58 protein-coding genes, 2 tRNA genes and 1 pseudogene (1 of these 61 running past the window's edge) are annotated in these 41,523 nt (G+C 63.0%); 25 read left to right on the plus strand and 36 right to left on the minus strand.

The window, feature by feature from the left end; translation table 11 throughout:
* Positions 1-144 carry the 3' portion of a hypothetical protein gene (locus Q0687_RS14195; protein WP_298877642.1) on the plus strand. The gene continues 93 nt to the left of window position 1, outside the view, so the window shows 144 of its 237 coding nt (coding positions 94-237); its start codon lies beyond the left edge, outside the window; its stop codon occupies positions 142-144.
* A gap of 101 nt (positions 145-245) precedes the next feature.
* Here Q0687_RS14195 and Q0687_RS14200 read toward each other — a convergent pair whose 3' ends face one another.
* Complete coding sequence (locus Q0687_RS14200; protein WP_298877644.1) at positions 246-377, minus strand: hypothetical protein; 132 nt, start codon at positions 375-377, stop codon at positions 246-248.
* Positions 378-716: 339 nt separating this feature from the next.
* Between Q0687_RS14200 and Q0687_RS14205 the strand changes: the two genes are divergently transcribed.
* Entirely contained in the window at positions 717-881 is a 165-nt protein-coding gene (locus tag Q0687_RS14205; protein ID WP_298877646.1) for a hypothetical protein, read from the plus strand.
* A gap of 305 nt (positions 882-1,186) precedes the next feature.
* Here the strand turns inward: Q0687_RS14205 and Q0687_RS14210 are convergent, their stop codons facing one another.
* The 3 genes from Q0687_RS14210 to Q0687_RS14220 form a co-directional block, all read right to left on the minus strand.
* Positions 1,187-1,969 carry a hypothetical protein gene (locus Q0687_RS14210; protein WP_298877647.1) on the minus strand — a complete coding sequence of 261 codons (783 nt, stop codon included), beginning with the start codon at positions 1,967-1,969 and terminating at the stop codon, positions 1,187-1,189.
* A 168-nt stretch (positions 1,970-2,137) separates the two neighbouring features.
* Positions 2,138-2,362, minus strand: coding sequence for a hypothetical protein (locus tag Q0687_RS14215; RefSeq protein ID WP_298877649.1), 225 nt, complete (start codon positions 2,360-2,362; stop codon positions 2,138-2,140).
* 75 nt (positions 2,363-2,437) lie between these two features.
* Entirely contained in the window at positions 2,438-2,674 is a 237-nt protein-coding gene (locus Q0687_RS14220; protein ID WP_298877651.1) for a hypothetical protein, read from the minus strand.
* A gap of 258 nt (positions 2,675-2,932) precedes the next feature.
* Here Q0687_RS14220 and Q0687_RS14225 point away from each other — a divergent pair, with 258 nt between their 5' ends.
* Positions 2,933-3,280 (plus strand): DUF6481 family protein, encoded by a 348-nt coding sequence (locus tag Q0687_RS14225; protein ID WP_298877653.1) that lies wholly within the window; start codon positions 2,933-2,935, stop codon positions 3,278-3,280.
* A gap of 169 nt (positions 3,281-3,449) precedes the next feature.
* On the opposite strand, the gene Q0687_RS14230 is transcribed toward Q0687_RS14225, so the two are convergent.
* Positions 3,450-3,692: a pentapeptide MXKDX repeat protein gene (locus Q0687_RS14230; RefSeq protein ID WP_128962548.1), complete on the minus strand. Its 243-nt coding sequence runs from the start codon at positions 3,690-3,692 to the stop codon at positions 3,450-3,452.
* 346 nt (positions 3,693-4,038) lie between these two features.
* On the opposite strand from Q0687_RS14230, the gene dctP reads away from it, so the two are divergent.
* From dctP to Q0687_RS14245, 3 genes are read left to right on the plus strand one after another with little or no spacing between them, the layout of a single operon-like run.
* Positions 4,039-5,061: a TRAP transporter substrate-binding protein DctP gene (gene dctP / locus Q0687_RS14235; protein ID WP_298877657.1), complete on the plus strand. Its 1,023-nt coding sequence runs from the start codon at positions 4,039-4,041 to the stop codon at positions 5,059-5,061.
* The gene (locus Q0687_RS14240) at positions 5,058-5,612 is read left to right on the plus strand and encodes a TRAP transporter small permease (protein WP_298877659.1); all 555 of its coding nucleotides are present in this window, start codon (positions 5,058-5,060) and stop codon (positions 5,610-5,612) included. The genes dctP and Q0687_RS14240 overlap by 4 nt, the downstream gene beginning before the upstream one ends.
* Positions 5,609-6,967 carry a TRAP transporter large permease gene (locus tag Q0687_RS14245; RefSeq protein WP_298877661.1) on the plus strand — a complete coding sequence of 453 codons (1,359 nt, stop codon included), beginning with the start codon at positions 5,609-5,611 and terminating at the stop codon, positions 6,965-6,967. Before Q0687_RS14240 ends, Q0687_RS14245 begins: the two co-directional genes overlap by 4 nt.
* 136 nt (positions 6,968-7,103) lie before the next feature.
* Here Q0687_RS14245 and Q0687_RS14250 read toward each other — a convergent pair whose 3' ends face one another.
* Genes Q0687_RS14250 through Q0687_RS14265 form a run of 4 tightly spaced genes read right to left on the minus strand, consistent with a single transcriptional unit; the run spans position 7,104 to position 12,853 of the window.
* A complete protein-coding gene (locus Q0687_RS14250) occupies positions 7,104-8,015 on the minus strand; it encodes a hydroxymethylglutaryl-CoA lyase (protein WP_298877663.1) in 912 nt (303 codons plus the stop codon).
* Between the two features lies 1 nt (position 8,016).
* A complete protein-coding gene (locus tag Q0687_RS14255; protein WP_298877664.1) occupies positions 8,017-10,032 on the minus strand; it encodes an acetyl/propionyl/methylcrotonyl-CoA carboxylase subunit alpha in 2,016 nt (671 codons plus the stop codon).
* 4 nt (positions 10,033-10,036) lie between these two features.
* A complete protein-coding gene (locus Q0687_RS14260; RefSeq protein WP_298877666.1) occupies positions 10,037-11,641 on the minus strand; it encodes a carboxyl transferase domain-containing protein in 1,605 nt (534 codons plus the stop codon).
* 39 nt (positions 11,642-11,680) lie between these two features.
* Positions 11,681-12,853, minus strand: coding sequence for an isovaleryl-CoA dehydrogenase (locus tag Q0687_RS14265; RefSeq protein WP_363323951.1), 1,173 nt, complete (start codon positions 12,851-12,853; stop codon positions 11,681-11,683).
* 124 nt (positions 12,854-12,977) lie between these two features.
* On the opposite strand from Q0687_RS14265, the gene Q0687_RS14270 reads away from it, so the two are divergent.
* The gene (locus Q0687_RS14270) at positions 12,978-14,006 is read left to right on the plus strand and encodes an AraC family transcriptional regulator (RefSeq protein ID WP_298877667.1); all 1,029 of its coding nucleotides are present in this window, start codon (positions 12,978-12,980) and stop codon (positions 14,004-14,006) included.
* A gap of 13 nt (positions 14,007-14,019) precedes the next feature.
* On the opposite strand, the gene Q0687_RS14275 is transcribed toward Q0687_RS14270, so the two are convergent.
* On the minus strand, positions 14,020-14,511 hold the full coding sequence (locus Q0687_RS14275) for an Lrp/AsnC family transcriptional regulator (RefSeq protein WP_298877669.1): 492 nt from the start codon (positions 14,509-14,511) through the stop codon (positions 14,020-14,022).
* 87 nt (positions 14,512-14,598) lie between these two features.
* Positions 14,599-14,904 carry an ETC complex I subunit gene (locus Q0687_RS14280; RefSeq protein ID WP_298877670.1) on the minus strand — a complete coding sequence of 102 codons (306 nt, stop codon included), beginning with the start codon at positions 14,902-14,904 and terminating at the stop codon, positions 14,599-14,601.
* A 301-nt stretch (positions 14,905-15,205) separates the two neighbouring features.
* On the opposite strand from Q0687_RS14280, the gene Q0687_RS14285 reads away from it, so the two are divergent.
* Positions 15,206-16,384, plus strand: coding sequence for an OpgC domain-containing protein (locus Q0687_RS14285; protein WP_298877672.1), 1,179 nt, complete (start codon positions 15,206-15,208; stop codon positions 16,382-16,384).
* Positions 16,385-16,544: 160 nt separating this feature from the next.
* On the plus strand, positions 16,545-16,970 hold the full coding sequence (locus Q0687_RS14290) for a translational machinery protein (protein ID WP_298877674.1): 426 nt from the start codon (positions 16,545-16,547) through the stop codon (positions 16,968-16,970).
* Positions 16,971-16,986: 16 nt separating this feature from the next.
* On the opposite strand, the gene Q0687_RS14295 is transcribed toward Q0687_RS14290, so the two are convergent.
* Positions 16,987-17,181 (minus strand): hypothetical protein, encoded by a 195-nt coding sequence (locus Q0687_RS14295; RefSeq protein ID WP_298877676.1) that lies wholly within the window; start codon positions 17,179-17,181, stop codon positions 16,987-16,989.
* Between the two features lie 177 nt (positions 17,182-17,358).
* On the opposite strand from Q0687_RS14295, the gene Q0687_RS14300 reads away from it, so the two are divergent.
* Entirely contained in the window at positions 17,359-17,706 is a 348-nt protein-coding gene (locus Q0687_RS14300; protein ID WP_298877678.1) for a hypothetical protein, read from the plus strand.
* 184 nt (positions 17,707-17,890) lie between these two features.
* Here the strand turns inward: Q0687_RS14300 and Q0687_RS14305 are convergent.
* The 4 genes from Q0687_RS14305 to Q0687_RS14320 all read right to left on the minus strand — a co-directional run bounded on the left by Q0687_RS14305 (position 17,891) and on the right by Q0687_RS14320 (position 20,353).
* Positions 17,891-17,967, minus strand: a tRNA-Pro gene (locus Q0687_RS14305).
* A gap of 134 nt (positions 17,968-18,101) precedes the next feature.
* Complete coding sequence (locus Q0687_RS14310; protein WP_298877680.1) at positions 18,102-18,587, minus strand: DUF192 domain-containing protein; 486 nt, start codon at positions 18,585-18,587, stop codon at positions 18,102-18,104.
* 162 nt (positions 18,588-18,749) lie between these two features.
* On the minus strand, positions 18,750-19,382 hold the full coding sequence (locus Q0687_RS14315) for a cold-shock protein (protein ID WP_237862583.1): 633 nt from the start codon (positions 19,380-19,382) through the stop codon (positions 18,750-18,752).
* A 209-nt stretch (positions 19,383-19,591) separates the two neighbouring features.
* Positions 19,592-20,353 (minus strand): NAD-dependent protein deacetylase, encoded by a 762-nt coding sequence (locus Q0687_RS14320; RefSeq protein WP_298877682.1) that lies wholly within the window; start codon positions 20,351-20,353, stop codon positions 19,592-19,594.
* A 279-nt stretch (positions 20,354-20,632) separates the two neighbouring features.
* Here Q0687_RS14320 and Q0687_RS14325 point away from each other — a divergent pair, with 279 nt between their 5' ends.
* The gene (locus tag Q0687_RS14325) at positions 20,633-20,797 is read left to right on the plus strand and encodes a hypothetical protein (RefSeq protein ID WP_298877684.1); all 165 of its coding nucleotides are present in this window, start codon (positions 20,633-20,635) and stop codon (positions 20,795-20,797) included.
* Positions 20,798-20,869: 72 nt separating this feature from the next.
* Here Q0687_RS14325 and Q0687_RS14330 read toward each other — a convergent pair whose 3' ends face one another.
* Positions 20,870-21,154 carry a hypothetical protein gene (locus Q0687_RS14330; protein WP_298877687.1) on the minus strand — a complete coding sequence of 95 codons (285 nt, stop codon included), beginning with the start codon at positions 21,152-21,154 and terminating at the stop codon, positions 20,870-20,872.
* Positions 21,155-21,435: 281 nt separating this feature from the next.
* Between Q0687_RS14330 and Q0687_RS14335 the strand changes: the two genes are divergently transcribed.
* On the plus strand, positions 21,436-21,666 hold the full coding sequence (locus Q0687_RS14335; protein ID WP_298877689.1) for a hypothetical protein: 231 nt from the start codon (positions 21,436-21,438) through the stop codon (positions 21,664-21,666).
* A 77-nt stretch (positions 21,667-21,743) separates the two neighbouring features.
* The gene (locus tag Q0687_RS14340) at positions 21,744-21,869 is read left to right on the plus strand and encodes a hypothetical protein (protein ID WP_298877691.1); all 126 of its coding nucleotides are present in this window, start codon (positions 21,744-21,746) and stop codon (positions 21,867-21,869) included.
* Positions 21,870-21,883: 14 nt separating this feature from the next.
* On the opposite strand, the gene Q0687_RS14345 is transcribed toward Q0687_RS14340, so the two are convergent.
* The 3 genes from Q0687_RS14345 to Q0687_RS14355 all read right to left on the minus strand — a co-directional run bounded on the left by Q0687_RS14345 (position 21,884) and on the right by Q0687_RS14355 (position 23,179).
* Positions 21,884-22,081, minus strand: a complete 198-nt coding sequence (locus tag Q0687_RS14345) for a hypothetical protein (protein WP_298877693.1) — start codon at positions 22,079-22,081, stop codon at positions 21,884-21,886.
* A gap of 150 nt (positions 22,082-22,231) precedes the next feature.
* Positions 22,232-22,582, minus strand: coding sequence for a GrlR family regulatory protein (locus Q0687_RS14350; protein ID WP_298877695.1), 351 nt, complete (start codon positions 22,580-22,582; stop codon positions 22,232-22,234).
* 456 nt (positions 22,583-23,038) lie between these two features.
* Entirely contained in the window at positions 23,039-23,179 is a 141-nt protein-coding gene (locus Q0687_RS14355; RefSeq protein ID WP_298877697.1) for a hypothetical protein, read from the minus strand.
* Positions 23,180-23,669: 490 nt separating this feature from the next.
* Here Q0687_RS14355 and Q0687_RS14360 point away from each other — a divergent pair, with 490 nt between their 5' ends.
* Positions 23,670-23,846, plus strand: a complete 177-nt coding sequence (locus tag Q0687_RS14360; RefSeq protein WP_298877699.1) for a hypothetical protein — start codon at positions 23,670-23,672, stop codon at positions 23,844-23,846.
* Positions 23,847-24,007: 161 nt separating this feature from the next.
* Here Q0687_RS14360 and Q0687_RS14365 read toward each other — a convergent pair whose 3' ends face one another.
* Together Q0687_RS14365 and Q0687_RS14370 are read right to left on the minus strand one after the other, a co-directional pair.
* Positions 24,008-24,304 (minus strand): HU family DNA-binding protein, encoded by a 297-nt coding sequence (locus tag Q0687_RS14365; RefSeq protein WP_128962535.1) that lies wholly within the window; start codon positions 24,302-24,304, stop codon positions 24,008-24,010.
* A 166-nt stretch (positions 24,305-24,470) separates the two neighbouring features.
* Positions 24,471-25,262 (minus strand): helix-turn-helix transcriptional regulator, encoded by a 792-nt coding sequence (locus Q0687_RS14370; protein WP_298877760.1) that lies wholly within the window; start codon positions 25,260-25,262, stop codon positions 24,471-24,473.
* Between the two features lie 128 nt (positions 25,263-25,390).
* Between Q0687_RS14370 and Q0687_RS14375 the strand changes: the two genes are divergently transcribed.
* Both Q0687_RS14375 and Q0687_RS14380 read left to right on the plus strand, forming a co-directional pair.
* Positions 25,391-26,902 (plus strand): carboxylesterase family protein, encoded by a 1,512-nt coding sequence (locus Q0687_RS14375; RefSeq protein ID WP_298877703.1) that lies wholly within the window; start codon positions 25,391-25,393, stop codon positions 26,900-26,902.
* Between the two features lie 159 nt (positions 26,903-27,061).
* Positions 27,062-27,364: a hypothetical protein gene (locus Q0687_RS14380; protein WP_298877705.1), complete on the plus strand. Its 303-nt coding sequence runs from the start codon at positions 27,062-27,064 to the stop codon at positions 27,362-27,364.
* 48 nt (positions 27,365-27,412) lie between these two features.
* Here Q0687_RS14380 and Q0687_RS14385 read toward each other — a convergent pair whose 3' ends face one another.
* The 4 genes from Q0687_RS14385 to Q0687_RS14400 form a co-directional block, all read right to left on the minus strand.
* Positions 27,413-27,577, minus strand: a complete 165-nt coding sequence (locus Q0687_RS14385; RefSeq protein ID WP_298877707.1) for a hypothetical protein — start codon at positions 27,575-27,577, stop codon at positions 27,413-27,415.
* Between the two features lie 6 nt (positions 27,578-27,583).
* Complete coding sequence (locus Q0687_RS14390; RefSeq protein ID WP_298877709.1) at positions 27,584-27,844, minus strand: hypothetical protein; 261 nt, start codon at positions 27,842-27,844, stop codon at positions 27,584-27,586.
* An 89-nt stretch (positions 27,845-27,933) separates the two neighbouring features.
* Entirely contained in the window at positions 27,934-28,224 is a 291-nt protein-coding gene (locus Q0687_RS14395; protein WP_298877711.1) for a hypothetical protein, read from the minus strand.
* Complete coding sequence (locus tag Q0687_RS14400; protein ID WP_298877713.1) at positions 28,224-29,444, minus strand: ABC transporter substrate-binding protein; 1,221 nt, start codon at positions 29,442-29,444, stop codon at positions 28,224-28,226. Before Q0687_RS14400 ends, Q0687_RS14395 begins: the two co-directional genes overlap by 1 nt.
* A gap of 251 nt (positions 29,445-29,695) precedes the next feature.
* Here Q0687_RS14400 and Q0687_RS14405 point away from each other — a divergent pair, with 251 nt between their 5' ends.
* Positions 29,696-30,016, plus strand: coding sequence for a PilZ domain-containing protein (locus Q0687_RS14405; RefSeq protein WP_298877715.1), 321 nt, complete (start codon positions 29,696-29,698; stop codon positions 30,014-30,016).
* A 12-nt stretch (positions 30,017-30,028) separates the two neighbouring features.
* Here Q0687_RS14405 and Q0687_RS14410 read toward each other — a convergent pair whose 3' ends face one another.
* Both Q0687_RS14410 and Q0687_RS14415 read right to left on the minus strand, forming a co-directional pair.
* Positions 30,029-30,643 carry a dihydrofolate reductase family protein gene (locus tag Q0687_RS14410; RefSeq protein ID WP_298877717.1) on the minus strand — a complete coding sequence of 205 codons (615 nt, stop codon included), beginning with the start codon at positions 30,641-30,643 and terminating at the stop codon, positions 30,029-30,031.
* 3 nt (positions 30,644-30,646) lie between these two features.
* Entirely contained in the window at positions 30,647-30,988 is a 342-nt protein-coding gene (locus Q0687_RS14415) for a metalloregulator ArsR/SmtB family transcription factor (protein ID WP_298877719.1), read from the minus strand.
* Positions 30,989-31,223: 235 nt separating this feature from the next.
* On the opposite strand from Q0687_RS14415, the gene Q0687_RS14420 reads away from it, so the two are divergent.
* Positions 31,224-32,525 carry a hypothetical protein gene (locus Q0687_RS14420; protein ID WP_298877721.1) on the plus strand — a complete coding sequence of 434 codons (1,302 nt, stop codon included), beginning with the start codon at positions 31,224-31,226 and terminating at the stop codon, positions 32,523-32,525.
* A 77-nt stretch (positions 32,526-32,602) separates the two neighbouring features.
* On the opposite strand, the gene Q0687_RS14425 is transcribed toward Q0687_RS14420, so the two are convergent.
* The gene (locus Q0687_RS14425) at positions 32,603-32,923 is read right to left on the minus strand and encodes an AzlD domain-containing protein (protein WP_298877722.1); all 321 of its coding nucleotides are present in this window, start codon (positions 32,921-32,923) and stop codon (positions 32,603-32,605) included.
* Positions 32,916-33,641: an AzlC family ABC transporter permease gene (locus Q0687_RS14430; protein WP_298877723.1), complete on the minus strand. Its 726-nt coding sequence runs from the start codon at positions 33,639-33,641 to the stop codon at positions 32,916-32,918. The genes Q0687_RS14425 and Q0687_RS14430 overlap by 8 nt, the downstream gene beginning before the upstream one ends.
* A gap of 24 nt (positions 33,642-33,665) precedes the next feature.
* Between Q0687_RS14430 and Q0687_RS14435 the strand changes: the two genes are divergently transcribed.
* From Q0687_RS14435 to Q0687_RS14445, 3 genes are all read left to right on the plus strand, one after another.
* Positions 33,666-34,289, plus strand: coding sequence for an ABATE domain-containing protein (locus Q0687_RS14435; protein ID WP_298877725.1), 624 nt, complete (start codon positions 33,666-33,668; stop codon positions 34,287-34,289).
* Between the two features lie 460 nt (positions 34,290-34,749).
* A complete protein-coding gene (locus Q0687_RS14440; RefSeq protein WP_298877727.1) occupies positions 34,750-35,202 on the plus strand; it encodes a VOC family protein in 453 nt (150 codons plus the stop codon).
* Between the two features lie 319 nt (positions 35,203-35,521).
* Positions 35,522-36,160 (plus strand): glutathione S-transferase, encoded by a 639-nt coding sequence (locus Q0687_RS14445; RefSeq protein ID WP_298877728.1) that lies wholly within the window; start codon positions 35,522-35,524, stop codon positions 36,158-36,160.
* A gap of 64 nt (positions 36,161-36,224) precedes the next feature.
* Here the strand turns inward: Q0687_RS14445 and Q0687_RS14450 are convergent, their stop codons facing one another.
* Together Q0687_RS14450 and Q0687_RS14455 are read right to left on the minus strand one after the other, a co-directional pair.
* Positions 36,225-36,449 (minus strand): porin, encoded by a 225-nt coding sequence (locus Q0687_RS14450; protein ID WP_298877730.1) that lies wholly within the window; start codon positions 36,447-36,449, stop codon positions 36,225-36,227.
* A 52-nt stretch (positions 36,450-36,501) separates the two neighbouring features.
* Complete coding sequence (locus Q0687_RS14455) at positions 36,502-36,756, minus strand: PilZ domain-containing protein (protein WP_298877732.1); 255 nt, start codon at positions 36,754-36,756, stop codon at positions 36,502-36,504.
* Between the two features lie 225 nt (positions 36,757-36,981).
* Between Q0687_RS14455 and Q0687_RS14460 the strand changes: the two genes are divergently transcribed.
* Positions 36,982-37,056, plus strand: a tRNA-Glu gene (locus tag Q0687_RS14460).
* A gap of 139 nt (positions 37,057-37,195) precedes the next feature.
* Here Q0687_RS14460 and Q0687_RS14465 read toward each other — a convergent pair.
* Both Q0687_RS14465 and Q0687_RS14470 read right to left on the minus strand, forming a co-directional pair.
* On the minus strand, positions 37,196-37,420 hold the full coding sequence (locus Q0687_RS14465; RefSeq protein WP_298877734.1) for a hypothetical protein: 225 nt from the start codon (positions 37,418-37,420) through the stop codon (positions 37,196-37,198).
* A 117-nt stretch (positions 37,421-37,537) separates the two neighbouring features.
* Entirely contained in the window at positions 37,538-37,843 is a 306-nt protein-coding gene (locus Q0687_RS14470) for a hypothetical protein (RefSeq protein ID WP_298877736.1), read from the minus strand.
* A gap of 28 nt (positions 37,844-37,871) precedes the next feature.
* Here Q0687_RS14470 and Q0687_RS14475 point away from each other — a divergent pair, with 28 nt between their 5' ends.
* Positions 37,872-38,054: a hypothetical protein gene (locus tag Q0687_RS14475; protein WP_298877738.1), complete on the plus strand. Its 183-nt coding sequence runs from the start codon at positions 37,872-37,874 to the stop codon at positions 38,052-38,054.
* A 1,047-nt stretch (positions 38,055-39,101) separates the two neighbouring features.
* Here Q0687_RS14475 and Q0687_RS14480 read toward each other — a convergent pair.
* The gene (locus Q0687_RS14480) at positions 39,102-39,326 is read right to left on the minus strand and encodes a hypothetical protein (RefSeq protein ID WP_298877740.1); all 225 of its coding nucleotides are present in this window, start codon (positions 39,324-39,326) and stop codon (positions 39,102-39,104) included.
* 629 nt (positions 39,327-39,955) lie between these two features.
* The gene (locus Q0687_RS14485) at positions 39,956-40,114 is read right to left on the minus strand and encodes a hypothetical protein (protein ID WP_298877742.1); all 159 of its coding nucleotides are present in this window, start codon (positions 40,112-40,114) and stop codon (positions 39,956-39,958) included.
* A gap of 354 nt (positions 40,115-40,468) precedes the next feature.
* Here Q0687_RS14485 and Q0687_RS14490 point away from each other — a divergent pair, with 354 nt between their 5' ends.
* Positions 40,469-40,723, plus strand: a complete 255-nt coding sequence (locus Q0687_RS14490) for a hypothetical protein (protein WP_298877744.1) — start codon at positions 40,469-40,471, stop codon at positions 40,721-40,723.
* Between the two features lie 399 nt (positions 40,724-41,122).
* A pseudogene (locus Q0687_RS14495) lies at positions 41,123-41,523 on the plus strand (transposase); the annotation flags it as partial.

Below are 41,523 nucleotides of genomic sequence, written 5' to 3' on the forward strand. Positions count from 1 at the left end.
GTCAGCTCGGGCACGATCGCAAAGCGTATCGAAATAGCGCAGGCCTCCATCGCGGATGCCGCGATGAGCCAGCATCAAGTCGCCTCCGCTGTTCAGGCACGGACTCACCGCGGTCATCAGAAGCCGGCATCAACGGTCGAGTGACCTCGGCCTTGCGCGGCCATCGCTGCCTTGCTCAGCGATGCAACGCACGCGGTGGACGCCGTATTTGTCGGGATGCTCGACGGGTGGGAATCAAACGGGCCCTAGGGCCGAATGCCATCGGTCGCCGCACTCGGCTCGTCATCGCGACGATCACGCGCAAGCTGATGCCAGGCCAACGCCAGTTCGATCAGGCGTTGCCGGTCGGAGCCTTCCGACTCCGCGGCGCGCTTCATTGCGGCCTCAGCTTCATGCTGTGGATCGTAATTGGTACACATGAGTGCCGACTCTAACCGCTCGATCGGGACAAGTACGTGGCAATTTCGTCCGTATGATTGCGGAGAACGGGACGTGTTTCCGACGATTTCGGCACGCTCTAATTGTGGTCCCCATAGAATTGCACTGGCGGTTTCAAACTGCGCGCTAACGCCCCGCTTTGCGCGCTTGTGCTGATCGTACGCACCAAGCGGTGAGGCGCATTCATTTGCGCCGATCTGTGAATTGCATCACAGCCGTAGCCCGGCGCATTCGCTAAAAAGCAGCATAGCGCTCCCGCAGAACGCGACCGAGGATCGATGGCTGTTCCCCTCATGAGACATGAAGCACAAGCGCCCGCGCCAACGCGCAAGGCCGACCTGCACGGCCTCGCCTTTCTCGCAACCATCGCCATCGTCATGACCGCGTGGATCGGCGCCCTGGTCTGGGCCGCAATGGCATTCCTGACCTGGCTTGTTTCGTAGCGCGGATCGCGCGCTAAAACAGGTAGTGCACGATCTGCACGCCCTTGATGCCCCCGCAAACGATCATGGCCCACAGCGCTAGGCTGATCTGGATCGCATCCAGCATATTTCCCATCCCCGCGAATCACCTTCGATTTTTTCTTTGATCAATCGCGTGAGGGCGTAACGAGCGCTAGTGGAAATTTGAGGCATTTGTTGTGCGCCGCCACAAGGATCCGCCTGCAAAAATACGGGCTGCCGCGATTTCCGAAAACAAATGAGGCGGGCCTCGGCCCGCCTCATTCAGTTCAGAATCTCGCTCAAGCTCAGTAGCAGGCGCGCGGATCGGCCTGCACATACTGGCCGCTCGGATAGCGGTAGTAGCAAACACCCTCGGCGATATAGTAGCCGGGACGCGAAGCGGCCGTTGCTCCCGCGATGGCGCCCGTCGCACCACCAATGACGGCACCTGCGGCTGCGCCGGAGGCTCTGCCGGAAATCAGTCCGCCGAGCACACCGCCGATGATGGCGCCACCCAGCGCGCTCGCGCCGGGATCGGGGGCCGGCGGCGGGGGCGGCGGTGGTTCGAAGGCCACGGGCGGACCCGGCGGCGGCGCGTAGGCCACCGGCGCGTCGTCCACATACTCTTCGGAGATATAGGCGGGCGGGCCGTCCATCCGCTGCGGATAATAGTACCAGACGCCGCCGACGTCCCACCACCAGCCGGGGCGGCCATTGTGGACCTCATGACGCCAACGTCCGCCCTCCCAGGCCAGATTGCCACGGTAGGCATGTCCACCCCAGTCGCGTGCCGGCGCCGGACCGCGCGCCATGGTGTGGCCGGGTCGAGGGGGCGGCCCGCCGGCATTGTGCGGACCGGGTCCGGGGGTCACATGGGCCTGACCACCGGGTTGGGGGGCGGGTCGCCCCGCCTGCGGTGGAGGACCTTTGCGCATGGTCTGATTGGCGGGCGGCGGGCTACCCGCGCCCTGCCCCGGCTTGACGGAGTCCCTGGGCGGACCTGCGTCCTGCGCCTGCGCGGACAATGCCAGCAGCGACATGGCCGAAACCACGGGAATGATGATCTTCATGCGGCTGGACGCACTCATCGGTGCCTAACCCCCTACTTTCAGAATTTGCCGTGGCCCGCGCAATAGACGATCGAATCGCAATTGGCTGATGCCGGCTGACATAACTGGCCTGCCAAGGCCGGTCTGTCCCGTTACAAATGTTTAAGATCGCGGCAAATTTTCGTCCGGGCGGGACGCGAGCCTGGCTTAGCGCGCCGGCTCGATCACGTTGCAATTGCGTCGCCCCGACATCACGCATTCCTGCATCTTGCTGGCAGCGGTAAGGTCCCGGGCAAGCCACAGGCCGACCGCGAGGAGCACGGCAGCAATGATCAGCCCCGCGATCGCGCCGCGACGGCTGTCGCCGGATTGGGGTTTTGGCGGAGCTTTAGGTGTTTCTGCCGGGTCAGGCTTGGTATCGGCTTCGGACATGGAGACCTTGTCGCTCGGTGAGGCCGTTTACCACCTCTGCGACGTCGCGTCACATCCCCGCGCGGCCTTCGCCGCTCACCCCTTGGTCTGCCTCGCCGCTTCCTTGCGCAAGGTCTCGACCGCCGGGATCGCCTGTTGCGCGCGCGGCGCGCAGCTCGTCAGAATGAACGCGGTTTGGGTGCACTCCCAGGCGGCTCCCAGGACGGTGCTCTCGATGGGCTGCGGACGCGCGGCCAACAGCACCACGCCTGCGACCGCCACTGCGGCGACCACGATTGCAAGGGCCTTCAGGCTCCGCCGGAAAAAAATCATGCCCGTGCTCCGTCTCGTATGGCGACGCTAGGCGCCGCCGCTGGGTGTCCTTATGAGGGACATCACAATTCGGCAGTTTTTCCGGGCTACGATGGATCGGCTGGTTCAGCGATTTCGTTGACCTGATCGGCTGCGATTATGGGTGGCTTCGCGGCGCGTGGCGATGTACACGCTTCTGCGTCGCGTTGCGCCTGCTTGTGCCCAGCCGACGTACCAACAGTCTCCGATGTAGGATTGAAAGCGAGGAAGGCAAGGCCCGTGAGTGGATTTAGGGAACCAGGCTTCACAGACCGGCAGAAGGCGGCGCAGGAAGCGCGCAAGAATCTTCTGAACAAATTCAAGCAGCAGCCCGGGCCTGATGATCCCGCTGTCGCGGCGAAGCGTGCCGAGCGCGAGGCTCTTGCGGCAAAGCGTGCTGAGGGGAAGGCTGCGCGCGAGGCCGAAAAAGCCGAGAAGAAGCGCCTCGACGAAGAAACCAAGGCCGCCGAGGCCGCCCGGATCGCCCGCGAAGCGGAAGAAGCCGTTGCCAGGCAGGCCGAGCTCGAAGCCGAGCAAAAGGCCAAGCGCGACGCCCGCTACGCCGCCCGCAAGGCCAAGCGGAAGTAAGCTTCAACAAAATTTGACCTGGAGCCCGGGCGCTTGGAGCGCATGCGCTTCAGGTCAAATCATGCCGGACCAGCCGCGAACGCCGCGACGACGGGCCGTGGATCGGCAAGACGGATGCAGCGCATGCCGGGCTCGCCTCGTTCGAGGCGGCCGGCATGACGGCGGGAGATCAGTTCTTCTTCATCATCCCATCGTCTTTCTTCATGCCATCCTTCGACATCGTGTCCTTCTTCATGCCGTCGTCCTTGGACATGTGATCCTTCTTCATGCCGTCCTTGGACATCGTGTCCTTTTTCATCATGCCGTCGTCCTTGCCCATCTTGTCCTGGGCAAAGGCGGCCGGCGACAGCGCCAGGCCAAGTGAGAGAGCGGCAGCCGAGACGCCGAGCACGATGCGGGTGCGAATGGTCATGAGAAATATTCCCTTCGAGATGGTGTTGTGTATGCGACAGGTGCCGCTACTCAATCTCGACGGATCGACACGCCTGCTTGTTACGCGACGTTGCGAACTTTTTTGCGTAAGCCGCAGGGCGCTGGCGCGATCGCTCCTTGGCCAAAAGCGTTAACGACCGAAACGCGAGGGTTCGGCGAGTGCAGCGCAGCAAGACGAATGCTTGCCGCCGCCTTCGATCTCGAACTATCAGATGAGAGAAGCGCGGGTGAAAGACCGGCTAGGATGGGCCTCCGCGCCGGTCTCAAGACCCGCCCAGATCACGTTACAGAAGAACCGTTCAAAGAAACTGTCCAAGGGGATACACATGTTCACGCGTCGTCACCTGCTCGCGACTGCCGTCGCAGCCCCCGCCATCTTGCGCTTCGGTATCGGCACCGCGCACGCCGCGACCACGCTGAAGATCTCGCACCAATTCCCCGGCGGCACCATCGACAAGGGCGATTTCCGCGACCGGCTCTGCCGCATGTTCGCAGCCGAGGTCGCCAAGCGCAGCAATGGCGACATCGCCGCCGAGATCTATCCGAACTCCTCGCTGATCAAGACCAACGCGCAGTTCTCCGCGATGCGCAAGGGCGCGCTCGATATCTCGCTCTATCCGATGCCCTATGCCGGCGGCGAGCTGCCCGAGACCAATATCGGCCTGATGCCCGGCCTAGTCACCACCTACGACCAGGGTATGCGCTGGAAGAAGGAACCGGTCGGAAAGGCGCTCACCGACTTCCTCGCCGACAAGGGCATTATCCTGCTGACCTGGGTCTGGCAGGCCGGCGGCGTCGCCAGCCGCTCCAAAGCCATCGTCGCCCCCGAAGACGCCAAGGGGCTGAAGGTGCGCGGCGGCTCGCGCGAAATGGATATGGTGCTGCAGACCGCCGGCGCCTCGGTTCTGTCGGTACCCTCGAACGAAATCTACGCGGCGATGCAGACCGGCGCCTGCGATGCCGGCATCACCTCCTCCACCAGTCTGATCTCGTTCCGTCTCGAAGAGGTCGCGAAGTCGCTGACCTCGGGCGCGGGTGCCTCCTACTGGTTCATGCTGGAGCCGTTGATGATGTCGAAGGCGATCTTCGACAAGCTGCCGAAGAACCAGCAGGACATCCTGGTCGCCGTGGGCGAAGAGCTCGAAGCCTTCGGCCGCAAGGGCGCGCAGGACGATGACGTCGAGGTCGCCAAGGTCTACGAGAAGGCCGGCGCAAAGGTCTCGGCGCTCGATGCCGCCACCGTCGGCAAGTGGCGCGACATCGCCCGTGACACCGCGTGGAAGGATTATGGTGCCAAAACGGCGACCGCCGCCAACCTGCTCAAGCTCGCCTCCGACGTCGCTGCATGAGTCACGGCCCTCTGCCGGATCGTGACGATCGGGCATATGCTGTCGCAAGGACCGGCCTTGCGGCAGCGCTTGATCGCGGCCTCGTCATCCTGAACCGCATCATCGTGGTGTTCGCAGCGCTGGCGCTGGTCGCGGCCTGCGCCATCCTGAGCTACAGCGTGCTCAGCCGTGCCTTGTTCAAGGCCGCAAACTACTGGCAGGACGAGGCGGCCGTATTCCTGCTGGTCGGCGCGACCTTCATGACATCAGCCTACGTGCAGCAGAACCGCGGCCATATCGGCATCGAGGCCTTCGTCGGCCTGCTCTCGCCGCTGGCAAACAGGATCCGGCTGTGGATCGTCGATGCAGCCACGTTCCTGTTCTGCGCATTTTTCACCTGGAAGTCGTGGACGCTGGCCAATGAGGCCTATGTCGACGGTCAGGTCTCGAACTCGATGTGGTCGCCGCCCCTCGCCATTCCCTATTCCCTGATGGCGCTCGGCATGAGCCTGCTCTGCATCCAGGTCCTCGTGCAGCTGGCGCTGCCTTTCGCGGGAGCCAGGCGACCATGAGCGTTTTCGGGATCGGTCTCGCTTATGGCGTTGCAACGCTGCTCGTGATGTTTTCGGGCATGCCGATCGCGTTCGCGCTCGGCGCGGTCGCGGTCGTGTTCATGGGCATCTACATGCCCTCGGCCTCGCTCGATACGGTGACGCAGAACGTCTACGAGGAAATGGCCTCAATCACGCTGCTGTCGATCCCGCTGTTTATCCTGAAAGGCGCGGCGATCGGCAAATCGCGCGCCGGCCAGGATCTCTATTCGGCCCTGCATGCCTGGCTGCACCGCGTGCCCGGCGGGCTCGGCGTTGCCAACGTGTTTGCCTGCGCGCTGTTTGCCGCGATGGCGGGCTCCTCGCCCGCAACCTGCTCGGCCATCGGCTCGGCCGGTATCCCCGAGATGCGCAAGCGCGGCTATTCCGGCGGCTCTGCCGCCGGAATCATCGCCGCCGGTGGCACGCTCGGCATCCTGCTGCCGCCCTCGATCACCATGATCCTGTTTGCGGTCGCCGCCGAAAAATCGCTGGGGCGACTGTTCCTCGCCGGCATCGGTCCTGGATTGCTGCTGGTCTCGCTGTTCGGATTCTACGCCGTGTTCCGCTTCCGCCGGGAATATGCCGCGGCCGAAGCGGCCTACAAGAACGGCGGCCCGGAGTCTGCGATCCTCGCCCGCGACGAGTACACGCTCGCCGAACGCTTCAGCGTGCTGCCGCGCGTGATTCCGTTCGTGCTGCTGCTCACCGGCGTCATGGCGGCGCTCTATGGCGGTTACGCCACGCCGTCGGAGACCGCAGGCCTCGGCGGACTTCTGGCGCTCGGCCTGATCGCAGCGATCTACGGCGTGTGGCGGCCAGAGGATCTCGGCCCCATCATGAAATCGACCGTCCGGGAATCGACCATGCTGATGATGATCATCGGCATGTCGCTGCTCTATTCCTACGTGATGAGCTATCTGCACATCTCGCAATCAGCGGCCGAGTCCGTCGTCGCGATGCATCTGCCGCGCTGGGGGCTCTTGCTGTCCATTCTCGTCATGGTCGTCGTGCTCGGCTTCTTCCTGCCGCCGGTCTCGATCATCCTGATGACCGCGCCGATCATCCTGCCGCCCTTGCGCGCCGCCAATTTCGACATCATCTGGTTCGGCGTGGTCATGACCATCGTGATGGAGATGGGACTGATCCATCCCCCAGTCGGCCTCAACATCTTCGTCATCCGCAACGTCGCGCCTGACATTTCGCTGAGCGAAGTGATCTGGGGCACCCTGCCGTTTGTGCTCCTGATGATGGGTGCGGTGCTGCTGCTGTGCCTGGTGCCGGAGATCTCGACCTGGCTGCCGGATTTGGTGATGGGGCCGGACGGGAGCAGGTGAGGCAATCACAGGTGCCGTAGGTGGGTTAGACCTGTGGCTGCGCACAGCGCGGGCGCAGGGCGTAACCTACCGCTTCTGTCTCCGCTGAGGCGAACAATGGTGGGTTACGCCTTCGGCTAGCCCACCCCACGAAGCGCTACGAACTGGCCCGCTTCCTCTTCGCATTCAGCGCCGTTGCCACCCGGCTCACCGGCGGCTTGCCGAGCACGACGCTCATCGCGTTCGTCGCCGCGAGCAGCTTCTCCATGTCCACGCCAGTCTTCACGTCCATGCCCTCGAGCATGTAGACGACGTCCTCCGTCGCGACGTTGCCCGTCGCCCCCGGCGCATAGGGGCAGCCACCGAGCCCGCCGGCAGCGGCGTCGATGACGCGGATGCCCTCCTCAAGGCCGGCATAGAGATTGGCCAGCGCCTGCCCATAGGTGTCGTGGAAATGCATCGCGAGCTGTGCCGCGGGAATATTCGCCGCCACCGCACGCAGCATCTCCTTGGCTTTGGCAGGCGTACCCACGCCGATGGTATCGCCGAGCGAGATCTCGTAGCAGCCGAGATCCCACAGCGTGCCGGCAAGATCGGCAACCGCCTTCGGCTTGATCTCGCCATCAAACGGACAGCCGAGCACGCAGGAGATATAGCCGCGGACCTTCACGCCGTCGGCTTTGGCGCGCGCCAGCACCGGCTCGAACCGTTCGATGGACTCCGCGACCGTGCAGTTGATGTTGGCCCGTGAAAATCCTTCGGATGCCGCGGCGAACACTGAGACGACCTTGGCGCCGGCAGCGCGCGCGGCGTCATAGCCCTTCTCGTTCGGCACCAGCACGTGGAATTGGGCGCCCTTGATGTGGCTGACGCCGCGCAGCACGGCATCGGAGCTTGCCATTTGCGGGATCGCCTTGGGCGAGACGAAAGCGCCGACCTCGACGGTATGAAGACCGGCTCCGACCAGCGCCTCGATGAAGGCGATACGGGCCTCGACGCTGACAGGCGTCTTCTCGTTCTGGAGCCCGTCGCGCGGCCCCATCTCGATGATCCGGACGGGATCGCTCATGTCACTCTCCCGAAGCCTCGACCACGGCGAGCTCGATGCCTTCCTGCACGATGTCGCCGACCTTGCACCTGATCGACTTCAGCACGCCGGCATAGGGCGCCCGCAGAGTCTGCTCCATTTTCATCACTTCAAGCGTGAGGATCGGCGCGCCTTTTTCGAGTTTTGCACCTTCCTCGGCCAGCACGGCGACGACCGTGCCCGGCAAGGGCGCCGCGATCTTGTCCGCGCCTGTCTGCTCCTCGGTCTCGCCGCCGAACGGATCGACCCAGTGCAGATCGAAGCGGCCGTTGCGCGTTCGCAAATAGAGCTCATGGCCGTCGATGACGGCGGCGACCGACGATTTGACGCCATCCAGCGTCAGGTCGAAGCCGCCGTCCCTCGGCGCGATCGCAAACGTCAGCTCACGTTCGCCGATGACACATGTCGATGGCCCACTGCCGTAGTTTAGCGCGATCTTCTGCTCCGGCCCATGGCCGACGCGGAAGGCAAAGTTGCGCTGGCGCCGGCCCACAGGCTGCCAACCAAAGGTCTGCCAGGGAGAATTCAAAGCCGATTTCGTCTCGCTTTGCGCAGCCCCCCGCTCATCATTGACGATCGCGGCCACCGCGGCGCAGAGCTCGAGTTCTCCGGGCGCCGGCGAGGCCGAGGTGAGAACCGCCAGCTCGCGCTCGATGAAACCGGTGTCGATCGCATTCGCCCGCACCTTCGGATGCGTGATCAGCGCCGACAGGAACGGGATGTTGGTGACGATGCCGCGGACGTCGGTGTCTTCCAGGCCGCGGTTCAGCCGGTCGATTGCCACGTCCCGCGTCGGCGCCCATGCGATCATTTTTGCGAGCATCGCATCGTAATAGGGCGAGACAGTATCGCCTTCGCGATACCCGGCATCGATGCGCAGACCGCCGGTCTCCGCAGGCAGCCGCCAGGTCGAGATCCTGCCGACCGAGGGCATGAAATTCCTGGTCGGGTTCTCGGCATAGACGCGCGCCTCGATGGCGTAGCCGTTGAGCTTGATCTCGTCCTGCTTCAGCGGCAGTGCCTCGCCGAAGGCGACGCGCAGCTGCCATTCGACGAGGTCGACGCCCGTGATAAGCTCGGTCACGGGATGCTCAACCTGGAGACGCGTGTTCATCTCGATGAAGAACACGTCCTTGCCGTCGGAGACGAATTCGATCGTGCCGGCGCCGACGTAATTCACCGCGCCGGCTGCCTTGCGCGCAGCGGCACAGACCGCCTCGCGCTGAGCGGCATTCAGGGTCGGCGACGGCGCTTCCTCAATCACCTTCTGATGTCGGCGCTGCAAGGTGCACTCGCGCTCGAACAGGGACAGCAGATTGCCGTGGCTGTCGCCGATGATCTGCACCTCGATATGCCGGGGATTGTCGACGTATTTCTCGATCAGCATACGGTCGTCGCCGAATGCCGCCTTGGCCTCGCGCTTGGCGCTGACGATCGCGGGCGCAAGCTCGGCGGCCGAGCGCACGATCCGCATGCCGCGGCCGCCGCCTCCGGCCGAGGCCTTCACCAGGATCGGGAAGCCGACCTTCTCGGCCGCCTTCGCCAGCGTCGCATCGTCCTGGGCATCGCCGTGATAACCAGGGACCAGCGGCACGCCCGCCTTTTCCATCAGCGCCTTCGAGCCTGACTTCGAGCCCATCGCATTCATCATCTCGGCGGTCGGGCCGACGAAGACGAGGCCGGCACCGTAACAGGCCTGCGCGAATTCGGCATTCTCGGACAGGAAGCCGTAGCCGGGATGCACGGCCTCTGCGCCGGTCTTCTTGGTGGCCTCGATCAGCCGCTCGACATTGAGATAGCTGTCGCGTGCGCGCGCAGGTCCGAGCAACACGGCTTCGTCCGCGAGCGCGACATGCATGGCGTCGCGATCGGCCTCGGAATAAACAGCTACGGTGCGCAGGCCCATGGCGCGCGCCGTGCGGATGACGCGGCAGGCGATCTCACCGCGATTGGCGATCAGGAGTGTGCGAAAACGCCGGTAGAGCTTGGTAGAGTCCATCGCATCACATCCTGAACAGGCCGAATTTCGTTGGCTCGATCGGCGCATTCGACGACGCCGAGAGGCCGAGGCCGAGCACGAGCCGGGTGTCGGCGGGGTCGATCACACCATCGTCCCAGAGGCGTGCGGTGGCGTAATAAGGATGCCCCTGGCTCTCATATTGATCGCGGATCGGCTTGCGGAACTTGTCTTCCTCCTCCTTCGACCAGCTGTCGCCCTTCGCCTCGATGTTATCGCGGCGGACCTGGCTCAGCACCATGGAGGCCTGCTCGCCGCCCATCACCGAGATGCGCGCGTTCGGCCACATCCAGAGGAAGCGCGGCGAATAGGCGCGGCCGCACATGCCATAATTGCCGGCGCCGTAGGAGCCGCCGATCACGACGGTGAATTTCGGCACGGACGCCGTCGCAACCGCCGTCACCAGCTTGGCACCGTCGCGCGCGATGCCACCGGCCTCGTATTTCTTGCCGACCATGAACCCGGTAATGTTCTGCAAGAACACCAGCGGAATGCCGCGCTGGCAGCACAGCTCGATGAAATGCGCCCCCTTCAGCGAGCTCTCGCTGAACAGAATGCCGTTGTTGGCGATGATGCCGACGGGAAAACCCCAGATATGGGCGAAGCCGCACACCAGCGTCGTGCCGTAGAGCTTCTTGAACTCGTCGAACTCGGAGCCATCCACGACGCGGGCGATGATGTCGCGCACGTCGAAGGGCTTGCGGCCGTCGACCGGCACCACGCCATAAATCTCCTCCGCCGCGAACAGCGGATCACGTGGCGGATGCATGTTGAGGTTCGGTCGCGCCGATGGCTTCAGCGTGCCGACGATACGCCGCGCAATGCCGATGGCATGGGCATCGTTCTGGGCGTAGTGGTCGGTCACGCCCGACTGCCGCGAATGCACGTCGGCGCCGCCAAGCTCTTCCGCGCTGACGACCTCGCCGGTCGCCGCCTTCACCAGCGGCGGGCCGCCGAGGAAGATGGTGCCTTGATTGCGCACGATAATGCTCTCGTCCGACATCGCCGGCACATAAGCGCCGCCAGCGGTGCAGGAGCCCATCACGATCGCGATCTGCGGGATGCCTTGCGACGACATCTGCGCCTGATTGTAGAAGATGCGGCCGAAATGCCGCTCGTCCGGAAAGATCTCGTCCTGCAGCGGCAGGAAGGCGCCGCCGGAATCGACCATGTAGACGCAAGGCAAATTGTTTTGCCGTGCGATATCCTGCGCGCGCAGATGCTTCTTCACGGTCATCGGATAGTAGGTGCCACCCTTGATGGTGGCGTCATTGGCGACGATGACGCATTCGCGGCCCGAAATACGCCCGACGCCCGTGACGATACTCGCCGAATGCACGTCGCCGCCGTAGAGGCCGTGGGCCGCGAGCGGCGACAGCTCCAGGAACGACGTGCCGGGATCGACCAGCAGGTCGACCCGCTCGCGGGCCAGCATCTTGCCGCGTGAGGTGTGGCGATTGCGCGAGGCCTCGCCGCCGCCGCCGGCCACTTGGCTTAGTTTTTCACGCAAGTCCGCGACGAGCGCGCGCATGGCGTCCGCGTTGCGCGCGAAATCGGATGACGATGGATCGATGCTGGAATGGAGCGGCATGTGGTCCCGCGTTTCTGATGATGTCGTTGCGTGGAGAGCTTAGGCGGTTTCGGACATCAGCTCACGGCCGATCAGCATGCGGCGGACTTCGGAGGTCCCCGCACCGATCTCGTAGAGCTTGGCATCGCGCCAGAGCCGGCCGACCGGAAACTCGGAGGTGTAGCCGACGCCACCGAGCGCCTGGATTGCCTCGCCCGCCATCCACGTCGCCTTCTCCGCGGAATAGAGGATGGCAGCAGCAGCATCCTTGCGTAAGCTGCGCGCATGATCGGCGCGGTCGCAGGCCTTGCCGACGGCGTAGACATAGGCGCGCGTCGCCTGCCAGGTCGAATACATGTCGGCGAGCTTGCCCTGCATCAGCTGGAAATCGCCGATCGGCTGGCCGAACTGCTTGCGCTCGTGCATGTAGGGCACCACCGCGTCCATGCAGGCCGCCATGATGCCGAGCGGTCCGCCCGACAGCACGGCGCGCTCATAGTCGAGGCCTGACATCAGCACCTTGACGCCCTCGCCCACCTTGCCCATCACGTTCTCCTCGGGCACCTCGCACTCGTCGAAGAACAGCGGATAGGTGTTGGAGCCGCGCATGCCGAGCTTGTCGAGATGCTGGCCGTGGGTGAAGCCTTTGAACCCCTTCTCGATCAGGAAGGCCGTCATGCCGCGCGGGCCCGCCTCCGGATCGGTCTTGGCATAGACGACCAGCACGTCGGCATCGCCGCCATTGGTGATCCACATCTTCGAGCCGTTCAGCACATAGCGATTGCCGCGCTTGTCGGCGCGCAGCTTCATCGAGACCACGTCCGAGCCGGCGCCCGGCTCTGACATTGCGAGTGCGCCGACATATTCGCCTGATATCAGCTTCGGCAGATAGCGTTGGCGCTGTGCGTTATTGCCGTTGCGGCGGATCTGATTGACGCAAAGGTTGGAATGCGCCCCGTAGGACAGACCCACGGCCGCAGAGCCGCGCGAAATCTCCTCCATGGCGACGACATGGGCGAGATAGCCCATGTTCGAGCCGCCATATTGCTCCGGCGCGGTCATGCCGAGCAGGCCGAGGTCGCCGAGGCGCTTCCACAGGTCCGCGGGGAACAGATTGGCCTTCTCGATCTCGGCGGCGCGCGGGGCGATCTCCGCCTCAACGAAGGCCCGCAGCGTGTCGCGCAGCATGCTGATGTCTTCGCCCAGATCGAAGTCGATGCTCGGGATGTTCAAGGCGATCCTCCGTCTTCTTGCAAAGTTCTTTGTCGATCCGAACCTACCCCCGCCTAGGCGTTCTGGCGGTCGAAAAGGTTGCATTTTCCGCCAAGTTTGGCGAGGATTTTCCAAAGGACTTCCAATGCCGTTTCAGGCCGCAACCGCGACGCCCCGCCGCGCCATGACCCCCGCCGCCTTCGTCCGCGGCGTGGTCGCGGCCTATGCCCGCTATGGAGGGGATCCAGCAGAGGCGCTGGGTAAGGGGCAGGTCCTCCCTGATCTGGTGAGATCCGCCGACGGGCGCGTGACGGCAGCGCAGTTCGAGGCGCTGGCCGGCCACGCCATGCGCGAGCTCGACGATGAAGCGCTCGGCTGGTTCTCGCGCCGCCTGCCGTGGGGCACCTACGGCATGCTGTGCCGCGCTTCGATCACCGCGCCCAATCTCGAGGTCGCACTGAAGCGCTGGTGCCGTCATCATCGCCTGCTGACCGAGGACGTGCTGTTCGAGCTGGCGGTCAGCGGCGAGACCGCGACCATCTCGCTACGCGAGCAGCGCGATCTCGGCAGCTTACGCGAGTTCTGCCTCGTCACCCTGCTCCGCTATGTGCTCGGCTTCTCCTGCTGGGCGGTGGATTCCGCGATCGCGCTGCGCGCCGCGGAATTTCCCTTCTCCGAGCCCGCCCACGTCTCGGTCTATCCGACCATCTTCTGCAAGCACATCCGCTTCGAAGCGGAGGCGGCACGCATCGTCTTCGACAAGCATTATCTCTCGCTGCCCCTGACCCGCAGCCCCACCGACCTCGACAGCATGCTCAAGGGCGCACTGCGCCTCACCGTACTACCCTATCGCCGCGATCGCTTGCTGGTCGAGCGCGTCCGCCGCGTGCTGCGCGAGGCGCGTGGACGTATTCTCGGCGCGGAAGACGTCGCCAGCGAGCTCGCGCTCTCCACCCGCACCATGCATCGTCGCCTGCGCGAGGAAGCCACATCGCTGCGCGACCTCAAGGAAGAGGCAAAGCTCGAACTCGCCAAGCAGGAGCTGATGCGCGGCCGCACGCCGATCAAGCGGATCGCGGAGATTGCGGGCTTCCGCAACGAAAAGAGTTTTTCGCGCGCCTTTCGCAGCTGGACCGGCGCCAGCCCGCGCGAATTCCGCGGGCGATATCGTTGAGGGCGCGCGGCCCCTATCCTGTCGATACGACCGCGATCTCCGGCACCGGCAGCGGCACGTCCTTCGCCACACCCAGCACCGGAAAGCTGCGCACGTTCTTCACGTTGGGCATGGCGGCGAAATGCAGCAGTTGCTGGCGCATGCTCTCGACGCTCGGCGCCACGCATTTCAGGAGATAGTCGGTGTCGCCCGAAATGCGCCAGCACTGCTGGATTCGCGGGATCGCTGAGATCGAGTCCTCGAACGCCTCGAGCACCGGCTGAGCCTGGCTGCTCAGCTGGATCGAGACGAACGACACCACCTCGTAGCCGAGCAACCGCTCGTCGATGACGGCACGAACGGCACGGATCACGCCACGGCTGAACAGTGATTTGAGCCGCCGCAGGCAATTCGGCGCGGACACGCCGACGCGCAGCGCCAGCTCGTTGTTACGGACGCGCCCGTCCTGCTGCAATTCGGAGAGTATCTTCAGATCGACGCCGTCGAGCTGCGCACGCCCGGCCATCCCCCAACCCCATCATGGTCCCGTCATCAGGGCCAGCGAAGCACGGGCCGATTTTGATGCCAAGGGCCGGTTGACGGGAAGCGCCCCTCAATGCGTCCAGGGTTCGCCGCGGCGGAAGGCGAAATTATCCGCGTAGGCGACCTGGCGGTGCAGCGATTCCTTGGGCTCGATCACCTGGTAGGCGATGCCCTTGCGCTCGCAATAGGCGACCGCCTCGTCCTTGGTGTCGAAGCGCAGCGTGATCTGCTGCTTCATGTCGCCGGACGATGTCCAGCCCATCAGCGGCTCGACCGAACGGGGCTGCTCCGGCTCGTAATCGAGCTGCCATTCCTTGGTCTTGGACCGGCCGGATTGCATCGCGTTCTTGGCGGGCTTGAAAATGCGTGCGGTCATTGGCGGTCCGGCCTCTTCGTCTTTTCGTTCGATTTTAGTGCGTCACGGTAGTGATTGGTGGAAAGGGCGGGCATAGTATAGAGACACCTTTCGGAACTGATCGGTGATTCCGGCCCTCCCCGGGTCTCTCACCGACGGGTATAGTCATTATGCTGCACTGTGACAATTGCGTACCCGCCCTCCGCCCGGGAATCCCGCCCGGCGGCCAAGCCTTTCTAAAACAAGCCTTGCCAATACAAGCCTTGACAACATCCGCCTCGCCGAATTCAGCGTATCTGCCCCCTTCGAGAGCTTCCGTCGCATGGCCTTCCTGAACATCAACGCCACGCTCCCCGACAAGGGCCGTGACCTCAGGCTCGACCTGTTTCGCGGCATCGCCAACTGGGCGATCTTCCTCGACCATATCCCCGACAACGTCGTGAACTGGATCACGACGCGCAATTACGGCTTCTCGGACGCCGCCGACCTGTTCGTCTTCATCTCCGGCTACACGGCCTCCTTCGTCTATGCCCGCATGATGCTGGAGCGCGGCTTCATCGTCGGCGCCACCCGCCTCACCAAGCGGGTCTGGCAGCTCTATGTCGCCCACATCATCCTGTTCGTGATCTACATCGCCTCGATCAGCTATCTGGCGCTGCGCTTCGGCGATTCGGAGATGATCAACGAGTTCAACGTCGCCGGCCTCGTCGACAACGCCACCGAGACCCTGCGACAAGGCCTGTTCCTGCGCTTCAAGCCGCTCAATCTCGACGTGCTGCCGCTCTATATCGTGCTGATGGGCCTGTTTCCGCCGGTGCTGTGGTTCATGCTGCGCAAGCCCGATCTGACGATGGTGCTGTCCATCATCCTGTGGCTGACCGCGCGTCACTTCAGCCTGAACCTGAATGCCTATCCGGCCGGCCAGTGGTACTTCAACCCCTATTGCTGGCAGGTGCTGTTCGTGTTCGGCGCCTGGTGCGCGATGGGCGGCGCACGGCGCTCGGGCTGGCTGATCAATTCGTCGATCACGTTGTGGCTCTGCCTCGGCTATCTTGCCTTTGCGTTGGTCATGACCATGGCCGGCCGCTTCCCGGCGCTCGGCGCCATGTTCCCGGAGTGGCTGTTCTCGGCCTTCAATCCGAATGACAAGACCAATCTTGCGCCCTACCGCTTCATCCATTTCGTCGTGATCGTGATCCTGGTGATCCGCTTCGTGCCGAAGGACTGGCCGGGCCTGGAGTGGAAGGTCTTCGATCCCGTGATCGTGTGCGGCCAGCAATCGCTCGCCGTGTTCTGCGTCGGTGTGTTCCTGTCCTTCGTCGGCCATTTCGAGCTGTCGATGAGCTCGGGCTCGCTGTTTGCGCAGCTGTTCGTCTCCATCGCCGGCATCGCGATCATGACAACGGTCGCCTATTACATCTCGTGGTCGAAGCGGCAGGACAAGCCGCTGAAGCCGCCGCCGGCGAAGTCCGCAGCCCCCCCGGCGGCAAAGGCCGCCTGAGCCGCCGAACGCCCGCTTGCTTACAAGCGAGCGTTCGAGTTCCGTCAGGGATCGGATTGACCTGGGTCAACCTGGAGCGAGGCCGGTCGGCCTAGTGTTATTACGACACGCGCCGTCGCAACCGATGTCGGCGGTCTCCTCTCGGACAAGGCCCAAGCACATGCCCTCTCATTTTCACGCCGTGGTCTGGATTGATCATTCGCAGGCCCGGATCTTCCATCTTGGCCTGAGCGGCGCCGACGAAATCACGCTGCATCCGCAGCTGGCAACGCGGCATCTTCATCACAAGGCCAACACGATCGGCAGCGGCCACGCCGCGCCCGACAAGTCCTTCCTCGCCGAGGTGACCCAGGCCCTCGCCGACGCCGGAGAAATCCTCATCATCGGCCCGGCGAACGCGAAGACCGAGCTCGCGAGCCACATTCGCGCCCATGCGCCGGATCTTGCCAAGCGGATCGTCGCGGTGGAAGCAGCCGATCATCCCACCGACAACGAGATCGTCGCTTACGCCAAGCGTCACTTCAAATTGCCGCTCCCGCGCGTGCAGACCCCCGGCGCCGCCGCGGGCGAAAGACACACCGGCTAAGCGAAGCGCCGCCGTTTCAGGCCGCCGCCTCGCCGTCGTACTCGGTGAATTTCTTGTAGATCCAGTCGCGGCCATCGTGACGACGCCAGACCTTGCCGTAGACGAGCTGCCCATTGATTGAGCGGCGCGGCACGATGACGGTCCAGAGATGCCAGATCTCGGTCCAGTTCGGACGTTGGCGGGGTGTTTTCGTGGTGAGATCGAAAGCCATGACGGACAACTCGCGCGAAACGAAACGCCGCGACGAATGTGATCTCGTGTGAGCAGCTTCTGGGGCGTCGTCGCGGGCCAGGACTGGTTGATACCATCAGTCAAAACGGCCGCAACGACGGTCCGCGCTTAACCTAACCGATCAACCTTACCGGTCGACGGACGTCAGCGTTGCCGGTTGAAACGCGTGCCCATCTTTCCTAAGATGCATGCGCGATTTGAGAATGAATGCGCCGTTTCCGAAGAGCGCGCCGAGGCTGATTTCAGGCTGACTTTTTTCAAGCGACTGACTGCGCAGGTCGATCATCATGAATTTGCAATGTGGATATTTGCGCCTGGCGATGATTTCGCCGCCTCCGACACCGGTCGGCAGACAGCCCCAGGATCAATCGCCGAAGGCTGCGAACGACAATCATCCGGTCTGGCCACTCATCCCGTTTCCGGCAGGCTGGTACGCCTCGGGCTGAAGCCCTCGAAAACGCAACGCCGCGCAAGCGGAGTATTATCGCTTGGCGGCGTCCGTTAGGTATTGGGCGCTGAAATCCCCAACACCGATATGTCTATGGCGACGCCCAAAGGTTCGATGAAGCTTTGGCAACGGCATCCGTCAACTTGCCAAATTCGTTGCAGGAGCCGCGCAAGCGACGGTGATGGAGCCGGGTAAGGATGCCGCGTCAAAATCAGGGAAACAGAACATTCAACGTCGGGACTGGTCGGGGCAGCTGGATTCGAACCAACGACCTGCAGTACCCAAAACTGCCGCGCTACCAGGCTGCGCTATACCCCGAATGTCCGGCGAGCCCCGTCGATACACGCTTCCAGGAGGGCCATCAAGCTTTCCAAGCCGCCGGCAGGCAGCAAACCACCGGCGGCAAGCAAAGCCGCCGATAGGATCCCCCGGGCCGCAATCGCCTACCGGACCTATTTGCTGCCGAACAGGGGGTGCCCGACGTGGTCGCCGGGGCGAATGCCATATTTCTGGGCTGTTCCCGCCACCACCTCGAGGACGGCCCGGGCGGGCCCCTTCGACGAGATGATCTTGGTCGAGAGCGGCTCGGTGTTTTCGGCGATGCGCAGGATGCGGCCATCGGAACGGATGAAGATCATGTCGAGCGAGACGTAGGTGTTCTTCATCCACATCGACACTTCCTGCTCGGGATTGAAGTCGAACAGCATACCTTTGCCGTCAGCCAATTCCTTGCGGTACATCAGCCCTGTTTGCTTCTCCTCGTCCGTGGTCGCCATCTCGACCGAGAATACCTGCACGCCGTTCTTGGTGACGATTTCGAGCGGCTGGAAACTGGCGGCGCGCAGCGGCGAGCCGGCGATGGCAAAGCCGACAATGACGAGGGCGGCGGCAAGAAAGCCCCGGGCAACGGACCGGGCGGCTTTTCGATCAGAGATCATGGCGGAAAACTCGGCGGGAAATTCGGCAGGAAACTCAGGACCACAATGACTGGCCCGGCGGTGTGGGACTGCGACATCCTTACGCGGCCACCGTCCCAAAAGCCAGAAGCGCGCAAGGCCACCCTGCGCGCTTCTGCTGACGAATACGGAAATTTGAAGCCGCTAGTGCGACTGCAGGCCCGGCGAACCGGTTTCGGGGTGGATCTCGGCGGCCATCATGCCCTTGGAGCCGGGCCCAAAGCGGACCAGCACATACTGGCCCGGTCGCAGCTCGGTCATGCCGAAACGGCGCAACGTCTCCATGTGGACGAAGATATCGGGGGTCCCCTCGCCGCAGGTCAGGAAGCCGAAGCCGCGCAGCCGGTTGAACCATTTGACCTGGGCCCGCTCGAGCCCGCTGGTCGCGGTGACGGTGACGTGGGTGCGCGGCGGCAGCATCTGCGCAGGATGGATCGCGGTCGACTCGTCCATCGAGACGACGCGGAACGCCTGGTAGCCCTTGGCGCGCTGGATGCACTCGACGACGATGCGGGCGCCTTCGTAGGCAGTCTGGAAGCCGTCGCGCCTAAGCACGGTAACGTGCAGGAGGACGTCGGGCCAGCCATTATCCGGGACGATGAAGCCGTAGCCCTTTGAGGCGTCGAACCATTTGATGACGCCATGGACCTCGACGAGGTTGGCGCTCCCCTCACCTAGCCCGGTAAAGGGACTGAGCGCATTGTCGCGACCGGCGCCGTGCTCGCCCGACGCGGGAACTCCCAGCTTCTTGGACTCAAATCCGTCCGACGACCCCATAACCCCGGACCCCACAACTGCCATGCAACCCGCCACATTGGCGGTGCTCGAATTACGCGTCTTAAGAGAGTCTTCTCACTTCGACGCGACGCGACGCGACGCGAATCTTTCGAATCAAAAGATAACACTCCCGGTTGCGAGGCATAGTCAAAAAAGAGATTCGCCGGAACCTATGAACAGCTTGCACAGCCGCGAATCAAACTAACGCCTCAATTGCCGACAAAGGGTCCAAGCGTTTCGCCGATGTCGTGGCGGATGACGAGGTCGGCGATTGCGTCCTGCTCGGTCGGCTCGCGATTGATGATCACCAAACGTGCACCTGATCTCTTCGCCATCATAGGAAAGCCCGCCGCCGGCCATACCACAAGCGAGGAACCGATCGCGATGAACAGATCGCAGGCCTGCGACAGTTCGGTAGCGCGTTGCATTTCCTCCTCGGGCATCGCCTGACCGAATGAGATCGTCGCGGTTTTTACCGGCTCGTCGCACCCAGTGCAGTCAGGCGCGGCCCCGTCCTGGTCGAAGCGGCGTTTCACCCAGTCGAGCTGGTAGACCTGCCCGCACCCGATGCAGCGCGCGTAAGTGGTGTTGCCGTGAAGTTCAATCACGCGATCGGCGGCAAAGCCGGAGGCCTGGTGCAGATTGTCGATGTTCTGGGTGATCACCGCGGGGATCTTGCCGGCGCGATGCAGCGCGGCCAGCGCACGATGACCGCGGCCGGGCCTTGCTGCGGCGAACACCTCCTCCATCGCAAAACGCCGGCGCCAGGATTCATCGCGCGCCTCTTGGCTCGCGACGAACTCGTCGAACGGGATCGGACGGTTGCGGGTCCAAATTCCGCCCGGCGAGCGGAAATCCGGGATGCCGCATTCGGTCGAAATGCCGGCACCGGTGAACGGCACGATGATGTCGGCGCTCGCGATCATGTCGCCGAGCCGTTCGACGCCGCTCTGAAGGTCCTTTGCAATCACGCGCCGCCTCCCCATTCATTTTCGCGCTAGCTGCACCGCGCGCAAGCGGCAAGATTGTTGACGCTCTTATCCACCGCCGCGCAAGAACCATTCAAGTCGTTGACGACAAAGGGCGGCAATTTTTTCCGACCGTCTCTTATCACAATCCTGCAATGCCTCGTCCCCATTGACGCCCCAATCAGAAGCGCCAATGCATGTGTTGACGCGACTCAACGTGATTGCGGCGGCAGTGCTTGAGTTCAGCAGTGCACATAGACTCAGGTGTAGTGGGGATTTGACATGACCGAAGACGAACAACGCAAAATCCTAGAACGCGAAGAGATCGCCGCCCGCGTCGCCGCCTTCCGTGCCACGCAGGAAAAATTCAAACGCGAGCGCGAAGAATATTTCGTCTCGACGCTCGAGAACGCGCGCAAGGTGGAACGGCCCTCGCTCTGGCCGTGACCGCATCGCAAACGATGCCGCGAACGAAAAAAGCCCGGAGCATCGCTCCGGGCTTTTTCGATTCTTCAGCCGTTACCAGTGACGGTAGTAGTGCCGGTGCCGATAGTACGGCCCACCATAATAGGCGTACGGGCCGGGCCCGTAATAGGCCGGGCCGCCATAATAGCCGTAGCCCGGACCATAATAGCCATAGCCGTACGGATGGGACGCGGCGACGGCGCCCGCGGTGATCGCACCAGCGGCGAGACCGAACGCCAGGCCCGGGCCGATACCGCGTGCCTCGGCAGGCGCCGGCGCAGCGAGCGCGGTTGCGCCGACGGCGACAACGGTGGCCAGAACTGCGAGTGTCTTCCTCATGATCTCCTCCTTCACATGTCGCTGAGACAACGCAGGCGGCGTGCGATGGTTCGCCGCGGGTGGAACCGCAGCGCGCAGAAATAAATCCCACCCCGCAGGGAACGATTGAACCGGCGACGAATTGATGCCGTACATGCGAATGCCTCCGCCATCCGGGTGGGGCAAGAGCATGAAGACCCCGTCAGCATCTCCGCGGTGCTGGCGGGGTTTTCAATTTCGCGGACAAAAATGGCAGCAGACAGCAAAGGCTGCCAACGGGGCGGGAGGCCGAGGAGACAAGATTGCCGATATCCGCTTTGCTCGCCCGCATCCGCAGGCTCGTTCCCAGCACCAAACCCGAGCATTACGACGAGATCGTTCGGAACTTCGGCGTTGGCGCACTCCGCCCGCCGCGGACGACGATGAGCGATGGCGAGCTCGCCCGCGCCATCGCCGAGTTCCTCAAATCATCGCCGTCGGCGGAGTCGGTTGCGACCCTCGGCCGGCGGCTCGATCCCACCTCGCCGCTTTGAGCGGCGTTTATTCGGCTGGGAACATGCGCTTCGCGCGCGGGTTGAAATCGTCTTCCCGCGAGAGATGGAGGCTCATCATGCCCGTCTGGCTCGAAGTCTTGCTCAACCTGTCCGGCTATGTCGGCTTCGTGGCGCTCGCAACCAGCGGCGCCGCGTGCTCGCACGGTTCCGCCGAGGACGAGACCTGCCCAGGCAAACGCTAGGTCGTTTGTGGCGATCAGTCGGCCTGCGGCACGTGACCCGCAGTACGCACCAGCCGGTCGGCCTTGGCCGCAACGCGCGAGCCCTCGTCCTGCGGCCGCAGCGAAACGCTGATCACCACGAAGGCGAGACAGAACAGCGCGCCGACGACGGCAACGCGGCGATAGGTCTGGCGGTCGCCCTGATAAAATGGCGGTTGTAAAAATGGGGTCATGAATAGGTTCTTGGCAATTCGGATTTGTTGTTGTCTTTGCCACACACCTATCCCAACGCGCAGGCGGCGCAACGCGATTGGGCTTTTAACCTAACCGAATAGGGTTATCGCGATGGCGGCAAGCTTTCGTTAGGAGGCCCGGTCGACGCCTCAGGCGTCGGCAAGCCACTTCAGCGTTGCGCTGAAGCCGAGGCTGCGATGGCCGCCGACCAGCACGGTGCCGTACACCTCAGCCCCCTCCTCGGTGAACGTCCCCGAAAATCCGCTGGTCGCCTCGGTACCAGCGAACAGCGGCCTGACAAGCGGATCGGCAAACGGGGAATGCTGGTTGGTGGCAAGCTCGCCCTTCCAGGTGCCATTGCCTGACGTGTAGGACCCGCGTGACCAGAAGTAAGGTCCGCCACCGAGCAGCACGCCATCGCGCAAGATCAACACGCCGCTGTCGCGGCCCTTCACGCCGTCGAGCATGCGGATGTGGATAGAGTAGAGCCCGTTCTTCATGGATGCGCCCGCGGTCCGAACGAACGATAGCGCGGCCCATGGAGAGCGTCGAGACACGGACGTGCCGCCCGCTGCCCGGCTTTGTTCCAGCTTCGCCTGCGTTTTGTTCTCAAGAGAACGAATCGGAATCGGCGAAATCAGCATGGAGCAGGTCTTAACAAATCATTTGCATACTAACGAGCGACATACCGCCGCAGGCAGCTGATCCCACACGATCGTGGACCTTGATCGCGGCGGATCGCAACGACGACACGCCGATGCAAGGCGCCCCCGCTGACTCGTTTTGGCACAGACATCGCACCGACGCTTGCACACACCCGACCTGTTCTGCATCCGACTCTATTTCATTCTCAAAGAACGAATCGGAAGCGAGCAAATCGGTGGGACGCATTTCCTAACGAGCGATGAAGCGACGCGCCGTCACATGCGAGCGTCATCGCCTCAAAGCGCGAGTGCTCAAGCCGCCGCGCGCCTGGCGCTGCCCTTCTCCGCAAAGCATTCCAGGATCTGGATGCGGATTTCCTCTGCCGCCGGGCCTTCGACCTTCCTGAGCTGGTTCCAGAGCCGGATCACTTCGCGCTGCTTTTCAACGGTCATGAGGCATCTCCCGAGCTGAGACTCACTAGAACAAAATAGGAACAAAAAGTCCAGCCTGTCAGCGAAATTTCCTGCGCGTGTCGCGTTGAACCTTTTCGGCGCGCCCAAGACTTATGGAAGCTGGGGATTTCAGCGCCCAGTGTCATATGGCAGCGCCGCGATGGACGAACATATTCCGTCACCGCGGCGCTGTTGCTTTTTGAATTTTCAACCTTAAGTTAGGCGGATGGCTGACGGTCAGGCGCTGAAATCCCAACGCCGTCAGCAAGAGAGCCCCGTGCGCAAGCGCGGGGTTTTTCTTTTGCGTCGCTTGGGGAATGGCGTGCTGCAAAGATTGACGGACGCGCGGGAACGAACGCCGTGCATTCTGCATTGTCAGATCGAAATCAGTGGTGCTGTCGGTTGTGCGACGCGACCGGCAGCTTGGAAGAACCCCGTAGCCCCCGCGCGGGGTTTTTCTTTTTGGCAAGCCGGCAATGGCGCTTGAGCAATGAATTGCGAGTTCTGCGAGAAGGAAATCCCGATCGGGCTTGCGGTGTGCCCCTGTTGCGGCAAGCCGCAAAGCATGCCTGGCGAAAGCGGCCGGCGCTTCCTGTGGATCATCGTGATGACCGCAGCCATGTTCGCGATCGTCATCGCCTGGCACGATCTCGTCGTGGCGCGATGAACTTTTTCAGCGCTGGCGCGTCTAATTGATGAAGCTTCCCCCAGGCTTCACCCCCATCAGAAAACCCCGCTCCCCCCAAGCGGGGTTTTCCCCTTTTTGCCGTCATCGTATCGCTCGTCGGCGCTGCGCTCGGGCCACGCAGACGCCGCGCGATACGCGGATCAGACGGCGTCCTTGGCCACCTTCAGCGGCGAGGCCTTGACCGACTTGCTCGCCGGCTTTGCAGCAAACTGCATCGGCTCCTTGGTGAAGGGATTGACGCCCATGCGGGCCTCGGTCGCCGGCTTGTTGACGACCGACATCTTCACGAAACCGGGAATAACGAACTCGCCGGACTCGTTGAGCTCCTTGTAGCCGACCGTCGCCATATACTCGATGACCGACTTGACGTCGTTCTTCGCAAGCTGCGTGCCCTCGGCAATCGCATCGATCAATTGAGTCTTGGTCATCTTCGGCATGTCTGGATTTCCTCTGAATGGGGTGCGCGCGAGCTGCGATGTAGCTTTGTGCCGGAGGCGGCAAAACTACGCGCGCCGCGTCTGTTCGCGCCTGATGGCCACGAAGCAGCCGGGCTTAGAGCCCATTGAGGGCCAAAACGCAAGCAGCAGTTCTGCGGGAGTTCCGTCAAGTCTCCCGGGCAACACTGCTGAGATATTTCGCCGGCGGCTTGCCAAGCGCCTTCTTGAACATCGTGATGAAGGCGGTGACCGATTCATAGCCGAGATCGGCCGAGACCTGTTGCACGCTTGCACCCGCGGCGAGCTCGCGGATCGCGACGATGAGATGCAGCTGCTGACGCCAGCGTCCGAACGTAAGCCCCGTTTCCTTCGCAACGAGGCGCGCAAGGCTGCTCTCGCTGAGCGCAACGTGATCGGCCCATTGCGCCAGCGTGCGACGGTCCGCTGGATTGTCCGCCAGGCTTTCGGCAATGCGCTTCAACCGCGGCTCGCTGGTGAGCGGCAGATGCAGTTGCTGCACGGGCATGCGCGGCAGCTCGCCAAGCAGCACGGCGATCAGGTGCTCCCGCCTCGCCTCGTCATGCTGCGCGCCATCGGATAGCTCGACGATCAATTCGCGCAACAAGGGCGAGATCGAAATGGTGCAGCAGCGCTCCGGCAGATCGACCAGCTCCGTCTCGATATAGACGAAGAACAGAATCGCGTTCGCGGTGGCGCGATTGCTGTGCGGCATGCGGCTCGGAATCCAGACCGCGCAATGTGGCGGCACCATCCACAGCCCGCTTGGAACGCGGCAGGTGACGCCGCCGCCGAGCGACACCACCAGCTGTCCCTTGCGATGCCTGTGCTCGGGCACCTCGTGCTTGGTCCCGTCGGCGTCGACGCGCACGGCGATAACAGGTGCGGCGCGGTCGTCCACATCGAGGTCGAACCAGGGATATCGAAGCTTTTGCCGGATCATTGACTGAATTTAGCGATCGATTGCGATTATGCATAAATTCATCCATCGGCAAAGTCGATAGATCTCGCCTCAACTCAACGCAAGGAGATGCGGCCGTGCATGGCTCGATCATGTCTGGAGCCCGGATGGGCCGAACCGTTCGCACGCAGGCCGGTCAGGTGCGCGGCGCGGCGCGGGATGGCAACGGCGTGCTCGCCTTCAAGGGTATCCCATACGCGGCACCTCCGGTCGGGCCGCTGCGCTGGCGCGCGCCGCAAGCTCCAAAACCGTGGACGGGTGTGCGCGATGCGGTCACCTTTGGCGAGGGGGCGCTCTCCTCGCTCGAGCATGACCCGCGGCCGGGACCGCGCAGCGAAGACTGCCTCACGCTCAATGTGTGGACCGCGGCGACGGAGCCCGACGCCAAGCGGCCCGTGATGGTGTGGATCCACGGCGGCGGTTTTCAATTCGGCTCCTCGGCCAATCCCGCCACCGACGGAAGCTTGCTGGCCGCGAAGGGCGTCGTCGTCGTCAGCTTCAATTATCGGCTCGGACTGTTCGGCTTCCTCGCCCATCCCGACCTCGATACGCAGGCGCCATCAGGCAATTTCGGGCTGCAGGATCAGCTCGCGGCGCTGCGCTGGGTCAAAGCCAACATCGCCGCGTTTGGCGGCGACCCTGGCAACGTCACCTTGTTCGGTGAATCCGCCGGCGCGATGGCTGTCGGCATGCTGATGGCCTCGCCGCTCGCGCGCGGGCTGTTCCACAAGGCGATCGGCCAGAGCGGCGCGTTCTGGGATGGAAGGCACGGGCCGCTGCAAGGCTTTGACGAAGCCCGTGCGCGCGGCACAGCTTTCGTCCGTGAGCACGCCGGCGGATCGATCGCAACGTTGCGCACGATGCCGGCCGAGCAGTTGAACGAGGCCGCGCCGTGGAGCCTTGCGCGCGATCACGTCACGCAGGCGTTCTCGCCGAGCATCGACCGTTACGTGGTGCCTGATGTGCCGGCGCGACGCTTCCTGCGCGGCGAGCAGATGCACATCCCGCTGCTCGCAGGATGGAACGGCGCGGAAGAATTTCCCTTCATGCCGCTCGCCCTGCCCGCTCGGTCGGCGCAAGCCTTTCGCGCCGCGGCGGCAGAGATATTCGGCGAGGACCGGATGGCGGATTTCCAAAAGCTTTATCCGGCCGGCACGGACGCAGAGGCCAGGACATCGACCGCCGCACTCAACGGCGACATGGTGATCGGCGAGCAGTGCTGGCAATGGCTGCGGCTGCACAGGACCAGCACGTGCGCGCCGGTCTACGCCTATCATTTCGCCTACACCTCGCCCTACACGCCGATCGCCTCGCACGTGACCGAGATCCCCTTCGTGTTTGGCACGCTGACGCCGCAGCGGATCATCGGCAGCACCACGCCGCCCGATGCAACGGATCGAGCGCTGGCCGAGGTCATCATGAGCTATTGGGTGAATTTCGCGACATCAGGGAACCCGAACGCATCAGGCCTGCCGCCCTGGCCGTCCCATGATGAGAGAGGCATCGTGCAGGTTCTCGGCACGACGATCGAGGCCCGCCCCAATCCGCAGGCCGACCGGTTCGCCTTCCTCGGCAGCTTCAGGCAGGACGGCGTGCTTCCAATGCGCTGGCGCGACTGAAGCTTCGAACGAGCGCGCCGCTCATTCACCGCCGGCGGAGTTTTCCACACCAGGCGTCACCTCAGCGTGAAACTTTCATCTTGATGGATGTTGTTCAGACTCTGGTAACCCAACGCATCCACTCTCTAGGCAGTCTTGTTGCGTTGGAGTACCCGAACAGTGCTGAATTTTGACGAGCTGCGTGAACTCGCAGCCGATGTCCGCGTATTTGTCGATGTCGCCGAAGACAAGGCCGAGGCGCTCAGGTCAGTCATCAGGGCCTACGACGTGGTGCTGGCGATCTTCCCGTCCGGAGACGGCATGGGCCTTCACGTCATCAAGGGCAAAGAGATCCTGGATGGCATAGCGAAGTCGCGCACGCATGCGAGCTACAGCCACACGGCAATCGCGGTGCCTGATATCGAGCATGCCGAAGTGCTGAAATATCTGACGTTGCCGGCAGAACAGCGGATCGCAGCGTAAACTGCAAGCACCGCAACAGTGAGCGATCGTCCTTGCGACGGTCGCCCCTCAGTGGCCCCACACGGCGGCCGCGACGCCGAATCCGATCAAGCCGAGGCCGACGACAACAGGACCGAAATCGGCGGCACCCTCGACGCCGAACAATTTGGCGACCGCGGTCCCGACCGCACTCAAAACGACGTCGAAGATCAAGCCGAACAAGGCGTCAAGCATGGCCGTTCACCCGGCCTTGCCGTAGGTCGCGTCATGCACGATGCCGCCGATCGTGCCTCCCACGACCAGCGCGGCGAACACGGGCCAGCCTGCGGATACGACCAGGATCGTCCCAAGATGTGGAGCCCCGCCCGGCTGCCTGTAGGCATCGAAACCGGCGAAGAAAACCACCGCGACCAGGCAGCCCAACAGATATCGTTTGAACCAGCTCACGGCGAATGCCCTCGTTTCCAGGCATTCGTCGCCGCGAGCAGGATGCCGGTTCATCAGACGGTCCGGCCTCCCGCACGGTGACAACACCCTCTCAGCACAGAAAATGGGTCGCTGGGTCTGGAACGCCCGCCGCGTTGCAGCGGCTAAGGTTCGCCTATCCTGCCCGGCCAGGATCGATCTCCGACGTCCTTGCTCGCGAAATGGCATCCGGCTGCAACCAGGCCCAGCGCAACGTTCACGCCAAGCAGAATTTGCAAGACCAGACTCATGTCCTCGCTCACATACCTGACGTCGTGGCGGAGGACATACCGCACCGGATGCGCGCCATCGGGCTCTTGAGGCGAGATGGCCACAAGCGCAAGCAACGCGACCGTCCCGCAAAGCGCGGAAATCCACGCTATCCGTCCAAGCCTTCGCACCCAGCGCTTCGGCATCAGGAATTCTTGTCGTCGTTCAGTACCGGACCGAACCGCTCCCATCTGTGATTCCTGAAACGCATCATCTGGAGCTGTTTGATCGGCGCGTAGTCGGTCGGGCCGGTCTTGATACGGATGCCCGGGATCAAGAGGCCGATCTCCATATCGAGATTGGCAGCCTGTCTCATGACGTTGTCGCGCGTCAGATCGTCACCGCATTGGCGCAGCACCTGCACGAGCGTCTTGGACTGGGCAAAACCCGTTCTGGTAAAGCCATCGTCCTGATCGCCGTCGGGAAACCACTGCGTCATGAATGCACGCCACTCCTTCACGCTCGGATCCTCTTTCAATTGCGGATCATCGACATCCTTGAATGCCGAGGCCGACAGGATGCCCTGACTGTTCTCATAGCCGGCGGGTTTCAAGGTCGCCGCTGTCGAGTTGGCGGTGCTCGTCAGGATATGGACCGGATTCCACTTCAGCTCGGCGATTTTCCTGATCGCCTGCGCCGCGAATTTGGGCGAGGAGATGTTGACGAAAATGTCGGGATTGGCGTCCTTGATCCGGACGACCAGCGACTCCACCGTCGGCGCCGACGTGTCATACGCGATCTCGGCCTTGATCAGGCTGGCCGCCTGCGCGCCGAGACCATCGTGCAGACCTGCCAGATAGTCCTTACCGAGATCGTCGTTCTGATAGAGAATTCCGATCGTCTTGCCGGGATAGTTCTTCAGGATATACGCGGCGTAGATGCGTGCCTCGGCATTGTAGGTCGCGCCAAACCCCATCGTCCAAGGGAAGTTCTTCGGATCGTTCCACTTGCTGGCGTAGGTGGTGATGAAGAGTTGCGGCACCTTCTTCATATTCATGTATTTGTGGATGGCGCTGTTCGTCGCCGTGCCCAGGGCGCCGAAGATCAGCAGCACCTCATCGCTTTCCACGAGCTTGCGCGCCTGTTCGACCGTCTTGGGCGGGCTGTAGGCGTCATCGTAGGAGATGAAGTTGATCTTGCGGCCATTGATGCCGCCCTCGGCATTGATCTTCCTGAAATAGGCCGCCTGCGTCCGGCCGAACACCCCATAGGCGGAGGCGGGTCCGCTATAGGGCATGATGTTGCCGATCTTGATCTCGGTATCGCTGACGCCGGGATCGTAGCTCTTCTGGGCAAAACTGCTGCTGGCAGCGAACAAGCAAACTGCGGCCGAAAACGCCGCCAATCGTCGCGCGACGAAGGACATCCCGTTTCCCCTGCAATGAAAAAATGAATGGTCGCTTGTCTACGTGGCCTCTTGCGGGCCACTGGCCGACAGTCAACACCCGTCCCAGGGTTTTGTCGATCTGAAAAGCGACACCCGGCAAGCCCGCGGCAGACGTCCGCGCTCACGCGTCCCGAGCCCTCCCTGGGACTTCGCTTCGCCCCCGATTCACCGAAGATCAAGATTCTTGCTTTAATCTGGACGGCCGTCTGGGGGCACCATCAGCAGGACGTTTGATGAGTGAGGGAGAACAACGCAAGGACAGGCGCGTCGCGTTCGAACGGCCCATCGAAGCGCGCGTCATGGCGATCGACGGCACATGGCAGCGCGCCTGCAAGATCCACGACGTCTCCGAGATGGGGGCGAAGCTCGTGATCGACGGCGCGGTGACGGATATCGGCCAGAGGGAATTTTTCCTCGTGCTGTCACCCGTTGGCCTCGCCTACCGTCACTGCGAACTCGCCTGGATCAACGGCGAGTTCGTCGGCGTTCAGTTCATCAATCGCGGAAGAGCCGCCAAGCGAGCGCGTCGCGGCGAAAAGCTGGTGAAGTAATCCTGAAGAGCATCACCGCTCCCGGACTGCGTAGGTCAGGTAGGTCATCCGTTGCGTCGGCTCCGCGCGGATCGGCTCCAGGGCCACGCGGCCCGCATCCACGCCCTCGAACAGGCGGATTCCGGAGCCGAACAGCACGGGCGACAGCGCGATCGAGAACTCGTCGATCAGGCCGGCGTTCAGATATTCCAGGATCGTTGCGCCGCCACCCGCGATGCGGACGTCTCGGTCGCCGGCGGCCTCGCGGGCCTGGTCGAGCGCGGACTCGATGCCGTCATTGACGAAGTGGAAGGTCGTCCCACCCGGCCGCTTCCAGGGATCACGCGTCTCGTGGGTCACGACGAACACCGGCGTGTGGAACGGCGCCTCCTCCGGCCATGCGTGCTCGCCGGCGTCGAACATGCGCTTGCCCATCACGCTCACGCCGGTGCGCTCGAACGTCTCGCGCACGATGTCGTTCTCGCGTCCCTCCTCGCCGCCCTCGCCGAGCTTCAGGCTCTCCCGGAAGAACCGCTGCCGGAAAACCCATTGCTGGAGCTCCATCCACTGCCGTCCCATCAACTCCCCGGGGGATCCGGGCGCGATAAAACCGTCCAGCGACATCGACACGCTGAAGAACACCGCCATCAGTCACTTCTCCTTCCTTGTCCGCTTGAGCTCCTGCACATAGGTGTCCAGCCGGTCGAAGCTCTCGTTCCAGAATTTCTCGAATCCGCCAGTCCATTCGTGGACCGCGCGCAGCTTGCGCGCGTCCAGTCCGTACAGGCGCTGCTGGCCTTGCTTGCGGTCCCGCACCAGCCCGACCTCTCGGAGCACCCGCAAATGTTTGGACGCCCCCGGCTGGCTCATCCCCAGTTCCTCAGCCAACTCCGTCACCGGGCGCTCCCCCGTCCGCAGCAGCGCCAGAATCTGCCGGCGCTGGGGCTCGGCAATCGCGTTGAAGACATCCGACGTTGTTGCTGCTCGTGCCATGGACGCCAATATATTCCCATATAGGCATATATCAAGCTGAATCGCCCCCCGCGGCGCCGTAACAGCACCGAGGCACAAGCTGTCGCCTTCGCGTTCAATTGCGCAATGGCGGCGACTACACTTGCATAGCCATTGCGGCCCGCCTCTGGGCTTCGGGAATGACAGTGGCTGCTGCTGTTAATGAACTGTCATTATCCGATGCTAGCGCTGCGGGTCGTTGAGAAGGAACCCGCTGATGCGCCAAATGCTTCCCGTCGTCACCGCTGCCGTGCTCGCGGCTTCCACCCCGGCTTGGGCCGTCGACCAGACCGTGCCTGGCGCCGGCAACGCCGCAGCGGGAGAGCTCGCCGCCCGTTCGCCGCTGGTGAAATCTGCGTTGGCGCGCATCGAGCAGGTCATCGCCACCATCGACGACGCCAAGCTGAAGGCCGCGACCCACGACGCCCTGTTCAACCCGGACACCTGCGTCACCCATCGCGCCAACCTCACCGCAACAGACAAGGACAAGATTATCGCCGAGCTGATCAGCCTCGGCCTGATCAACGAAGCCGACGGCAAGGCCTTCCCGGGTGGCGCAGTCACAGGCGTGTTTCCGCCGCTGCGCGACGATGGCACCGCCTGCCCGCATTTGCCGATGGCCTGGGGCGCTGCGCCCGGCAGCGCGTTCGCCGGCCACCACTCCTATCCCGGCGGCCTGCCCGTGCATGAATCGTTCAACCTGTCGAGCGCCATCAGCTTCAGCGAGAACTACCGCCTCAACGTCGGGCTATCAGGCGAGGACGGCCTGCCGCGGGTGGCGCCGCTACCGCCGAACGGTTCGCGCGAGGTGGTCAACCACTCTGATCTGGTCATCAACAACGACGCCATCCTCGCCGCTCCGATGTGGCATGACTGGGCCAAGCCGATCGTTTTCCAGTGGAATGCCGACGGCAGCGAGTTCGCCGAGTTCAACTTCGGCGGCAACGGCGAGACCGACGCAGACGGCGCCAAGGGCGACAGCCGCACCGGCGCCCATCACATTCTCGGCGTCGCCGAATCCATGGCGCGCGACCTGCCCGCGCCGTTCATCGTGATCCAGGCCTCGGCCCACAGCGCGCCGACGCTCGGCCACGAATACATGGTGGTGAACTGGCTGCGCGCTGCTGCGATCATCGCCCATGTCGACCCGATCGCGCGCGGCTATCTGGTGAAGGATGCGAGCGGCCATCTCCGCCTGCCGCCGGCGCGCACGACTGATAACATCGACTTCCTCGCCGCCAAGCTCGGCAACCTCTCGGCCGAGACCGTGATCCACAATCTGTCGGATGCTGACTACATCTTCGCCGGCCCCGCGGTGACGGCGGCGGTCGCGATCCTCACCAAGCTCGCACCCGACTACGGCTTCGACGCTGCCGATACGGCAAAGTTCAACAACGGCTTCCGCAACCCGGCGCTGTCCTATCTCAGCGCCGAGCGGATCCTGATCCGCTACAACCACGACGGCCTCGCCGGCGTGCGGCATGACCTCGATGCGCTGAAGAAGGCGAAGGCGATTTGAGAGAGGCGGTCGTGCTCGCTTAGGGCGGGCTCCTTAGCGGCAACGGTGATAGATTGGCGCCCTCTCTCGCCACACCGTCATTGCGAGCCTGGTGACGCAAGACGCACTCCGGCGACGAGCGCGGCAGCAGCGAAGCCGACAGCCAACGCCGCCCACTCCTTGCGCGTCACGGTCATGACGGTCAGCGAGGCTGTGCAGCCAACGATGCTTGCCAGCCCACCTTCAAGGCAGGCCGCTGCCACGAAGGCAACGAAGAGATTGCCGGGAGCCAGCTGGAAGAACCTCGCCATTGCACTGCCCTCTCGCATCAATCCGCCCGCGAGAAACCCTCCTGATCGCAACGCATAGCTCACAAGCCCCAGCACACCGATTGCCGCGAGGGTGTGCCAGTCAAGCATGGTCGGCGCGCATCATGCTGAAGCCGGTGCCAACAGCGCCGCCGGCCAGCATGGCCCAATTCGGCGATACCAAACTGCCGACAACAAGCGCGCCCGCCGCCGACAGCAGCCAGGGCAGAACCGAACGCGCGCCGCGCCACTGGGTCGGCAGCAGCGTGACGATGAACGCTGCAGGGAGCAAGGCTGCAGCGACCGAGAGCGGGCCATCAGGCGCCAGCGGCAGGCCGTAGCCAAGGGCGGTCCCTCCGATCCAGCCGACGGCCATGGGCACGCTCGCGCCGAGCAGATACCCGACATCGGCATCGTTGCTTTCCGCGTCCGCCGTCGTCATGAGCCAGGAGGCGTCCGCCAGGAGAAACAGGATCGGCAGCGTGATGCGCTTTTTGAGTTGGCCGAAGATCTGGTAGAGGTGAGCGCCCATGACGAGATATCGCGCGTTTGTCGCGATACAGGCCACCGCCATCGGAATGATCGGCGGGACCGGGGCCCACATGCCGAGCGTGACGGCCTGCGCCGTGGCCGAATAGACGACGACGCTAGACAGCACTGAAGGCACGAAGCCAAGCCCGACACCGCGATAGGCGACACCCATGACCAGGCCCGCCACACCATTGCTCAACAGGAACGGAAGCGCCGCGAGCAAGCCGCGCCGAAACCCTGCACGTGTGCAGGTGGCCTTGGCCGACGGCGCGGGTTGCGTTGTAATGGTCATGACCATTATATAGCTCCTGCAGGCTCAGCCATGTCAAGGGATCCACAACGCGCAGCGACGCAATTTTTCGGCGGACGAGTCTGTCTCGACTTCGCCAACACGCTGGATTGGCGGACATCTGCCGAGCCGCAGGAGCTCGTCCCCAACTACGCCGCCTTTCTCGGGTGGTGCGGCCGCCGGGGAACCTTGTCACCTCAGGCGATCAAGGCGCTCGAGCTCATCGCCCTAAAGAAGCCAGCCGACGCTGCCGCCGCACAGGCAGAGATCCTCTCGCTGCGTTCAGAGATCTGGAGCATCTGTGATGCGCTACGCCGGGGCGAGCGAAGCGACTTGGCCCGCGTGAATGCTCTGCTCGCACAAGCGCCGTCGCAGCCGAGCCTCGTTCGGACCGGCAGCTCGTATGTGCACCACCTCCAGGGCAAAACTCTCTCCGAGCCGCTCTGGCCCATCCTGTGGTCCCTGACTGCGGTTCTGACGTCGGCGGATGCGTCGCGCATCGGTTGCTGCCAGGCCGACGGTTGCGGTTGGTTCTACGTCGACGAAAGCCCAAACCGAACCCGGCTATGGTGTTCAAGCGAAGTCTGCGGAAATCGCGAGCGGGCACGACGCGCCTATGCCAAGCGCCGAAAGAAGGTTTCTGGTAAGAGCGGCTGAGTCCTCGAGGGATTGGCGACGGTGATGGATCGGCGCACGCTCTCTCAACATCGTCATTGCGAGGAGCCCTTGCGACGAAGCAATCCAGACTGCATCTGCGGAAGCGGACTGGATTGCTTCGCAACCCTCGCAATGACGGAGAGCAAGATTAGCCGCCCGCGCCATTACGGCCGTTAAGGTTTCCCGAAAACCCTAATTCCAGACCAGCATTGCCGGGCTCGCGCCAGGCGAGGCACCTTCTGACCTGTTCGAGACCTCCTCGAATTGCGTCCCCCAAACTTCGCCGCCCGGTCAACTCCACCATTGCGATCGGGCGGCTCACTTTCCCCCGTCGGACTTTTCCTCGGTAGCTCAGCGGTAGCCATTTGCCCCCGCCCCCTGCCCCTCCCTCCCATTTCCTGCTATCTCTCCCCCGCCATCCCGGCCCAAAGCAAAACCCCACTCCAAGGGAGCAACAACCATGCGTTATCTTCACACCATGCTGCGCGTGCGCAATCTCGATGTCGCGCTGAAGTTTTACCAGGATGCGCTGGGGCTGAAGGAGGTGCGGCGGATCGAGAACGACAAGGGGCGCTTCACGCTGGTGTTCCTGTGCTCGTCTGACGATCTCGAGGCGCTGAAGAAGCAGCCGCAAACGCGCGGCGCACCGCTGGTCGAGCTCACCTACAATTGGGACGAGGAGAAGTATGGCGAGGACCGCTTCTTCGGCCATCTCGCCTATGAGGTCGACGACATCTACGCCACTTGCGAGAAGCTGCAGAAGGCCGGCGTCACCATCAACCGGCCGCCGCGCGACGGCAACATGGCCTTCGTCCGCTCGCCCGACCTGCACTCGATCGAGATCCTGCAGAAGGGCGAACCGAAGGCGCCGGCCGAGCCGTGGGCGTCGATGCCGAACACCGGTCATTGGTAGGCCTCATCGGCAGGAACCAGCGCCGCTCCGGCGCGTTCACTCCAGGACAAATACTGATGGAGGAGGACGCGATGGGACGCGGAATTTTGCTGTGGCTGCTGGGTGTGCCGATCCCGGTGATCATTCTGTTATGGCTGTTCTTCGGCCATTGATATCAGCGCAAACGCATCTTGCTGATGTCGCGGCGATGAACGTGCCTTGAAAAGCTCCGCCTGCGTGCGGAGCTTTTTGCATGAGGGGCGCGCGGCAATCGGCATCGCTGTAGCCGGCGAATTCCGCTATTCAACCTCGCGACATCAAAACGTCGCGGGAGGAATTGATGCCGGACACACAGCTGACGATCTGGGGCCGCGCCAATTCGGTCAACGTGCAGAAGGTGCTGTGGTGCCTGACCGAGCTCGCGCTGCCCTATCGGCGCATCGATGCCGGCATGGCTTACGGCAAGACCCGCGAGCCTGACTATCTCGCGATGAACCCGAATGCGCGCGTGCCGACGCTGGTCGAGGGCGACTTCTCATTGTGGGAGTCCAATTCCATCATGCGCTATCTCTGCCTCGCGCATGGGCGCGGCACGCCGATCTATCCGGAGGCGCCGAAGCAGCGCGCCGGCGTCGACCGCTGGCTCGACTGGACGCTGTCGATGGTGCAGCCGGTCGACCGCCCGGTATTCTGGGGCATCGTGCGTACGCCGCCCGCCGAGCGCGACATGATCCGGGTGCAGAAGGATGCCGATGCCGCCGCCGAGGTCTGGGCGATCGCCGACCGCCTGCTGGCGAGCCGCCCCTACATGGAGGGCGACGCCTTCACGCTCGCCGATATCGCGGTCGGTTGCTATGCGCGGCGCTGGCTCGGCGTCGAGGGCATCACCTGGCCGGCGCAGCCGAACCTGACGCGGTGGCTCGCCTCTCTCGGCAAGCGGGCGGGGTTCGCCCAGCACGTGGCGCCGCCGATGTCGTGAGCCGCTGGCGCGGGTTGACGTCTACTGTGCATGGGGTTGTTTTCGCGATTTGGTTTGAAGGGCCCTAGTGCCCGACCACGATGTCGACGCGGGCCGACCCGCTGATCCTCACACAGGTCCCCCCGACCATGGTGAAGCCCGCGCCATAGGCGGCGCAGGCCTTGGCCGTCCCGCCGCTGCCCTTGAGGGGCAGGGTCTTGCCTTGGGGATCACTGGGCGGCAGGCGCAGGGTTTCGGCCCCGGCGGCCGTGGTCAGTACGAATGAGATCACCAGCAGGATGGCGCGCATGGGCCGCCTTGTACCCCGGACCGGCGCCACGCGCCATGCGGACGATCTGGGCTCAGAGGAACCTGATGCCGGCCGACTTGCCGCGGCGCCAGACCACCTGGCAGCTCCGCCCGGTCCGCGCGTCCCGCGCAAAGGCCAACCGGATCACGCCCGGAAGCTGGCTTGCATCCTCGTCCAGCGTGATTTTGGCGCCCGAGGCCGAGATATCCTGGACCAGGCAATGCCGCGCCGCGAATCCGCCGTCGAGCGTGATCCAGGCGTGCTGCGACAGCAGCTTGCGGGCTGCGCGCTTCTTGGGCTGAGGCATCGGCGAAAGATCTCCCGCCCCAGCGCTAGCCCGGGAACCCTAAGAAACCGTTGAAATCGGGGCCCGAGCAGACCCGGGTCCTTCTATCCACCGGGGGCGAAAGAGCCTGCCGGAACGGCTTGCCCGGGAGCGCAAAGGCCACTATACGTTCGCCCGCTGCAAGCCGCCGGGCACGACTCGGCCGGCCAGCGGGCCTGTCGCCACCTGCGGCCTGGCCTTGCGTTTGCTCCCTTCGTCTATCGGTTAGGACGCCACCCTTTCACGGTGGAGAGAGCGGTTCGATTCCGCTAGGGAGCGCCATTAAAATCAACGGCTTAGCAATATCCTCAGTCGCGATGTCCAACATATGGCCAATATGCGCTCGTGGCCGGGGAACACTACTTCGGTTGTAAGAGAACGGAACGTGTTAAGCAGGCCGAGCCCTAGTGATCGGCCACCATCATTTCTTTGCTCGTTCTGCCGCTTCGCGGCGGACTGATTTCTTCAGATAACGCAAAGAGGGATGGTCCATCAGGTTTTGCTTTCGCTCTTGAGCGGACTTCGTTCTTTTCTTCTTGCGCCTGGCGGGGCGACCCTTCTTTTTCAAGTTATTAGGACCGCTCGCCCTCTTCGCACTCACAGGAGACTTGCTGAAGGAAGGGCCATTATTGGGACGGCGGCTCAAGGCGAACACTCCCTGTTGCACTTATATTTTCTAATTTGCCGTAGAACTGCGGCTCACTACAATTCCTAACTACAAAAGAAAAACCCCGCCTTGCGGCGGGGCTTTGTCCTTGGGAGATCACGCAGACAGCGCGGCGACGACGTTCCGATGAAGAAAGAAGCTCCAATCCCGGTGATCGATTTCTCGCGGGAAGGAGAAGCCGGCGGCGGTGTATTCAGTTACGTACCTTAGCAGGGCGAATGCACCGGCGATGCTCGACGGTTTCGCTAACAGAAGCCGGACGGCTGCCTCGTCCGCAATGTCCCCGAGGCGGTGTGCCTCCTCCTCTTCCTCCACGCCTGCATGATCCATTTCGGCTAGCCTGATCCCGTCGCTATAAGCCGCCATCGCCTCCTTGTGCCGTTCGATCAGTTCGAAAACCATATTATCGCCGGCGGCTGGAGGGAGTGGAATGGAAGACGCCGCCACGCTGGCAGCCGCCACAAACATGTTCATGATCGATCTCCTGCTGAAGGTGTTTTGGCTGGTCCCGTCCAAAGAAGTCGCGTGGTCGGGTACTGGTTCACCATCCGATGCTGTTGGCAGCAATGCAGCCAACCGCCTTCCCGGAATCACTCGAGATAAAGACAATTGAACGGCGCCTGGGGCGCTAGATGCTTTGTAGCTCTGGTCGCCCTCGTCGCCGTCCTCCTCAAGCCCGGATGTCACATAGGGGTCACTCTCATCGAGAAAGCGGATCAGGCGATCTATCTCCTCCGCCGCCTGCTTCCTGAGTCTGGCGAGGCTTAGGAGCGCCGTTTGTCGCTCCAGCTCCTGGACAGCTAGTCGACGGGATAACCTACCAGCGGACTCCGCTGGCCGTTCTGTGGTGGGTTGCATTGGTGGTTCTCTGGATCAAGACCGGCTTCTCACGGCCGGGGTGCCAGCGGTCAGCACTGGCGCCGGGAGGGTGAGAACATGGCCAGAGACCACGCGCGACGGCCTTCCCCTTGCGGGTCTTGTATAGCCGCCGCTCTCCCGGCATAGTGCTGCCGTTCGCGCCGACGGCTAATCGGCACGGTCTTATCGTTGGCAAACATCGATCCAGGCAAGGATCGCCCTGCCAACGCCCTGGTGCCAAACTGACCCCGGCAAGGGTCTTTGGCGGGAGTTCTCACGCTCCGCCTAGCACCTCACCCGATTTGCATTAAAAAATCCACCCCTTTGGGGGGCGCGTTGGCGTTTTATGAGCTGCCAAATAGGTGGCGAACGCACGCCAGCGCCAAATGGAAGATGGCTTCCCGTCGCGAATAACCCGACCAACGAAGCAACCGATAGCTGGTGACCATAGTAACTTTCTCCCAACGTAGCCTGCCCTAGGTACGGGGAATGGTCCGCGAATTGATTAGGGTAACCCGGCTTGCCGGACATCCCATCGAATTCCATACTGCCAGCAGTCGCTACACGCGGGAATCAAGATGGCCAAAGGTCGTTACATCGAGTTGTGGGTAGCCAAGAAGCGTGATGAGAAGGCTATAAGGGCCTTGGCCAAGCATCTGAACCAAGGCGCTGGCGGCCAGCGTGCAGCTAGGACCAAGCGAAAGAAGTCGACAAAAAAGTAGCGAGGACGGGCAAGCCGACAGTCTTGGCTTAGGTCTTTGGGCGCCTCGAGGGGCCGCTCTGGCATGAAGATAATCAGATGCTAGGCCGCCAGCGCGTAAATGGATCGGAGCCTCTTCTCGATCGCTGCGACCTGCCGCCAGGTGTCCGCCCGCATGTAGGACCGGGTTCTCACCGGTATGACCACGCGCCAGTCACCCTCACCCTCCGAAATTACCGAGACGCCTACCCAGTTACGGCTGCTTTCTCGCAATTGCTCAACAAAGATCCACTCCAAATCGCCTATCGAAATCAGCTTCTTTGCCATCGGAATCTCCTCAGCCCGGCTGAAGCCTACTCGCCCTCGGTTTCCGCACAACTCCCTCTGACTGCGACCTTGCACCCGTAAATTTCCCAAGTGCCCCATCTCCTGAGGCCGGCTACATTCCCGCATATTTTGTCCATTCCAGTTTGCAACCATGCCGAAGCGCGCTTCGCTTCCTGCCGAACATTCCGGAATTCATCGCGGCGTCTGGTACCGAGTGACGGGAGCCGACGATTCCTCATGGCAATATTGTTTTGGAGAAGGTGACGGTGCCCAAGCAGGGATAGTCGACGCCAGGTTAGGACTGCTCGCCGCCCGCCGCGTTCGCTCCCTAATCGATCGGTACTTGGGGTCAGAGTCCTAGAGCCGGCCGCTCATAACGGTCTGGTTGCTTGGTTCAAGTCCGGCCCGGCCCACCATCCCCAGCGGCCCGCTACAAGCTCAGTGAAGCAGCAGCAGCGACATCCACACCGCAAGCGAGGCGCACAAACCAATTCCTAGATAAGGCAATGCTAGGCGCATCGGACTTCCCCCTCCGAAACGCAAATAATGCGGTCAGCATCGCATTCCACGCGCCATCCGGCTACGAATCTGAAGTTGTGGGAGGCCTGTGCTCGCACGTCACGCAAGGCTCACGCGGCGCCCGGCGGCTTGCAATTGCTCTTGGCCTGCTGCTTCTCCACCTGCTCTTCGACGTAACAAATGATCATTTGCCGCGTGTCCTGATCGGTGAGCTTCTGAAATGCCCTGATCAGGCGCAGCAGGTGGAGCTCCTCGACACCGTTGGCCATGACAAAAACCTCGTTAAAACTGCATCCTCAGCGGGAAAATATGTCGCCAAGCAGGGCCGTAGGAACAGGGAACTTGCTTCAGGGTTAAAGCCGGTCGGCTCGCCGCCGAGCCGGCCGGCGGCCCCGGCCCACCCTTGAAAGCCCCCCTGAAGCCGGGGCCGTCTCTCCCTCGGGGTACCGTGCTCAAACTGGGTGGCCCGCCAGCGTGTGGCAAAGAAACTGTTCGGACTCGCTAATTCGCCCACCAAGGCGCACAATCACCCTTATCACCGTTCTGCCCGTGGCTTCTATCGGTGCCGAGAGACGCGCGCTCTGCTCCTCCCGCCCTATGACGTCTGACCGGGAGCAACGGCGATGAAAGCTATTTTGATAGTTGCGTTCGTCGGTTTGTTTTCCCCGGCTAACGCCGAAACTAATACTCCGCCCAAGGATGACCCTTCGATCCGCGATCAGATCATGGCGGAAAGGGCAAAATACAAACAAGACTTGGAAAACAGCACAACGAAGCGGCCTTGGGATCGCGACGCGAACGGTGAACGGCCCTTCGACAGAAAATTTGATCCTATGCCCAGAGACCAAGGCGATCAGAACAGCAAGGCACAACCGTAATTTAGGCGTTTGGAGGAAAAGCTGCATCCTAGGATAATCCCGACACACACGGTCCAGCGCATTACTGGGACTGGCTCCTCGGCCGCTCATAAAATCCGGCCAGGCCCACCACCCCCTGGCAAGCTCCCCGCTCTGTCTGGTGGTCTAGGCCAATTGAGCGGGGAGCCGCCCGCGCCGGCCCCGTGCCGGATCATGCCAATTGTGTGCCAAGCCCTTCTGGAACCCTGGATGGGCCGCGGGAGTCGAATCTACGCTCCCGGTCGATCACCTCCAGCTGGGAGAAAACCCTAAAGGGTTGGCGGCTTCTAAAGCGGGATGGGGTTAGTCTGAATCGACTTGGGATTCCCAAATCAGTGCATTTCTGATTCACCATGCTGGCTGGATAGGAGGCCAGCATGGATGGGCAAGCCTTATTCTCTGGATCTCCGCAGGCGTGTGGTAGCCGCGATTGAGGGCGGGATGTCCCGTAATCGGGCCGCCAAGCAGTTTGGAGTGGCAATCAGCACGGCGATTGGCTGGATGAAGCGGGTCGATGAGACCGGCAGCGTTGAGCCCAGCCAGATCGGCGGCTACAAGCCAAAGGCGATCTCGGGCGAGCATGCGGTCTGGCTGTCGCAACGGATCAAAGACGGCGATTTCACCATACGCGGGCTCGTTGCCGAACTCGCCGGACGTGGCCTGAAGGTCGACTACCACTCGGTGTGGGATTTCGTGCATGCCGAGAAGCTCAGCTTCAAAAAAAAGCGTGGCGGCTGGCGAACGCGATCGACCCGAGGTGGCGCGGCGGCGAGCCCAGTGGA

The organism is uncultured Bradyrhizobium sp., assembly GCF_936928535.1.
Taxonomy (GTDB): domain Bacteria; phylum Pseudomonadota; class Alphaproteobacteria; order Rhizobiales; family Xanthobacteraceae; genus Bradyrhizobium.

Coding starts and splice junctions, on each gene's coding strand:
- Q0687_RS14200 (WP_298877644.1), bottom strand. CDS start 377: ATGAAGCGCGCCGCGGAGTCGGAAGGCTCCGACCGGCAACGCCTGATC.
- Q0687_RS14205 (WP_298877646.1), top strand. CDS start 717: ATGGCTGTTCCCCTCATGAGACATGAAGCACAAGCGCCCGCGCCAACG.
- Q0687_RS14210 (WP_298877647.1), bottom strand. CDS start 1,969: ATGAGTGCGTCCAGCCGCATGAAGATCATCATTCCCGTGGTTTCGGCC.
- Q0687_RS14215 (WP_298877649.1), bottom strand. CDS start 2,362: ATGTCCGAAGCCGATACCAAGCCTGACCCGGCAGAAACACCTAAAGCT.
- Q0687_RS14220 (WP_298877651.1), bottom strand. CDS start 2,674: ATGATTTTTTTCCGGCGGAGCCTGAAGGCCCTTGCAATCGTGGTCGCC.
- Q0687_RS14230 (WP_128962548.1), bottom strand. CDS start 3,692: ATGACCATTCGCACCCGCATCGTGCTCGGCGTCTCGGCTGCCGCTCTC.
- dctP (WP_298877657.1), top strand. CDS start 4,039: ATGTTCACGCGTCGTCACCTGCTCGCGACTGCCGTCGCAGCCCCCGCC.
- Q0687_RS14240 (WP_298877659.1), top strand. CDS start 5,058: ATGAGTCACGGCCCTCTGCCGGATCGTGACGATCGGGCATATGCTGTC.
- Q0687_RS14245 (WP_298877661.1), top strand. CDS start 5,609: ATGAGCGTTTTCGGGATCGGTCTCGCTTATGGCGTTGCAACGCTGCTC.
- Q0687_RS14250 (WP_298877663.1), bottom strand. CDS start 8,015: ATGAGCGATCCCGTCCGGATCATCGAGATGGGGCCGCGCGACGGGCTC.
- Q0687_RS14255 (WP_298877664.1), bottom strand. CDS start 10,032: ATGGACTCTACCAAGCTCTACCGGCGTTTTCGCACACTCCTGATCGCC.
- Q0687_RS14260 (WP_298877666.1), bottom strand. CDS start 11,641: ATGCCGCTCCATTCCAGCATCGATCCATCGTCATCCGATTTCGCGCGC.
- Q0687_RS14270 (WP_298877667.1), top strand. CDS start 12,978: ATGCCGTTTCAGGCCGCAACCGCGACGCCCCGCCGCGCCATGACCCCC.
- Q0687_RS14275 (WP_298877669.1), bottom strand. CDS start 14,511: ATGGCCGGGCGTGCGCAGCTCGACGGCGTCGATCTGAAGATACTCTCC.
- Q0687_RS14280 (WP_298877670.1), bottom strand. CDS start 14,904: ATGACCGCACGCATTTTCAAGCCCGCCAAGAACGCGATGCAATCCGGC.
- Q0687_RS14285 (WP_298877672.1), top strand. CDS start 15,206: ATGGCCTTCCTGAACATCAACGCCACGCTCCCCGACAAGGGCCGTGAC.
- Q0687_RS14290 (WP_298877674.1), top strand. CDS start 16,545: ATGCCCTCTCATTTTCACGCCGTGGTCTGGATTGATCATTCGCAGGCC.
- Q0687_RS14295 (WP_298877676.1), bottom strand. CDS start 17,181: ATGGCTTTCGATCTCACCACGAAAACACCCCGCCAACGTCCGAACTGG.
- Q0687_RS14310 (WP_298877680.1), bottom strand. CDS start 18,587: ATGATCTCTGATCGAAAAGCCGCCCGGTCCGTTGCCCGGGGCTTTCTT.
- Q0687_RS14315 (WP_237862583.1), bottom strand. CDS start 19,382: ATGGGGTCGTCGGACGGATTTGAGTCCAAGAAGCTGGGAGTTCCCGCG.
- Q0687_RS14325 (WP_298877684.1), top strand. CDS start 20,633: ATGACCGAAGACGAACAACGCAAAATCCTAGAACGCGAAGAGATCGCC.
- Q0687_RS14330 (WP_298877687.1), bottom strand. CDS start 21,154: ATGAGGAAGACACTCGCAGTTCTGGCCACCGTTGTCGCCGTCGGCGCA.
- Q0687_RS14340 (WP_298877691.1), top strand. CDS start 21,744: ATGCCCGTCTGGCTCGAAGTCTTGCTCAACCTGTCCGGCTATGTCGGC.
- Q0687_RS14345 (WP_298877693.1), bottom strand. CDS start 22,081: ATGACCCCATTTTTACAACCGCCATTTTATCAGGGCGACCGCCAGACC.
- Q0687_RS14350 (WP_298877695.1), bottom strand. CDS start 22,582: ATGAAGAACGGGCTCTACTCTATCCACATCCGCATGCTCGACGGCGTG.
- Q0687_RS14355 (WP_298877697.1), bottom strand. CDS start 23,179: ATGACCGTTGAAAAGCAGCGCGAAGTGATCCGGCTCTGGAACCAGCTC.
- Q0687_RS14360 (WP_298877699.1), top strand. CDS start 23,670: ATGAATTGCGAGTTCTGCGAGAAGGAAATCCCGATCGGGCTTGCGGTG.
- Q0687_RS14365 (WP_128962535.1), bottom strand. CDS start 24,304: ATGCCGAAGATGACCAAGACTCAATTGATCGATGCGATTGCCGAGGGC.
- Q0687_RS14375 (WP_298877703.1), top strand. CDS start 25,391: ATGGGCCGAACCGTTCGCACGCAGGCCGGTCAGGTGCGCGGCGCGGCG.
- Q0687_RS14385 (WP_298877707.1), bottom strand. CDS start 27,577: ATGCTTGACGCCTTGTTCGGCTTGATCTTCGACGTCGTTTTGAGTGCG.
- Q0687_RS14390 (WP_298877709.1), bottom strand. CDS start 27,844: ATGAACCGGCATCCTGCTCGCGGCGACGAATGCCTGGAAACGAGGGCA.
- Q0687_RS14395 (WP_298877711.1), bottom strand. CDS start 28,224: ATGCCGAAGCGCTGGGTGCGAAGGCTTGGACGGATAGCGTGGATTTCC.
- Q0687_RS14400 (WP_298877713.1), bottom strand. CDS start 29,444: ATGTCCTTCGTCGCGCGACGATTGGCGGCGTTTTCGGCCGCAGTTTGC.
- Q0687_RS14410 (WP_298877717.1), bottom strand. CDS start 30,643: ATGGCGGTGTTCTTCAGCGTGTCGATGTCGCTGGACGGTTTTATCGCG.
- Q0687_RS14415 (WP_298877719.1), bottom strand. CDS start 30,988: ATGGCACGAGCAGCAACAACGTCGGATGTCTTCAACGCGATTGCCGAG.
- Q0687_RS14420 (WP_298877721.1), top strand. CDS start 31,224: ATGCGCCAAATGCTTCCCGTCGTCACCGCTGCCGTGCTCGCGGCTTCC.
- Q0687_RS14425 (WP_298877722.1), bottom strand. CDS start 32,923: ATGCTTGACTGGCACACCCTCGCGGCAATCGGTGTGCTGGGGCTTGTG.
- Q0687_RS14430 (WP_298877723.1), bottom strand. CDS start 33,641: ATGGTCATGACCATTACAACGCAACCCGCGCCGTCGGCCAAGGCCACC.
- Q0687_RS14435 (WP_298877725.1), top strand. CDS start 33,666: ATGTCAAGGGATCCACAACGCGCAGCGACGCAATTTTTCGGCGGACGA.
- Q0687_RS14440 (WP_298877727.1), top strand. CDS start 34,750: ATGCGTTATCTTCACACCATGCTGCGCGTGCGCAATCTCGATGTCGCG.
- Q0687_RS14445 (WP_298877728.1), top strand. CDS start 35,522: ATGCCGGACACACAGCTGACGATCTGGGGCCGCGCCAATTCGGTCAAC.
- Q0687_RS14450 (WP_298877730.1), bottom strand. CDS start 36,449: ATGCGCGCCATCCTGCTGGTGATCTCATTCGTACTGACCACGGCCGCC.
- Q0687_RS14455 (WP_298877732.1), bottom strand. CDS start 36,756: ATGCCTCAGCCCAAGAAGCGCGCAGCCCGCAAGCTGCTGTCGCAGCAC.
- Q0687_RS14470 (WP_298877736.1), bottom strand. CDS start 37,843: ATGGTTTTCGAACTGATCGAACGGCACAAGGAGGCGATGGCGGCTTAT.
- Q0687_RS14475 (WP_298877738.1), top strand. CDS start 37,872: ATGGAAGACGCCGCCACGCTGGCAGCCGCCACAAACATGTTCATGATC.
- Q0687_RS14480 (WP_298877740.1), bottom strand. CDS start 39,326: ATGGCAAAGAAGCTGATTTCGATAGGCGATTTGGAGTGGATCTTTGTT.
- Q0687_RS14485 (WP_298877742.1), bottom strand. CDS start 40,114: ATGGCCAACGGTGTCGAGGAGCTCCACCTGCTGCGCCTGATCAGGGCA.
- Q0687_RS14490 (WP_298877744.1), top strand. CDS start 40,469: ATGAAAGCTATTTTGATAGTTGCGTTCGTCGGTTTGTTTTCCCCGGCT.